Raw genomic sequence first — 56038 nt, forward strand, 5'->3', positions numbered from 1 at the left:
AGCTCATTTGCGGCGGCTTCACCGGAGGCGGCAGCCACAATGCGGCCTGGGCGATGTCATCGGGCTACTGGTCGGGCCAGGGCGCAGCACGTTACGTCAAGGGCACGCGCCGTATCCGCCGGAATGCAACGGGCGCCGGCACCGTGGGCCTGCAGGAAAGCACGCGCCCGACATTGAACGGCGCGGCGCTTGCCACAGCCGTGCAGAACGAGGTCTTCCCGTACGAGATCAACTATTTCCGCGAAGCTGGTCGCCTGACGGCATCGCTCGCGCGCCTGGACACACTCTGGCACGACGCCACCAAGGCAGGCGCCGTGTCGGGCATTGACGCGGTCCGTGCGCGCGAAAGCGCCGCGATGCTGGCAACGGCACGCTGGATGTATCGCAGCGCGCTGGCGCGCAAGGAAACCCGTGGCATGCATCGCCGAGACGACTTTCCCGAGCAGGATCCGTCGCAGCGCCACTACATCACCACCGGCGGCCTCGACGAGGTCTGGACCTCCGTTCGTCCGCACGCCGAAGCATCTCTTGCGGAGGCCGCAGAATGATCGAAGTTATCGATTCCGAAACTTGCACTTCCTGCAATATCTGCGTCCGTGTCTGCCCGACAAATGTGTTCGACAAGACCGAAGGCGTGCCCGTCATCGCCCGGCAGGACGATTGCCAGACCTGCTTCATGTGCGAACTGTATTGCCCTGAGGACTCGCTCTACGTCTCACCCTTCGCGGATGTATCAGTCAGCCTCGAAGCCGCGGAGCTCAAGCAGACCGACGCACTCGGCAGTTATCGACGCGCCATCGGCTGGACCAAGGAAACACGGGATCAGCGCGGCATCGATCGCAGCTATCGGCTATTTGGCCACTGACAATACCCGATGGTGTCGGACGCATTGCGCGTCCCGGAGCTTCGCATGAACGTCAGATCCGTGGCCGTCGACCGTGTCGTCGATCGCTTTCCCGCCGTTCGCCGCATCTGGACGGCGCGCGCGGTCGGCCATCGGCTGCTGCCACTCGCGATTCCACTGATCGTCCTCATCGCATGGCAATGCGCGGCATCGCTGCGGCTTCTGCCGGTGCAGATCCTGCCGCCGCCGCTACTGGTGGCGACCACGGCCATCGACCTGATCCGCGGCGGCGAGATCGTCGACGGGCTTCGCGTCAGCCTGTGGCGGATCGGAATCGGTTTCGCCATCGGCGCCGGCAGCGGCCTCGTCCTCGGCGCGCTGCTCGGCCTATCGCGCACCGTCGAGGCCTATTGCGGACTGACCTTCAGACTGCTCGCGCAGATTCCGTCGCTCGGCTGGCTGCCGATCCTGCTGCTGATCTTTGGTCTCGATGAGACGCTCAAATTCGTTCTCATCGCCAAGGCCAGTTTCGTCCCGACCGTCATTGCCACGTCCGAAAGCGTCAAGCAGATCCCTGCCCCGTTTCGCGAGGTTGCGCGCGTGTTGCAGCTGCCAGCACGATCCTATCTGCGCCGCCTCGTCCTGCCCGCAACCATTCCCGGCATTTTCAGCGGCCTGCGCACCGCATTGAGCCATGCATGGATCGCGCTCATCGTCGTCGAGATGCTCGCCGCCACCGAGGGCGTCGGATACACGATGGTGTGGGGACGCACCCTGTTCCAGATCGACATCGTCATCGTCGGTATGGTGGTGATCGGCCTGATCGGCCTCGCCATGGATACCGGCCTTGCGCGGATCGAGCAGCGACTGCAGCACTGGGAGGCGCGCCCATGAGCGGCGCGACACTTTCCGAAGCTCTGCGAGCGGCGCGCGGCGGCGCAGTGCCGTGGTCACGCGGTCTGGTCTTGCCGTTCGCCCTCGCGCTCGTCTGGGTCTGGTCGATACATGTCGGCTGGCTGTCAAGTCCGCTCGCCATTCAGCCCGAGCGGATTCTGCTCGCTCCGTTCGACGATGCGGCCGGCCGCGAGATCTGGCGAGCCATCGCTGCCAGCGTGTTGCGTTACGCTGTCGGGACCGGCATCGGCATCCTGCTCGGCCTCGCGCTTGGCGCTGCGATGGGCCTCTCCTCCACTGTCGAGCGCGCCAGTGGCGGCTCTTTCCATGCGCTGCGCCAGATCACGCTGTTCGCCTGGATCCCGCTGCTCACCGCCTGGTTCGGCAACGGCGAGGCCAGCAAGATCGTCTATATCGCGCTGTCCGCCTTCTTCCCGGTCGCGCTGAACACCGCCACCGGCCTACGCAACGTGCCGACATCCTATCGCGAAGTGTCGCGCGTGCTCAGCCTGTCGCGTCGGCAGGAGATCCGCCGTGTGCTGCTTCCCGCGGCGCTTCCGGCCATCACCATCGGCATCGAGATCGCGCTGATTAGTGCGTGGATCGGCACCGTCGGCGCGGAATACGCGATCGGCAACGGGCGCGGCATCGGCACCTTCGTTTCCGAAGGGCGTGAACAGTTTCGCATGGACATTGTCATCATCGGCGTCATCGCGCTCGCGGCCACCGGCTATCTAGCGACACGTGTGTGTCGTCGGCTGTCGTCGCTGGCCTTGATGCGCGCTTCAGGCCTGACGTGATGGAAACCGCATGACAGAATTCACCGAACTTGCGATCCGGCATGTCACCAAGAGCTATGTGGTCGACGAGACTCCCCTGCCCGTGTTGCAGGATGTGTCGCTGTCCGTGCTGCCCGGCGAATTCGTCAGCATCGTCGGCGCCTCCGGCTGCGGCAAGTCCACACTGCTGCGCCTCATCGTCGGGCTCGACGACGTCTATCGCGGCGAGATCCTGCTCGGCGGCACGCAGGTGAGCGGCCCCGGCGCCGATCGCGGAATCGTGTTTCAGGATCATCGGCTGTTTCCGTGGCTGACGCTGACAGAGAATATCACGCTTGCGCTCGATGCCTTTCCGCTGCCGGCGGAAGAGAAGGCACAACGCGTCCGCGACGCCATTGCACTGGTCGGCCTGTCCGGCTTCGAGCGGGCACGCCCTGCGCAGTTATCTGGCGGAATGGCACAGCGCGCGGCGATTGCGCGTGCGCTGGTTCGGCGGCCTGCAATCTTGTTGCTGGACGAACCGCTCGGCGCTCTCGACTCGCTGAACCGCACGCGGCTTCAGGACGCGCTGCTGGACATCTGGGAGGCGCAGCGGACCACCGTGATCATGGTGACCCACGACGTCGAGGAAGCCGTCTATCTCTCCACCCGTATCGTGGTGATGGAGCCGCGCCCCGGCCGCATCCGCAGCGTCATCCCGGTCGAACTGGCGGCGCGCGATCGCGCCGCGCCCGATTTCGTCGCGCTCAAACAGCGCGTTCTCGCCGATCTCCGACACTGAAACCAAGAGCAACCATCATGGATAAGATCACGCGACGCAGTTTCACCGCCGGCGCAGCCGCGCTGCTGGCAGCCGGCACAGTGGCCCCCGCCGCCACCGATACTCCGGACACCATCCGCTTCGGCGCCTTCGGTGCCGGCTTCGGACAGCCTTACGGTGTGGCGACCTTCGGCGTCGCCCAGGCCAAAGACTTCATCGCCAACGAATTCAAGGACACACCGGTCAAGCTGGAATGGACCTATCTCGCGGGCACCGGCCCCGCCGTCAATGAAGGCATCGCCAACGGACGGATCGATTTCGCTCAGTACGGCGCATTGCCGAACGTGATCGGCCGCGCCAACGGTCTGCCCACCCGCGTGCTCTTGAATTACGGTCCCACCACGATTTTCGGCGCCGCGCGCAAGGGACTGCCGATCCATTCGATCAAGGATCTCAAGGGGCGCAAGGTCACCTTCCAGAAGGGCACCATCCTGCATTGGGCGTTCCTGCGCGCGCTGCAGGCAAACGGTCTATCGGCCAAGGACCTGACCGTCGTCGATCTCAAGACTGCCGATCAACTCGCTGCGCTGGCCGCCGGCAGCGTCGATGCCAGCATCGGTTCGAGCTCGGTGCTGTCGCTGCGCGAGAAGGGCATCGTCGATATCTTCTATACGTCGAAGGACATCGGCTTGAAGGCCACCGGCTTCGGCGGCATTCTCGTCACAGATCAGTTCCGCGAGAAATATCCCGACGCCACACGCCGCGTCGTCACCGGCCTTCTCAAGGCGGTCGCGTGGATCGGCGACGAAGCCAATCGCGACGAGGCGTTGCGTATCTGGTCGAAATCCGGCACGCCCTACGAGGCCCTGCAGGAGGAATTCCACGGCCAGTCGCTCAAGGAGGCGTTCAATCCGCTCGTTGACGAATTCCTGCTGGCCCAATTCCAGGATGTCGTCGATTTCTCCAAGTCCGAAAAGCTGATCCGCAGCGATATCGACGTGAAAGAATGGGTGCTTGCGGCGCCAATCCACGAGGCACTTGCCAGTCTCAAGCTCGAGAAATTCTGGACGCCGCGACATGCCGATGGATCGCCGAAAGCATAAGGCAACGATTCCGGTTGTTCGGATCGTACTGGGTGGGAGATTGTGATGATCGATTTTCCGCTCAAGCGACGCTATGAGCGCGATCCCGTCGATCTCGACGAAGCGGACACACGGGCGGCATTCGCCGCCTGCGACGCCATTCCATTGGCGATGCGGGCGCGCACGCAGGTCTCGCGCTCGCTGGACCGCTGTGTCCGGCTGCGGCGAACGCTGCGGACACAGCGCCCCGATCGTCCGCAACTGCGCTCCGCCCTCAAGGCCGAGCAACGCGTGCTGGCCCTGATCCGTCAATGGGCGGACGGCCAACGCGTGCGGTGAAGTGAAAGGCCTCCGGCGCGCTACCCTAAGAGTAGGTCCGTTGTTCTCCCGACACGCTTTCGGACAGAAACTTCATCCAAGAAATGCTGCATATCCGAAATTGCCGCAGGCCGTCTGCGCAACGTATCTTCTGCGCGCTCGCACAGTCCGCTCACCATTGCGGCGAACGATGCGACCGCGGCTCGTGCAGCACAGGAGGCCGAACCGGCTCGCGGTGTACCGGCGGATGCGGCGCGCCGAAGCACGGATATTTGCGACCGACGACATCGACATTTTGCCAACCAACCCAGGATCCGATACGTGACAACTTCCCGCCGAGGCGTTCACCTTCCTTCGCTCAGCCGCCGCAATCTTCTGATCGGCGCAGGCGCTACGGCCGCCACCGGTCTTCTCGGCGCTCCGGCCATCGCGCAGACGCATAGCAAGGCCGTGCTCGCTTATGGCAGCACCGGCTACACTTGGGCCCTCCCCTATGTCGCCGAAGCAGCCGGCCTGTGGGAAAAAGCCGATGTCGACCTCACGACGTCATCCTTCGAGACCGGGCGCGATGCCATGCAGGCACTGCTGTCCGGCTCAGCCGATTTCTCCGCCTCCACCGACACGCCGCTGATGTTCGCCGCCCTGACCGGACTGCGTCCCGTCGCCGTGATCAACTACAGCCGCTACTCGCGCGACATGAAGCTTGCAGTGCGCAAAGGTGGCGCTATCGATCCGAAGAATCCCGCAAGCCTGAAGGGTCGCAAGATTGCCACCCGCATCGGCACGTCGGGCCAATTCTTTCTCGCCAAATATCTCGAACTCGCCGGCCTTAAGCTGCAGGACGTCACCGTCGTCGATCTCGCGCCGAATAACATGACGACGGCGCTGGCGCGCGGCGATATCGATGGCTTTGCCTGGACCAGCCAGACCGTCGGCGTGGCACAGAAGCAGTCGAACGGCCAGGTCGATGAAATGACGCTCGACGGGATAGAGAAACACTTCCAGAGCCACCAACTCCTTCTTACCACCGAGCGCGTGCTCAAGGAGAAGCCGGATTTGGTCAACACTGCGGTAAAGGTATTCCTGCAAGCCGAAGCTCGCATTGCCAGCGATAAAAACTGGCCGCAGATCATCGCCGACCGGATCAAGACGCCAGCCGGCGACATCACCGAGGCAACCTCGACTTTCACTTTCAAGCTCACCTTCGACGATCGCTTCGTCGACGATCTCGTTAGCCAGGCCCAATGGGCGATCGATGCCGGACTTGCAAAGCCCCCGAAGGGCGAATTGCGTCCGCTGCTGCGCAGCCTTGTCGTCGACGCGCCGGTCAAGGCTGCGCAGCCAGACCGCGTGACCCTGACGTGAGCCGAGGCACTGCATCGCTGATCGACGTCTCAGGCGTCTCGCAAATCTATGCTGGACGCGACGGCGCTCCCACCTGGGCGCTCCGCGACGTTTCGCTGCAGATCGGCGATGGCGAGTTCGTCTGTCTGATCGGGCCGTCGGGCTGCGGCAAGACCACGCTGCTGCACCTGATCGCCGGCTTCCTGCAGCCAAGCCGCGGCAGCGTCGCATTCCAGCAGCAGCCAATTCTGGGTCCGGGCCCCGACCGCGGCGTCGTATTCCAGGAATATGCGTTGTTCGCCTGGATGACCGCGCGGCAGAATGTCGAATTCGGCCTGCGTGCCAAGCCGCTGTCGCGCGGCGCGCGCAGGCAACTGGCGCTTGATGCGCTCGGCCGCGTCGGTCTGCTCGCCGCCGCCGACAAATATCCGCATGAACTATCCGGCGGCATGCGCCAGCGCGTCGCCGTCGCGCGTGCGCTCGTGGTCGAACCGAAAGTCCTGCTGATGGACGAGCCGTTCGCTGCCGTCGATGCGATGACGCGGCAGACGCTGCAGGACGATCTGCTGCGGCTGTGGAAGGAAACCGGCGTCTCGGTCGTCTTCGTCACCCACAATATCGACGAGGCGATCTTCCTCGCCCAGCGCGTCGTCGTGATGGCGCCGCATCCCGGCGCCATCGTCTCGGAGCGCATCATCGACGCCGACTATCCCCGCGACCGCGGCTCGGCAGCGTTCGGTGAACTCTACGGCTCGATCTCCGGCGAGCTGACCAATGGCACGCGAAGGGCCGCATGACGACGATTTCAGATATCGATCTGTCCGACAATACGCATCCGGCGTCGCCCTCCTTCGAGGCCCAATTCCGTGCCGCCAACGAACACGCACGGCGGAAGGCCCAGCTCACGCGGCTGACCCTGAACATCCTCGGCCTCATGCTGTTCATCGCGATCTGGGAAGTGATCCCGCGCTATTCGGACTGGGTCAACGAAGTCCTGTTCCCGCCGCCAAGCACCGTGTTGCAGGCCTTCATCCCGATGCTGACCTCGGGCGAGATCGGCCGCAACATCGCCATCAGCCTGCAGCGCGCCGGGCTCGGCTTCGCCATCGCGCTCGCTTCGGGCATCATGCTCGGCCTCGTCACCGCGCGTGTCCGCTGGCTGCAATATCTCACCGAGCCGCTGCTGCACGGCTTTCGCGCCATTCCGACTATCGCGCTGGTGCCGCTCTGCGTGCTGTGGTTCGGCATCGGTGAACCGTCGAAGGTGGTGCTGGTTGCATGGGGCGCGTTCTTTCCGATCTGGATCACCACCTTCATCGGCGTGCGTGACATCAATCTGATCTATCTGCGCTCCGCCGCCTGTCTCGGCGCCAGCCGCCGGGACACGCTGCTGCTGGTGGTGTTGCCGGCCGCGCTTCCCTTCATCCTGTCGGGCATCCGCCAGTCCATCGCCGTGTCGTTGATCGTGCTGGTCGCCGCCGAACTGTCCGGCGCATCGGCCGGCGTCGCCTATATGATGTCGCAAGGGCATCAGTTGTTCCGCGTCGACATCATGTTTATCGGCCTCGCGCTGCTCGGCACCTTCGGCTTTCTCGCCGACCGCGTTTTCGTCGCGCTGGCGCGCTGGCTGTTCCCCTGGTACGCGGCGTCATGACAACGCCTGCACTGCGACAGCGGATCTTCGAGAATGCGAAGATCTGGACGTTCGACCGCGAACGGCCCACCGCGCAGGCTATCGCGATCGACGGCAACGTGATCGTGGCCGTGGGCGACCGCGACGCCGTGCGCGCCGCCGCGCCGGATGCCAAACGGATCGACCTGCAGGGCACCTGTGTCATCCCGGGCTTCAACGACACTCATGCGCATATGGAGCGTGAGGGGCTGAAGACGCTGCGCCCCTCACTCGCTGGCGCCAAGTCTGTCGGAGACATCCTCGCCCGCATCCGCGAGGCTGCTGCGATCACACCACCGGGCGAATGGATCGTCACCATGCCGGCAGGCACGCCGCCCTTCTTTTTCGATGGCGTCTCCTCGCTCGCGGAACGACGCCTGCCGAACCGCCACGAACTCGACGCCGCAGCACCCGATCATCCCGTCTATATCCAGGGCGTGTTCGGCAACTGGGGCAAGCCGCCGGGCCACTCGGCCCTCAATTCGCGCGGGCTCGAACTCAACAATATCGGACCGGACACACGCCCGCGCATCGGCGGCGTGGAGATCGAAGTCGATGCGCAGGGCGCACCGACCGGCATCATCGTGGAGCACAACAACCGCCCCACGGTGGAATTCGACATCCTGCCCGCGGTGCCGCGCTTCGACTTCGCCGATCGCCTCGAAGGCGTTCGGCGATCGCAGCGCCTCTACAATGCCAAAGGCACCACCAGCATCTATGAAGGCCACGGCTCCGCCGCCGAGACCATCTCGGTCTATCGCCGGCTGTGGGAACTGAACGAACTTACTATCCGCGCGGGCCTCGTGCTGAGTCCGAGCTGGAACGACCTGACCGAGACGCGCCGCATCATGCGCGACTGGCTCGCCACGGCACGCGGCAGCGGGCTCGGCGACCGCTGGCTGCGCGTCTCCGGCATCCACATCGCCTATGGTGGTGATCCCATCGTCGCCTGCTGCGCTCGCGCACATCTGCCCGACACCGGCTGGTCCGGCTTCGTCGAACAGGCGGTGTCGCCGTCCGACTTCCGCGAGGCGTGCTTCCTCGCCGCCGAATTCGACCTGCGCCTGCACACCATCGTCGGCGACCAGCTGCACGAGATCGTCCCGGTGCTGCGGGCGGTGAACGAGCGACATCCGATCGCTGAACGCCGCTGGGTCATCGAACATATCGGCCGTGCACGGCCTGAGGACATCCACGCGCTCAAGGAGCTCGGCATCTATGTGACGACGATCTCGACTTATTATCTCTGGAAGGGCGGCAGCAAATATCTGAACGAGGCCGATGGCGGCAATGGCGTCGTGCCGCATCGCGCCATCCTCGATGCCGGTATTCCCCTGGCCATCGCCACCGACAATATTCCCTACGATCCGTTCTTCACGCTGTGGACCACCTGCGCCCGCGAGGAGCGCTCCACCGGCCGCGTGATCGGGCCTGATCAGCGCCTCGATGCCCATACGGCGCTCGAACTCTTCACCGCCGCCGGCGCTGCGCTCACTTTTGACGAAGGCTGGAAGGGCCGTCTGAAACCCGGCTTCGCTGCGGATCTCGCGGTGCTGTCCGATGACCCCACGACACTGCCACCGGCGGAGCTGAAGGATCTCTCCTGTCTGCTCACAATTGTCGACGGGCGCATCGTCCATGACGTACGTTGAATCCGCAAAGCGCGTATAGTCCGCCACCATGACCGATGCACCCCGCCCCATCATCCGCCTATCGCATAATGAGAGCCCGTTCGGCCCTTCGCCGCGCGCACTCCGTGCCATCGAGGAGAACGTTGCCCATCTCGACCGCTATGTCGGCGCCGAGCTGGACCAGCTGACTGCCGCCATCGCCGCGCATGAACGTATCGCGCCGGAGCAGATAGTGCTCGGCGAAATCCTCGACGTGCTCGGGCTGTATCTCTCCGCGCAATGCGGCCCCGGCGGCGAGTTCATTTATTCTGAGCCCGGCTATACGGCGCTGGTCGACGCCGTCGCGCCGGCCGGCGCCAAGATCATCGCCGTGCCGCTGAATGATCGGCTCGAAAACGACCTTCCGGCCATCGCCGGCGCAGTAAATGCGCGAACCCGTGCCGTCTATCTCGTCAACCCGCACAATCCGAGCGGCACTGTGAGTCCGGCCGAGGAATTCATCGCATTCGTCCGCGATCTATCGAACCGCGTGCTGGTGATCGTCGACGAAGCCTATCTCGACTACACGCTCGATCAGGAACGGCGCACCGTGGCTGGCCTCGTGCGTGATGGCCATCAGATCGTCGTGTTCAGGACCTTCGCCAAGATCCACGGCCTCGCCGGTCTCGCCATCGGCTATGTGCTGGCGCCTGCCGAGCTTGCCCGATCGCTCAGGCAGATCGGCATTGGCGCGTTTCATGGCCTCAACCGCCTCGGCCTCGTCGCTGCTCAGGCAAGTCTGGCCGATCGCGAACATATCACCGCAGTGCGCACCGCGGTTGCCGCCGAGCGTGAGAGTTGGCATGCCTTCTTTCGCGCGAACGGCGTTTCCTTCTCCGCAGCGCAGGGCAACTTCGTATTCTTCGATGCCGGCCGGCGACACAGTGATGTGACTGCAGCCCTTGCGGCACGGGACATCGCGATCAAGCAATCTTATCCCGCGCTGCCGACCTGGCTGCGGATATCGATCGGCCTGCCCGATGACAATGTACTGGCGCGCCATGTCGTCGCCGACAGCCTACGCTGATCACCCACGATGGCACCGAACGCCGGTAGGAGTGATTTCAGACGAAAGTACGGCCACCAGCGCGCGCATCAAAGCGTGCGGAGGAAGGCGGCGACCGCCACGCTGCATCCGAATAAACGGATGCACCGCTTCCACGGCATTCCGCGCCCACACCTCACCGCCGCCAATCTGGCGAGCAGGCGTCGATCTGCTCTCTGAGAGAATGCTTTCGCAATATCTTTGTTCTCGAAAACTGCGCATGACAGTCGCCGCAGTTCGAATATCGCCTCGCAGCTCAATTCGGCAATTAATTGCTGCAAGGCGGATGTCGCGACGCCTACCCATTGTCTTGTCAAGCACACAAGGGGATGAGGCATGGCAATCCAGAGCACTGCTGGTCAGGCGAATGTATCGGGTGCAACGAGCGGCGCAGACGTCGCATTTCTTTCCGCTGTCGAACTTGTTGAGCTCTACCGTCAGCGACAACTGTCACCTGTCGAAGTCACGCGCGCAATTCTCGATCGCATTCAACGGCTGGAGCCGAAAATCAATGCATTTGCCTTGCTTGATGCAGACTCTGCACTCGCATCCGCTGAAAAATCTGAACAACGTTGGCACCGCGGTGAACCGGCAGGTCTGATCGACGGTGTTCCGGTTGCGCTCAAGGACCTGATCCTGGCGAAGGGTTGGCCAACGCTGCGCGGCAGCCGCGCGGTCGATCCGAACCAGGAATGGAACGAAGATTCGCCGGCGACCGCGCGCCTGCGCGAGCACGGCGCCGTCGTGCTCGGCAAGACCACCACTTCCGAATTCGGCTGGAAGGGGCTCGGCGACAGCCCGCTTACCGGCATTACCCGCAATCCCTGGAATACAGCGCACACACCGGGCGGCAGCAGCGGCGGCTCGGGCGCCGCGGCGGCGATCGGCTTCGGCCCGCTGCATGTAGCAACCGATGGCGGCGGCTCGACGCGGCTTCCCGCTGCACATAGCGGCGCCTTCGGCTTCAAGCAGACATTCGGCCGCGTGCCGGTCTATCCGCCGTCGCAGAACGGCACGTTGTTTCACGTCACCCCACTCACCCGCTCGGTGCGCGATGCCGCGCTGCTGCTCGACGTCATCGCGCGGTCCGACCTGCGCGACTGGAATGCATTGCCGCCGCAGGACGTGGCGTGGCAGAGCGGGCTTGAGGACGGCGTCAAGGGTTTGCGCATCGCATATAGCCCGGCCCTCGGCTACGCAACGGTCGATCCCGAAGTCGCAACCATCGCCGAGAAAGCAGTCAAGGTTTTCGTCGATCTCGGCGCCATCGTCGAGCGCGTCGATCCCGGCATCGAGGATCCGCTGCCCATCTTCCTGACTTTCTGGCAGGCCGGCGCCGCGAAACTGGTGGACAGCTTCGCCCCAGAACGGCGTAATCTCAGCGAGGCCGGCCTACTGGCCGCAGCCGAACAGGGCCGCGCGATCGACGTCGTGTCCTACGTGAAGGCCATCGATCAGCGAGAGGCGCTGGGTCGGCACTTCAGTCGCTTCCATCAGTCCTGGGATCTGCTGATCACGCCCTCTACGGCATTTCCTGCTTCAGCCATCGATGCATCGCAGGCCGATCTTGCCACGCGGCCCATTCGCTCGCCCTTCACCTATCCGTTCAATCTGACGCAGCAGCCAGCGGCATCGATTCCGGCCGGACTGACCGCGGCGGGTCTGCCGGTCGGCCTGCAACTGATCGGTGCGAAATTTGATGATGCGAAGGTCCTGCGCGCAGCGCGGGCCTTCGAGATCGCGCGGCCCTTCGCAACACCGAAGGATCCCACGTGAGCTACCCTGCATCTGAAATCGAACTCGATCTGCCGAAGCTTTCGGCCGCCTATGCGGATGGATCGCTGACACCTTCGCGAGTGGTGGAGTCGATCCTCGACACGATCACAGCGCGCGGAGATGATGGCGTCTGGATCGGGCATGTCGGACGCGACGCGATCTTCGCCCGTGCGCGTGAACTCGAAGGACAGTCGACCTCCGATCGCGCGGCCGCGTCGCTCTGGGGCGTGCCTTTCAGCGTGAAGGACTGCATCGACGTCGCCGGGCTTCCTACGACATCGGCCTGCCCCGGCTATTCCTATGTCCCTACCCGGCATAGTCCTGCGGTCGCGCGGCTGCTGGCGGCAGGGGCGATCTTGATCGGCAAGACCAATATGGATCAGTTCGCCACCGGGCTCGTGGGCGTCCGCTCGCCCTATGGCGTGGCACGCAACCCGTTCGATGCCGACTACATTCCGGGCGGATCGAGTTCGGGTGCCGCCGTCTCGGTCGCGGTCGGTCTCGTCAGCCTGGCGCTCGGCACCGACACCGGCGGTTCGGGCCGCGTGCCCGCCGCGCTCACCAACGTGGTCGGTCTCAAGCCGACGCGCGGCCTCATCAGCGGTGTCGGCACGGTGCCGGCTTGTCGCTCCATCGAAACGATCTCGGTGTTCGCGCTCACCGTCGCCGACGCGCAGGCTGGCTTCGACGTCATCCGCGCGCATGATCCGGAAGACCCGTTCGCGCGGCCGCTGACGCTACGCGAAGCGGACGCATGGCCGTCGTTCCGCTTCGGCGTGCCCGCGGCGCCCTGGCTAGAGTTCTTCGGCGACACGGCGGCGGCCGCACTATTCGATGCCGCCGTCGCGCGCCTCACGGCGATCGGCGGCGTGCGCGTCGAGATCGACTTCGCGCCGTTTCGCGAAATCAACGACATGCTGTTCCTCGGTCCATGGCTCGCTGATCGCTACGGCGCGCTGAAACCGTTCCTTGACCGCAACATCGACGCCGTGCTGCCAGTCACTCGCGACATTCTGCTGGGCGGTACGCAAATCACGGGCGCGCAGGTCTTTGCAGGTCAGCAGCGTCTCGCCGAACTGAAGCAGAAGATCGACGTCGGGTGGCGCGACATCGACGTTCTCTTCGTGCCGACGACGCCCTCCACCTACAGGATCGGCGAGATTGCAGCCGATCCCATCGCCCTCAATGCCCGTATCGGCACCTACACCACATTCGTCAATCTGGCCGATCTCGCCGCGGTCGCCGTGCCCTCGGGCTTCCTGCCGAACGGCCTACCGCAAGGCGTGACGCTGATCGGCCCAGCTCTGTCCGACCGCAGCCTCGCACGGCTGGCCGGCCGGTTTCACCAGCATTCCGGACTGCCGCTCGGTACGCGCGGTCTTGGCATCGCGCCCCCCATACTCAACAAGGAGCTTGTGACGTGACGAATTCAGAACGGTTTTTCGGCCATGCCAGGCGATTGGCCCGCACCGCGTTGGTGCTGGGCGCGGCATTCATCGCCTCGGCTGCGACGGCGCGCGCGGAGGATGTGACGATCGGCGCCGGCCTCTCCATGGGTTGGGGCCAGTTCTTCGTCGCCGATCAGGCCAAGACCTGGGACAAGCAGGGCCTCACGCCCAAGACCACGATCTTCGCCAGCGGCCGCCTCGCACTCGACGCTCTGGTCGGCGGCGGCGTGGTGGTGGCGACCGCAGCCGAAACGCCGGTACTGTTCGCGAATCTCAACGGCCTGCCGGTGCGCATCATCGCCACGCTGAATCGCCAGGAATCCTTCGACCTTGTCGCCGTCAAGGACATCAAGACGATCAAGGACATCAAGGGCCGCAAGATCGGCTATTCGCAAGGCACCAACGCACACTACTACCTGTCGAAGCTGCTGAAGGAAGCGAACCTGACTTTTGCGGACATCACCGCCGTTAGTCTCAATCCCGGCGATTTCGTCACCAGCCTGTCGAACGGGGCGGTCGACGGCTTCATCTGGACCGAGCCACATATCTCGCTCGCGCTCAGGCAGGGCGGCGACAAGTTCCATGCGATCCGCTCGCCCGGACTCTATGTCGGATTTTCCACCGTGATCGCGCTGCAATCGACCATCGACAAGAATCCCGACCTGCTCGTGAAGGTACTGAAGTCGCTGATCGATGCCAACGACCTCATCAAGAAGGATCCGAATGCCGCAGCAGCGCTGATCGCCGAGCGCATCAAGGTCGATCCGGAGATCGTCCGCAACTTCCTGCCGCGCACCCGCTTCAATATCGATCTCGAACGCGCGGATCTCGTCGCCGAACTGCAGACGCAGGCGAAATGGGCGATCGACAACAAGCTGGTGCGGCCGGACGTCAAGGTGCCGGACTTTAACACCGTCGTAGTCGGCTCGTTGCTCGACAAGGCGCGTGAAAAATAGAAACGGCGTCACCGGAGTCGTCGCATGAATGTGAGAGTGGACGTTTCCACGGCATCCGCGGTCCAGCGGCCGCTGATCGCCTGTCACGATCTCGGACATGTCTATGACTCCGGTCGCGGCCGCACGGTCGCGCTTGACCGGGTGTCGCTGACCATCCAGCCCGGCGAATTCGTCTGCGTCCTCGGCCCGAGCGGTTGCGGCAAGACCACGCTGCTCAATATCCTCGCCGGGTTCGTGCAACCGTCGCATGGCGAGGTGCTGATCAACGACTATGCGATCGCCGGGCCGAGTCCCGAGCGCGGCGTCGTGTTCCAGGACTACTCGCTGTTTCCGTGGCTGACCGCGAAGGCCAATGTGGGTTTCGGCCTGCGCATGGCCGGGCGCCCGGCCGCGGAGCGCGATGCCGTCGCCAGCGATCTGCTCCGCCAGGTCGGACTGCCGGAGGCCGGCGACAAATATCCGTTCGAACTGTCCGGCGGCATGAAGCAGCGGATAGCGATCGCTCGCGCGCTGGCAACGCGGCCGGCACTGCTGCTGATGGACGAGCCCTTTGCCGCGCTGGATGCCATGACCAGGGCTTCACTGCAGACAAGGCTGATCGACCTGCAGCAGCGGAGCGCGCAGACGATCCTGTTCGTCACGCACAATATCGCCGAAGCGCTGGTGCTCGGCACCCGGCTGATCGTGATGTCACCGAATCCCGGCCGCGTGGTCGAGGATATCGCCGTCGATCTCGAACGGCCGCGGCGGCGCACCTCGCCGGCCTTCAACGAACTCTACGACCATGTGGCCCGCGCCATCGGTCTCGACACGGCAGAATAGGCGATGGCATTCAAGCTGAAGCAAAACACCGTCGCAGGCGCGTTGGGCACCGTCGGCTTCTTTGCGGTCTGGGAGGCGATCAGCCGCAGCGGCCTCGTCAACAACATCATGCTGCCCGCGCCAACTACCATCGTGCTGTCGGGCTGGGAGCTGCTGGCATCCGGCGAATTGCTACGCCATCTCGGCGCCAGCCTGTGGCGCTCGCTGCTCGGTTTCGTTGTCGGCTCGGTCCTCGCTATTGCAGTCGGCGTCGCGATGGCGCAACTGCCGCTGCTGAACGCAACCATCAATCCTCTCGTGCAGATGTTTCGCGCGATCCCTGCACTGGCCTTCGTGCCGCTCGCGATCTTCTGGTTTGGCATCGGCGAACTGTCCAAGGTGTTCCTGATCGCCTGGGGTGTGTTCTTCCCTGTCTGGGTCAATACCTATCTCGGGGTGCGCGACACCAATCCGTTGCTCGGCCGCGCCGCGGCGAGCCTCGGAGCGCGGGGCTGGCGCAAATTCGCCTTTGTCGTCATTCCCGGCGCCCTACCATTCATCATTGCCGGCCTGCGCGTCAGCCTGTCGGTCGCGCTGGTGCTGCTGGTCGCCTCCGAACTCGCGGGCGCTGCATTCGGCGTCGGCTATCTCATCCAGATGTCGCAGCAGGTGTTTCGCGTCGACTACATGTTCGTTGGCCTGATTGTGCTCGGCATCATGGGCGTGGTCGCCGATTTTCTGTTCGAAGGCGCCGTACGCCGCCTGCTGCCCTGGTATGGGGTTGAGAAGTCGCTGCGCGGAGCGGCCGGGAACAAGAAAGAGCGCAAACTGGCGGAACCAGCTGCCTGATCTGCCCGACGCCGCGCAGAAAGCAATTTATTGCGAGCCGTGTCCGCGACCGACGGTTACAGATCGATGCGAAGCTGGAGATTGCACATGCAACCGACCGAAGTCGCATTGATCGAAGATGACACCATTCTCGCCGTCACCTGGGACGACGGCGAAACCAGTCGCCTGGATGCAGTGACCCTGCGCCAGGCCAGCCGGGCGGCGAGCGAGATCCGGCGCCATGCCGAGGGCGTGGAGCTGATACTGCCGCCGGCGTTTCGCATGCAGAGTGTCGAGCCGATCGGCAACTATGCGCTGCGGCTATTCTTCTCCGACGGGCACGATCGCGGCATCTATCCGTGGGTGTATCTGCGCGAACTCGCCGGCCAGGCAGCGTAAGGAACAGGCGATGGACGAGATCAAGCAGGGCCTGTCGGAAATCGAATGCGACGTGCTGGTGATCGGCGGCGGCACCGCCGGCCCGATGGCTGCCTACAAGGCCAAACGCCGCAATCCCAAGGCGCGCGTGGTGCTGCTCGAAAAGGCCAATGTGAAGCGGTCGGGCGCCATTGCGATGGGAATGGACGGGCTCAACAATGCCGTCGTGCCGGGCTTTGCGACGCCGGAGCAGTACACCAAGGAAATTACCATCGCCAATGACGGCATCTGCGATCAGGCGCCCGTCTACAAATATGCTTCGCGTTGCTTCGACGTCATCCAGGAATTGGACAGTTTCGGCATCAAGTTTCAGAAGACCGAGAATGGCGATTTCGACGTCAAGAAGGTTCACCATCTCGGCTCCTATGTGCTGCCGATGCCGAACGGCGAGACGGTCAAGAAGGCGCTGTATCGCCAACTGCGCCGCGAGAAGGTGCTGATCTCCAACCGCTACATGGCGACGCGGCTGTTGACGGCGAAGGACGGCCGCATCGCCGGCGTCATCGCCGTCAATACGCGCAGCGCGGAATTCCTGGTGCTGCGCGCCAAGACCGTAATCTTGTGCACCGGCGCCGCCGGCCGTCTCGGCCTGCCGCAGTCCGGCTATCTCTGGGGCACCTACGAGAATGCGACCAATTCGGGCGACGGCTATGCGATGGCCTATCATGCCGGCGCAGGGCTCGCGAATATCGAATGCTACCAGATCAATCCGCTGATCAAGGACTATAACGGCCCGGCCTGCGCCTATGTGGCCGGTCCGTTCGGCGCCTATACGGCGAACAGCGAGGGCAACCGCTTCATCGAATGCGACTACTGGTCAGGCCAGATGATGCAGGAGTTCTACAACGAACTGCAGTCGGGCAAGGGCCCCGTGTTCCTCAAGCTCAATCATCTGCACAGCGACACCGTCGGCCAGATCGAGGCGGTGTTGCACAAGGTCGAGCGGCCGTCACGCGGCCGGTTCCATGAGAACCGCGGCACCAACTATCGCGAGAAGATGATCGAGATGCATATCTCGGAAATCGGCCTGTGTTCGGGCCATAGCGCCTCGGGCGTGTTCGTCGACGAATTTGCGCGTACCACCGTCACGGGTCTTTATTCGGCGGGCGACATGGCGAGCGTGCCGCACAACTACATGCTCGGCGCCTTCACCAATGGCGCGGTGGCCGGCGAACATGCGGTGGATTTCGCCGCCGAAGTCGACGTCCCCGATTATGACCGCGACGATGTCGTGCGCGAGCAGGAACGCGTGCTGGCGCCGACGCAGCGTGACGACGGCATTCCGCCGAACCAGCTCGAATACAAGGCGCGGCGCCTCGTGAACGATTACCTGCAGCCGCCGAAAGTCACCGCCAAGATGCAGATCGGCCAGGCGCGTCTCGCCGAAGTGCGCGACGATCTCGACAATGCGATGGTGGTGCGCGACTCGCACGAGCTGATGCGCGCGCTGGAAGTGTCGTCGATCCTCGACTGCGCCGACATGGCAGCTTACGCCTCCTTGTTCCGCACCGAAAGTCGCTGGGGCCTCTATCACAACCGCGTCGATTATCCCGAGAAGAACGAAGAAGACTGGTTCTGCCACAGCATCCTCAGCAAGCGCGACGGGCGCATGACTGCCGAGAAGCGTGCCGTCGAGCCCTATCTCGTCCCGATCGATGAGAGCGAACGCGACGCCTATGATCGCCAGCGCATACGCCAGCACGCCTGAGACGGAGCATCTATGCCCATTGCCTATGCACCCACCACCGTGCCCGTCGTCGTGGACGATGTCAAATGCATCGCCGATAAGGGCTGCACGGTCTGCGTCGATGTCTGTCCGCTGGACGTGCTGCGGATCAGCGACCTCACCGGCAAGGCCTATATGAAGTATGACGAGTGCTGGTACTGCATGCCATGCGAGACCGATTGCCCGACCGGCGCGGTGACCGTCAACATTCCCTATCTGTTGCGCTGACATGTCTGCATTCGAATCCTTCAGTGACGTCGCCGAGATCGCAGAAAATCTGCAGAGTCCTGATGCCTCGGTACGCCGCCTCACGGTGATCGAGATCGCCGAGACGGCGAGTGACGAGGCCGTGCCTCATCTGGTAGCGGCCATCAGCGACACGGCACCCGAGGTTAGGCTGCAGGCGGCGCGTGCGCTCGGCGAGTTTGATGGGCTTTCGGTCGCGCAGGCGCTGGTGCGCGGCGTGACGGATGCCGACCGTGACGTCGCATCGGCCGCCGCAGAGAGCCTCGCCGAACTGCGCGATACCGCGGCCGATGCAGCCCTGCTGCCGCTGGTGTCGCACCAGTCGGCCTTTGTTCGCGAAGCCATATTTAGAGCACTGAAGGAGCTGCGGAGTGCTATCGCCCTTGGCCCAGCTATCTCGGCGTTGCAGGACGCCGATGCTGCCGTGCGCGTGCAGGCAGTCGGCGTGATCGGCTATCTCAAGAGCAACGAGACCCTGCCATCGCTGATCAGTGCGGCGCGCGATGCCGATGCGCAGGTGCGGCTCGCTGCGGTCAACGCGCTGTCCTTTGCCCGCAATGCGGTTGCTGCGCAGGCGGCTTCGGGCGCGCTCGCCGACGACGCCTGGCAGGTGCGCGCCGCTGCGGCCGAAACGCTCGGCCGGATCGGCGAGACTTCGGCTGCCGCGGCCGTGAAAGGCGCGCTCGGTGACACGTTCTGGCAGGTACGCCAGAAGGCGCTGCAATGCCTCGGCAAGCTAAAGGCGCGGGATGCCGTCCCGGCCATTCTCGGCATTCTGGACGATCCCCTCCCCTCTCTGCGCAAGGAAGCTGCCGCAGCCCTGGGCGACATCGGCGATATCAGCGCGCAGGCGCCGCTCGCTGCGCATGCCGCCGATCCCGATCCAGACGTGCGCAAAACGGTGGCCTGGGCACTCAGTCGCCTTCCGACAGTCTGATCGCTAATCCTTCAGCAAGATCTGTTCGAGCTGGTCGAGGCGGTGGATGCGGATAACGCCGCCATCGATGGAGACGATGCGCTTGGCGTGGAACCGCTTCAGCATCATCGTGACCCACTGCCGAGTCGAGCCCACCATCGCCGCGATCTGGTCGTGCGTCACCTTGCGGTTGATGACGACCGCGTCGCCATCAGCCACGCCATAGAGCTCCGAGAGGTTGAGGATGTATTGCGCGAGGCGCTCGATCACCGAGCGCGTGCCCAGCATCTGCGCCATGGACGAATAGCATTTTCCCTTGGCGACCAGCCCGTCGATCAGCGCCAACGCGAAAGTGGGCATGCGCAGCAGCAGCGCCTGCAGTGTCGCGCTGGAGAGATGCGTGATATCGCAATCCTCAATGGCGACGCCGGACCACATATGGGTACCGCCGCCGGAAATCGCTGGACCACCGATGAAGTGGCCGGGCGTCCAATAAGCCAGGGTGATCTCGCGTCCGGTCGGCGCGGTGTAGAACACACGCACCTGGCCGCGTTCGATGATAAAAATTCCCTGATGATGCGCGCCCTGGCTGAAGATCGCCTCGCCTTGCCGCACCGTGAACTGGCGTCCGCTCTCGCGGATCTGCGCGCGCTCCTCCACCGTGAGGCGGTCGAGAAAATGGGCGCCATCGTTCAGGTCGTCGATCGTCTCGCTCATGAACAGCGCCGACAGATCGCTCTGCCGCACAGCTGGCGCGGTTGTGATCGAGCGACCGGATGCAATGCCCGCGGAAGACGGTGATGTCCGGCATGCGTGCCTGCCACGCAAGGTCACGGCGGTTGCGGGAAGATACGCCTCACGAGAGTCCGAAAGCGCTTTCAGGCTGGTCATCGCATTTTCACTTGTGCTGAAGGTCTTGAAGCAAGGCTAATGGTGCGGCGCAGAGGAAGTCCACTCTTTTGAGCATCTCCAGATCGACTTGAAACGCCTGATGCGCGGATCGACGAAGCACGAGAGGATTCGTCTGTAATGCATCGAACTCCTGCAAGATATTTTCGACGGCCCTCGCGGGCGCAACGCCGCGTCATGTTCGCTCGCCTGTGACGCCAGCACGCTCGCAACTAATTGCTTCAGTGGCATCGTGCACCGGTTCAACATCCGGCCGGAGCGTATCCGACCACTCGGATAACAAGGGGACATGCCATGAAACGATTTGGATTGGGGATTATCGCGGCCTTTGCGATGGCGTGGGCTGGAACGGCGAGCGCCGAGACCATTCGCGTCGCACTCGGCACGCAGGATACGACAATCAATTGTGCCACCGGTGGGCTGATCGTGCGCGAGCTCAAGCTGCTCGAGAAGTATCTACCCCGCGACGGCAAGTACAAGGACGTCAGCTACGACATCCAGTGGAAGAACTTCACCAGCGGGGCGCCGCTCACCAACGAGATGGTGGCCGGCAAGCTCGATTTCGGCGCGATGGCGGATTTCCCGGGTTCGCTCAATGGCGTCGCATTCCAGAAGGCCGGCCGCCGCAGCCTCTTCATCACCACACTGTCCGGCAGCACCAAAGGGAGCGGCAATGGCATCGTCGTTCCGACGAGTTCGCCCGCGCAATCGATCGCCGACCTGAAGGGCAAGACCATCTCGGTGCCGTTTGCGTCGACGTCGCACGGCATGTTGCTACGGGCGATCAAGGCGCAGGGCTGGAATCCCGAGACCGACGTCAACATCATCACCCAGGCGCCGGAAGTCGCAGGCCCCGCGCTGCAAACCAACAAGATCGAGGCCCATGCCGATTTCGTGCCGTTCGCCGAGCTGTTCCCGTGGCGCGGCTTCGCCCGCAAGATCTTCGACGGCTCGCAGGTGGATGCGCCGACCTTCCATGGCGCGCTGGTCGATGCCGAATATGCGGAGAAGTATCCGGAGATCGTGCAGGCCTATCTGAGCGCGAGCATCGAGGCGGATCGCCTGTTCGCCGCCGAGCCGGAGAAATACAGCGAACTGATCGCCAAGGTGACGGGCATCGAGGCCGAGGTGAACTATCTGTTCCACGGCCCGCTCGGGCTGCAGACGCGCGGCCTGACCTGGAAGCCTGAATATCGCCAGGCGGTGCAAACCTCCATCGATACGCTGAAGCTGCTCAAGCGCGCCGATGGCGATCTCGATATCGACAAGTTCGTCACGGACAAATATATCCGCGCGGCCTTCGTTAAGGCCGGGCGTGACTACGACACGGAGCTGAAAGATTACGCCCAGCTCGCGCTGAAGGCAAAGGACGCCCTGACCGGTGCCGAGATCACCGATGTCAGCCGGGTCGCGCAGATCTGGGTCAAGGACGAACCGTTGGTGCGGCACTATGCATCGCCCGAGAACGCCCTGAAGGCGCTGGCGGCACTGGAAAAGGACGGCAAGAGCGCGCGGGTCCTCTACGCGCAGGACCGCGAAAGTGGCATCAAGCTGTTCGCGCAGCAGGCCTGGTTCGTGCGCGCGGCCAATGGCGAACTCGGCGCCTTCCTGTCGCGCGGCGCCGCCGAAAAATGGGCCGCGGCCAAGGGCAGCCGGGTGGTCGATTTCGCCGGCGCGCGTGAAGCCGTGGTGGTGAGCCGCTGATGGCAACGGCGACGGGATCAGGCGGCATGCATGTGGGCCGCCTGCTGGTGCAGGTGGGATCGATCCTGGCCTGCATTGCGTTCTGGCAGGTGGCGTCCACTCTGCGCCTCAATCTCGGGATCGTCACCTTTCGTAACGTACCGCCCCCGACCGAGGTCCTGCAGTCGCTGATCGTGCTGCTACAGTCACCCAAGCTGCTGGCGCATCTCGGCAGCAGCCTCGGACGCGTCTTTGCCGGCTACGGGGTCGCGGCACTCTTGGGGATTCTGCTTGGCTTTGCCATCGGCCGGTCGCGTGCAGCGAGCGACGTACTGCTGCCGCCACTGGAACTGCTGCGCCCGATTCCCGCGGTCGCCTGGATCCCGCTGTCGATCCTGATGTTTCCGTCCTCGGAACTGTCGATGATCTTTATTACCTTCATCGGCGCGCTGTTTCCCATCGTGCTCAATACCATTCACGGCGTTGCCAATGTGGATCGCCGCCTGGTCGCTTCGGCGCGCAGCCTCGGTGGCAGCCGCGCCGCTATTCTGTGGGAGATCGTACTCCCGGGCGCGGCGCCCAGCATCGTCACGGGCCTTGCGATCGGCATGGGAACATCGTGGTTCTGCCTGGTGACGGCGGAGATGATCTCCGGCCAGTTCGGCATCGGCTATTACACGTGGGAATCTTACACCTTGCAGAATTACGCTGACATCATCGTCGGCATGCTGGTGATCGGCTTGTTCGGCATGGGCAGCAGCTGGCTGCTGACGACGCTCGGACATGTCCTGATGCCCTGGCGAAGCCCGATGGTGGCGCGATGAAGGCACCGCGGGTTAACGGCCACGGCGTCGGCCTCGGACGAATTGCGATCGAGGACGCATCGATATCGCTTGGTCATGGCGACGATGCCTCCGAGGCGGTCGCCGGTCTCGACATCTCTGTCGCGCCCGGCGAGTTCGTCTGCATCCTGGGGCCGTCGGGCTGCGGCAAGTCCACCCTGCTCGGCGCGCTGGCGGGGCACGTAGCAAACAGCGGCGGCAGCCTTACCGTGGACGGACAGGCGATTACCGGCCCGAGCCCGGATCGCGGCATCGTGTTCCAGCAGCACACCCTGTTCCCTTGGAAAAAGGTGCGTGAGAATGTCTGCTTCGGGCCGAAGATGCGCGGCATCGGCAAGGTTGTGCGGCGGCAGCTCGCGGACGAATTGCTCGCGCTGGTCGGGCTATCCGGCTTCGAGGAGTTTTATCCGTCACAATTGTCAGGTGGCATGCAGCAGCGTGTCGAAATTGCGCGCGTACTCATCAACCAGCCGCGCGTACTTTTGATGGATGAGCCGTTTAGCGCGCTCGATGCCCAAACCCGATCGATGATGCACGAGTTGCTACTCGACATCTGGACCGAACGCCCCACCACGCTGATCTTCGTCACGCATGATATCGAGGAGGCGCTGTTTCTCGCCGACCGCGTGATCGTGATGAGCCGGCGCCCTGGGCGGATCGTCGAGGATCTACGAGTGCCATTCTCGCGGCCGCGGCCGGCTGATATCGTCACCGAGATTGAATTCGCGCGTCTGAAGCGGCGCCTGCTTCTGCTTCTCCGTCCGGATCAACAGTCTACCACGCTCCATGAATATCAGAGCGAACACGCATTGGCACCGAATTAGTTGGCGAGCGGCTCTCGTCGCGCAAGGCCGCCCCCGCAGAATTCGACTATACCCTGCGGAGCGCGAGTTGGCCGCCGTACCGAGCCGCGCGGTCTCTGTGCCGAGACGTCGCCTCTAAGACTGCGCAAGGAAGGCGAATAAAACTGTCCGGAACCGGCAGCGCGGAGAATTCTGAACCGCTGACTGCACCACAGACAGAGCGCGTATCGCTATTTTCTCCGCCCGCTTGAACGCGGGAGCAACCTGCCTTGAAATAGACGGATGATCGATTGGAGAAAGACCGTGCGAGATCTATCAGCCGAAGCCCGCTTGCATCTTCGTGCCCGTTCGTCGTCGAACCGCGTCGCGGTAAGGTTTCACAACGTCGCCGTCTACAGCTCTCTCGCGTTGATCGCCGCCATCGTATTCGGCGCGGTTCCGGTACGCCCGTTCTAGTTCCGACGTCGCGTAACCCGGGATCTTACGTGCTTGGCTGCCAGGCAACATTCGGGGTCCGACGCTACTGCAGGTGATCCAGAGGAGCAATTGGGATGAGCGACCACCCGCCGATTTTGCGGCAGTCATTCTCGGGCTGGACGGCTTTGTTGCCGGGCCTCATCCCTGCATTCCTGTTCGTGGCAGTTTACGGCATGCGGCGCGCATATGATCTCGTGGGCGCAATAGCGGCCTCATTTTGACGCGCAGCATCGTTGTCATCCGTCTTTGGCAGGATGAACACCAGGTCGGTGATAGTACCGTGGCAGCGCTGGCCCTTACCTTGCTGGCCACATAGGCGGCCCACAGCGTCTCCTCTGAGCTGCGCGCACCATCAACATTTCGAACGCTCATGACGTGTCAGCGTTGAGCCGGCTCGGGTGCGATGGGCAGCGAAGTCGACGACTTCAATGTCTTGACCACATAATGCGGCCGCGTCGACTTGATCCGCACCAGTGCGTTAAGCTGACGATGGAATTCCTCGAATTCGGATGCATCGCTGACGACGATGCGAAGGCAGTAGTCCACGTCTCCCGCCATGCGATAGCAAGCGACCACTTCCGGCATATCCTTGACGACCGACGAGAATTTCCTGAGCCAAGCCTCCGAATGATCGTCGCTCTGGACATCGAGAAATATTGTCATATCCAGACCGACCGAGGATGGATCGACCAGGGCAACCTTGCCGACGATGACTCCATCGCCCTCCAGCCGCTTGATCCGCTTCCAGCAGGGCGTCGCAGAGAGCCCCACGATATCTCCGATATCGGCAACCGACAGTGACGAGTTCTCCTGGATCAAGGTGAGAATCCTGCGATCGATGGCGTCGAGACGGCGACCGATCGGCGGCGTTGTTACATCAACATCAGTCATGCGCGCCTCCCGCATGGCCGCAAGGATCGGAGCTAAGGGCCGGTGCGTCGGTATGAAAGAAGGACAATCCATCTGGGTGACTGTCGTACAAGGGCGTTTCGACGACCCGCAAAATGGCTTTCGGATTCTGCGACATTTATAAACTCCTCGATGGCTGCCCGGTTGCTTCCAAAAATGGGGGATCGAACCGTTCGACCCTTCGATCTCGTGTGATGCCGTCATGCCGGTACGCGCATGCGGCCGGGCGCGGCGAGCCGGATCAGCGCGCGCGCTGCCGCGTCGAGAAGAAAGCCAAGCAATCCGATCATGAGCACCATGGCCATCAACTCGGAGTAAGCGAGCCGATCGCGCGTATCGAGGATGAAATAACCCACTCCCGCCGACACCCCGAGCATTTCGCAGGGCACGAGCACGATCCACACGACGCCGATGGCGAGCCGCAATCCGGCCAGGATATGCCCCAGGACGCCCGGAATGATGACATGACGCAGCGTCTCCCAACGGGTCGCCGACAGGCTGCTGGCAAGGTGTAGCCAATTCGGTTCAAGCCGTCGCACGCCTTCCGCGGTGTTCAGCAGAATCGGCCAGACGGCTGCAAACGCGAGCAGGAAGTAGATGGGACGATCGCCGATCCCGAACACCATGACCGCAATCGGCATCCAGGACAGTGGCGAGATCATCCGCAGAAACTGAAACGCCGGCGACGTCGCTGCATCGAGACGTTGCGAACGGCCCACCGCAAGGCCAATCGGCACACCGATCAATAGCGCGAGCCCGAGGCCGACCAGGACACGGCGCAAACTCACGAGCAGATGGATCGACAGGTCAGATTGCGTCAGCAGCATCAGCAGACTGGCGAACGCTGTGCCCGGCGCGAAATGACGCACGAAACTCCCTTTCGGAGTCAGCAGATCCGTCCCGATCCACCACAGGACAATCAGGACAATCAACCCGCTAGTGCCCAGCAAGACTGTTGATAGCCGCACAGTCCAACGCGAACGCGCAGCGCGGATGGACCAGCGTCGCCTGCTCCCGTCACCGCTTTGCGCATCGTGTCGGACCGGCGCGATGCCGGCCTCCAGGCTGCTCGTCACGCGACGACCACTTCCGTTCGCGTGAACGATTCCGGTAGCCCGAACGCGGCCATGCCGCCTGCTGCGGTCACCGCAGCCTTGACGAAGCGGTCATCCACAAGCTCCCGTGCCGCGGTTGCGGGATCGAGCCTGTCGAGGAACGCGCGGTCGCCTTCGATCAGCGTATCCTTCAACCGGCGCACCAGCTCCTCGGTATAGCTCGGAAACGGATAGGGCTGGAAATCGATACGTCGCTCGCGCCACGCCGCGTTCCGGATCGCGCCGGATTTGAGATAGGCGGCATTATCCGCTTCGGGCGGCGAGAGAACCTTCTCCAGCACTGCCGTCGTATGCGGCGTGTACTTTTGGGCACCCTCCTTGGACAGCAGCGCCGCGGTCTCAGCGCGGTTCTCGCGGGTCCAGAGTTGCGCCTTGACCATCGCGTTGACGACCTTCTGCGACCATTCGGGCCGCTGCTGCAGATCGCGCTCATGCATGAAGACCACACAGCAGGCGTGATCCTTCCAGACGTCGCCGGTAAAACGCAGGATCTTGCCAACGCCGAGCGTCTCGGCCGTAGCATTGAAAGGCTCGGCAACGATAAAGCCGGCGATCTGATTGGACGCGAGCGCGGGCACCATATCCGCCGGCGCCATGACGACGAGATTGACCTCGTTGGCCTGCGGTTGACCCGTGCGCTTACTCACCGGGGTCAGACCGTTTTCCCGCAGCAGCGCCTGCAGAACCACATTATGGATCGAGTACCAGAACGGAATGGCGACAGTCTTGCCGCCGAGTTCCTTGACGCTGTTGATCTGTGGCCCGACGCTAAGGCCGGAGCCGCCGGTATGATTCCAGGCCACGACCTTGGCCGGCGCCTGGCTGCCGAAACGTGCCCACACCGTCATCGGCGACAGCAGGTGAACAACGTTCACCTGGCCGGAGATGAACGCTTCCAGCACCTGGGCCCAGCTGCGCAGCATCACCGGCTTCTCGGCCTTAAGGCCTTCGGCTTCGAAATAACCTTTACCGTGGGCAACCAGCAGCGGCGTGGCATCGGTGATCGGGAGATAGCCGATGCGTACCGGCGCATCAGCCTCCTGCGCCCTCACCTCATAGGCACGCAGCAACGGAAGCGCCCCCGCCGCGGTGAACAGCGCCGACAGTTTGATGAGTTCGCGGCGCGAGAACTGATCCATGGACATGCGGTTACCTCATTTCAGTTGCGGCGCGATGCACCTTTCAAGGCCTTAAGAATGTCGATCCGGATGGCGCCGAGTTCTGCGACATACTCGTCGCGCGGCTTCGGTAGCTCGATCACCCAGTCGCCGACCTGACGCGCGGGCGCGCCGCCGAGCAGGATGATCCGGTCGGACAGCAGCAGCGCTTCGTCGATGTCGTGTGTGATGAGGACGGCCGCCGTCTGGTGATCGCGCACGACTTTAAGCAGCAGATGCTGCATCTCCTCCCGCGTGACCTCGTCGAGCGCGCCGAATGGTTCGTCGAGCAGCAGGATTTCCGGCGTGCGCGCAAGGCAGCGGGCGAGCGCTGTACGTTACGCCATGCCGCCGGACAGTTGATCCGGGTAAAGGCGGCGGGCATGGCCGAGACCAACCTCGTCGATGGCGGCATCCACACGCGCACGACGCTCGGACGCCGATATCTGAGGCTGATGTTTGAAGTCGAGACCGAAAGCGACGTTGCGCTCCAGCGAAAGCCACGGCAGCAGGCTCGGATCCTGAAACGCCATCGCGACGCGTGGATGCGCGCCGTTCAACGGCTTCCCGTGCACCTGTACCGTCCCGCCGGCCGGCTGCATCAGACCTGCGAGCACACGCAGCAGGCTGGATTTCCCCACCCCACTCGGCCCCAGAATGCTGACGGTCTCACCGGCGTGAAGCGACAGGCTGAAGTCATGCAGCACGTGTTCGCCCGCCAGCGAATAGCGGAGCGCGATATCCGCGGCTTGCAGCAAGGCCTGCGTCATGCGGTTTCGACGATCGCTTGACGCCGCTCGTGTTCGCGCAGCACCGTCTTGAGCTGCACCAGGCTCGGCGTGATGATCGGCACAAAGGCCGCCTCGCGCAGACGACGCTGGAACGACCGGCCGGGCTCCGACAGATAGGCCTGGCCGCCGGACGCGGCGAGCTCAAGCTGCACGGCCCCTGAGACAATGGCAGCGAGTTGCAGCCGAATCCGGAAAAGCGGGGCTGGCGCCGCGATGAAGCGTGCATCGAGCAATCCTGCCGCCAGTTGCCCTTCCGCGATATCGAGGTCGCGCGACAGCGCGTCGACGTCAGCTGCAAGTACGTCGCGATTCTTGTTGAGCCTAAGCTCAGTCTCCGCCAGCGAACGCTTCGCAAGACCGATGGACATGGCGCATTGCAGACCGAGAAATGCCGGACGGACCTGCGGCAGCCACACGCCGGCATCGGGATGGATAATGTCATCTTCGCTCACGCGAACGCCGTTGAGGTCGACAGCGGCCGTGCTGCTGGCGCGCATTCCCATCAATGCCAGATCGGGCGAGCGCCTCACCCCCGCGCTGTCCGACGACAGGCTGGCGACGAACGGCGTCGATCCGCCTTCGCCCTGCACTGCTGCCGCGACGTCGAAGCCCGCCGCACGCAGATTGGTCACCCAAGGCAGCTTTCCGGTGACGGTGCGCACGCCGTCCTGCACTGCTGCCTTGATCTGGAGCGCCTCCACGCCCGACAGGAACTTCATCGCGTTCGAGAGCCCGGTTGCGCCCGCGCGGCGCCCCGACAGCAGGTCCGGCAGCAGTCTGTCCCGCAGCCTTTCGTTGGGACTCTGCAGCAGATATTCGATGAATGTCCGATGCCCCCAGAACACGAAACCCGCTGCCAGAGAATGGCTGGATACAGCGGCGATCGCTCCGACGGCATCGTTGATGTGTCCGCCCAGGCCGCCTTGCGCGCGCGGCACGCCGATGCGCAGCACATCCGCGTCCGCAAGCCGCGGCAGAATGCTCGCCGCGCCGTCCGCTCGCTCATCGAGATCATCGGCGTTGGACGCGATCCAGCTTTTCAGTTCGGTTGGAAGTTGCACCATCGATACAGGCCCGGCGGACTATTCGGCCGCAGCTGCCGACGCGTTCGTCCAGGCGTAGGGACGCAACTCGTCGTTAAGCGGTGGTTGTCCGAGATTATTGGCGAAATTACACAGTGTCGCGAGGCTGACGCCAAGCACGACCTCCAGAGCATTGGCATCGGTGAAGCCGGCGGCGCGAAAAGCCTTTACCTCGGCGTCGGAAACCGCACCGCGGCTCCGAATGACGGCGCGGGTGAAATCGGCGACGGCATTCAGCCGATCATCCAGAACCTTTCGGCCGTCGCGCAGCGCTTCGGCGACCGCTTCCGAAAGCCCCGCCTTTTTGTAGGCGATAGCCGTATGCCCGGCGACGCAGAATCCGCATCCATGCGTTACCGCCGCCGTGATCTGCACGACCTCGCGTTCGGCGAGGTTCAAACCGCTCCTCGCATTGATGGCAGACACGGTTTGATAGGTTTCCAGCGCGGCCGGCGCATTGGCGAGCAACCGCACAAGGTTGGGAAGAAAGCCGTTATTGATCTGAGCGGTCTGCAAGCCAGCCTTCGCAGCATCCGGGGCGTTCTCGATGGTAAGCAACGGAAGTCGGGACATAGATGCAGCTCCGCTCGCATGATGCCGGGCAATGATGCCTCATCCATCATCATCAACTGGCGCCAGTTGTAGCGACTTCGCCTGCGATGCAAAGGCGCTGGCGAAAAAGAGGAAGTCTTGATCGCGTCAGCCAAATTTCTAAAAGAGACATGCCGTAATCCGGCGATTGACGCAGCATTCCGACTGCTCATCGAAGCGCATCGCATCGCGCTTGGTCGCGCGGGTACAGGCATCAATCCTGCACGCACAGACGCCGCCGCGTCGTCCCGATTTGCAGATCGAATCAACGGGGCGATCCAGTCGTCTTATCGCGCTGAAGGACCCGACTACAGTATACCGACGTCTGCTATAGCAATCGAATATCCAATATCACGGACACATTCGCCATTGGGATAGCCGTCCGGCCGTCTTCTTGGATAAAAGCGCGACGGCAGGACATTCTCCAATTGAACCTAATGTCAGCACGTTTAGTCTCCCAACAGCAGGCAGGACAGATCGTTTCTGCCGAATGAATTGGAGACTGACAATGAACGCAGCAATGCAAATGATGCCGATGCCTATGATGATGGGCGGCATGATGAATCCGATGATGTCGGGTAGTATGATGAACCCGATGATGGCCGGTGGCATGATGAACCCGATGATGATGGGTGGCATGCCGATGATGGGCTGCCAGATGAAGTGCACCATGACTGCCAACGGCATGACCTGCGAAATGATGCCGATGGATCCCGCCATGAAGGACATGTTCATGAAGTGCTGTGAGAACATGATGAGCATGATGCAGATGGGTATGCCGATGATGATGAACTGCGGCGGCATGATGATGATGTGCATGCCGATGAAGACCGCGGCCTGATCGCGACTTTTCACTGACAGAGATGGCGGGCTGGCTTTGTCAGCTCGCCATCTTCGTTTCTGCGGTCAGGTTGCTACGACGCAATGTCCGCATAGGTCATGACGAGATAGAGCACGGCCTCGCTCGCAACGAGGTTTCGGTAGACATGCGGTACGTCCGCCTCGAACAGGACGGCGTCGCCTTCGGCCAAGGTCTGCGGCTTCTCCGCTCCTACGGTAAGTTCAACCACGCCCTTAACGACCACCAGATTCTCACGAGTTCCAGGCGCATGCGCCTCTGCCGACTCGCGATGCAGAGCTGCGATCTTGAGCTCGTAAAATTCGACCTCGTGATTTCCCTCGAAGGGAAACAAAGCACGCGAACTGAACTGCCCCTGGCTCGATGTGAGCAGCTTCGCCTCCGAACGCCGCAACACCACCGATCCACGCGGCGCCTCGGAATGCAGCAGATTTGCGAACGGGACATTCAACGCATTCGCGACTTTCCACAACAGCCCGATCGTCGGCACGCTCTTGCCGGTCTCGATCTGGCCGAGCATCGCGCGGCTTACGCCTGACTGCTTCGCAAGCCGCTCCAGCGAATCTCCACGACGGGTTCGCAGGCGCCGCACATTGCGACCGACAATCGCCGGAAGATCCGTTGGCATGTCGGGCACAGCTAGATGGTGAAGCTGGTCGTCAGCAACAGGGCTCAATCTGCCGTCGCTCACAAAGCGTCCCGATTTGTCAAAGCGGCTGCGTCCATCGGGACTGGCATCCAGACCATCATCGGCCAGAACCAATAGACCGCTCCCTGATAGAAATTGACTTGCCCCGACGGAGCGCTCGACTCGCGAATTGCAGTCTTGCGCGCCCGATAGGCGCTGAAATCGATCACGTTTGCTGAACTATCTGCCACGCAATTTTCCATATCTTCAACAGCTTGAGCGATATGGTATTGATGTCGGGGCTCGAAACAAGCCGCCGGAGAATAAAACAACAGACGTGTCGGAGGACGCAGCTGCACAGCAAGGTATGCTAGGCGCGACGCGGCGTGGAGCATGCCTCGCTCGAGACGGCCGCATAGCCCGGTAACCTACAAAGCGCAGGCGATCGGTGTCTATGAGGTCAACAGCACGCCGCTGCCTGTGAAGGACTTCTTCTAGCAGCAACCAAAAGCTGCGGCGCATCAACCGCGCGGCAACAGGCCAAGCAGGCGACCGCTCCAGAGCGTGACCGTCGTGCCGGCGAACAGCGACGCACCAAACACCCAACCCGACAACGCACCGGCGGTGATGCCGGAGAACAGCGTGCCGACGGTGCAGCCGAGGCCGGTCATCGCGCCCCATCCCAGCAAAATGCCACCCGTAAGACCACGCAGGACGTGGTCGATCCGCGGACGTTGCGGCTTGAACTGCCCGGCCACCAGTGCCGCGGCCAGCGATGCGGCGACCAGCCCCAGCACGAACGCGCCATTCGACGACAGCAGCGGGTCGCGGATGACGGCGATGCAGCCGCGCAGACCATCGAGGCCTTGCAGCCGTGTCGGTGCAAGTTCCAATGCGCCTGCAAGCTGTCGCGCGCGGCTGCCGATCTCGGCCGTGACACCGAGTGGCGCGACGCGCAGATACGACATGGTCGCGAGCACGCCGATGATGGCGCCGCCAATCCATGCGGGCCAGCGATCAACGAAGATCGCGGTCGCCTGGTCGCGTGTGCGCGCATGCTCAGCCGGCTTCCGCGGAGCCGATCGCGTCACAGCATAGGCGATCAGGCCGAGCACCAAGCCAGCGACCAGCAGATGCCCGGCATAGCCGAGCGTCCGCGGCAGCCACACCACCGGCGCATCTGCAACGGCGGCAAGATAGATGGTGTTCCAGCTGACAAAGCCCAGCACGAAGCCGATAATTACGCCGATGAGTGCGAATGGCGCTGTGGCCGATCCCTCGCCAAGCCGATAGAGATGCGCGCTGACGCAGGAGCCGGAGATGGCCATGCCGGCGCCGAACGCCATGCCTGCAGCCACCAGCGCGAAGCTGACAGGCCCGATGAACGCATCCGGCGGCAGCCGCCCGGTGCCGGCATCCGGCAGCCATGCACCGAACACCAGCGTCGTCCCGATCAGGCCGATGCTCAGTGCCACGATGAGACCCAGCACGCCCTGCGGTGCGCGGTCATCGAACCATTCGCGAAACATGCAGAAGAAGCAGAACCTCGCGCGTTGCAGCACGATACCGAACGCCGCGCCAAACAGCAGCGAGATGGCGAGCGCCGGACTGCCCTGCCCGTGCAGCACATAGGCGGACACGCCGATTGCCAGCACGATAGCAAGAGCGACTGTGACAGAGACCTTGCGGTCAGCAAACGCAGCAAGCGCCGGGTCGATGCCCGGCGCCTGTTCGTCGCGATGTGAAGACCCTGTCAGGGCCTCCACGGATGTGCCGTCGGTCACTTCCCGCTCCAGACCGTACCCGCAACGTTGACGACGGGGACGCCAACCGAGTTGCCATATTCGGTCCACGAGCCGTCGTAGTTCTTGACGTCGTAGCCAAGGATCTTCGAGAGCAGAAACCAGGTGTGGCTCGAGCGCTCGCCGATCCGGCAATAGACGATGATCGGCTTGGATCCGTCGATACCGGCGGCGGCGTACAGCTTCTTCAGCTCTTCAGCCGCTTTAAAGGTGCCATCCTCGCTAACCGCACGGCCCCATGGCACGTTGAGCGCGCCGGGGACGTGGCCGGCCCGCACCGTCAGTTCCTGCGAACCGGGCGGCGCAAAGATCTTGCCGGAATACTCATCGGCAGAGCGGATATCGACAATTGTCGCATTCTTGCTGTCGGATGCCGCGCGAATGTCGGCGAGGCGTGCACGCAGCTTCTGGTTCGGCTCGGAGACCGTCAGCTTGCCCGGCTGTACCGATGCATTGCGCGTATCCAGCGGACGCTTGTCGGCCTCCCACTTCTTGCGGCCGCCATCGAGTAGCTTGACGTTCTTGACGCCATAGACATCAAACACCCAGGCACCCCAGGCTGCGAACCAGTTGTTGTTGTCACCGTAGAGAACGACGGTGGTGTCCTGATCGACACCAAGCTTGCGCGTCAGTTCCTGAAACTTCTCCTTCGAGGCGATGTCACGCTTCACCGTATCGACGAGGTCCGTGTGCCACACCACATTCTGGGCGCCAGGGATATGGCCGCGCTCATAGATGCCCGGCTCGACGCTGACTTCGACGACGCGAACCTTCGGATCGTTCAGATTCTTCTCGAGCCATTCACCGTTGACCAGCGGGCTGCTACCCTGCGCGAATGACGCTGTCGCCAGTGCGACGGCGCCAAGGCCTATAGCCAGCGTCGTTGCGATAATCGATTTCAGTTTCACAATCATTCTCCATTAATGGGCAGAGCACAGGGCTGAATATCAGTTGCCGAACGTCGCCCCCGGCCGACAAATTTCCCGAGTGCATCTCCTCACTGCACCAACAGCGCGTCAATTGACCGTCTGACGCAGCCAAAAATGGCCTTCTCGCAAATGTCGGAATCGCCGAATGGATCGAATGTGCGAGCTCGCTCACCCGGAATGTCCTTTCGGTCGTGGCAACCTGTCGCAGGTGATATGCGCTCGTTACGAGCATTCGCAGCGACAAGCCCACCGTCTGAGGAGCACTGCAGGATAGCGCCACCAGTGAGGTGGGAGCAGACCGCGACCCTCATTCCGATTGTATTTGACGGCTAGTCTTGCGATAGCGCCCCTCAAGCTCTACATCCGCGCGTCGCTTGCCTCCCAACCAGGACTCCCATGACCACCCGCCGACAGCTTCGCTTCAATGCCTTCAACATGACCGCGCCTAGCCATAACTGGGCCGGGCTCTGGTCTCATCCGCGCGATGCATCCATCGATTACAACAATCTGGATTACTGGATCGACTACGCGCGGATAGCCGAACGCGGGTTGTTCGACGGTATCTTTCTGGCTGACGTGTTCGGTGTCTATGACGTGTTCGGTGATAGCCCGGACACAGCCGTGTCGCACGGCGTGCAATTGCCGAATGCGGACCCCACGCTTCTGGTCTCGGCCATGGCGCTGGTCACCAAGCACCTCGGCTTCGGCATCACGTCCAATATGTCGCTGGAGCATCCCTACCAATTCGCGCGGCGATTTTCGACGCTAGACCACCTGACCCGCGGACGGATCGGCTGGAATATCGTCACCGGCTATCTCGACAGTGGCGCGCGCGGCATGGGCTTTGCGGCCGGCCGTGCCCATGACGACCGTTATGATGTCGCCGAGGACTTTCTGACAGCGGCCTACAAATTATGGGAGGGCAGCTGGGAGCACGACGCCGTGCGTCGCGATCGTGCCACCGGCAGGTTTACCGATCCAACGAAGGTTCACACCATCCGCCACGACGGTCCGCATTACCGCGTCGATGGCATTCACCTCTCCGAGCCCTCCCCGCAACGCACGCCATTGCTGTATCAGGCTGGCGCCTCGAAGCGCGGGCGCGCCTTCGCCGCCAGACATGCCGAGGCGATCTTTCTCAACGGCCAGACCAAGCCGATCGTCGCCAAGGCCGTGCGCGACATCCGGACGGCCACAAAAGACTTTGGCCGCGATCCCTACGACATCCGGTTGTTCGCCGGCCTGACCGTGATCGTTGCGCCGACACGTGCCGAGGCGAACGATCTTCATGCGGAATACAGCCGCTATGTCGACCAGCAAGGGCAGCTCGCGCTGCTCTCCGGCTGGACCGGCATCGATTTCTCGACCTACAGTCCGGATCAGGCGCTGCAGTATGTCGAGAGCAACGCGATCCAGTCGATGGTCGAGAACCTCACGCTGCGCAGCGAAACGCCGCTGCGCGTCGGCGATCTCGCCAGCCTGAGCGCAATCGGTGCGCGGGCCCCCTTCGCCATCGGCTCGCCGCAGGACGTCGCGGACGAGCTCGCCGATTGGGCCGAACAGACCGATATCGATGGCTTCAATCTCGTCCGTCTGGTCGCGCCGGAATCGCTCGAGGCATTCGTCGATCTCGTGGTGCCGGAACTGCAGTCGCGCGGACTGTACAAGACCGAATACGGCGCGGGGACGTTGCGCGAGAAGCTGTTTCCGGGCCGAGGCGCGCTGCTTCATGGCACGCACCCCGGCGCGCAGTTTCGCCGCTGAGGGCCAGCTGGCCTATCGCGCCTGAGCAAATTGTCGCGAAGCCGCCACCACGACGTGGCGGCTCCGGACCTGCATTACCACGACGGCAGATAAGCGCCCTTGAATCGCGTCAGGATGAACTGCTTCACCGGCTCTGAGTGATAGGCATCGACCAGCTTCGCCACCCACGGCTTGCCTTTGTCCTCTTCCCGCACGGCGATGATATTGACCCACGGGCTTTCCAGCGGCTCCTTCATCAGGCTATCGCGCACGGGATCGAGGCCGGCCTGGACGGCATAGTTGTTGTTGATCGCCGCCACATCGACATCTGCCAGCGACCGCGACAGCTGCGCGGCATCGAGCTCGACAAATTTGAGTTTTTTGGGATTCTCCGCGATATCGACGATCCCCGCGGTGACACTCGTGGGGTCACGCAGCTTGATCACGCCATTGGCTGCCAGAATCTGTAGCGAACGCGCGCCATTGGTCGGGTCGTTGGGAATCGCAACCGTCGCACCATTTGGGACATCGGCAACGCTCTTGTACTTCTTCGCGTAGAAGCCCATCGGAGAAACCGTGGTGTAGGCAACCTTCACGAGCTTCCAGCCGGTCTTGGAGATCTGGTTCTTCAGATAAGGCTCGTGCTGAAACGAATTGGCCTCAAGATCCTTGTTGGCCAGGGCCTGGTTCGGGAACACATAGTCCGTGAATTCGACGACCTTGATGTCAAGCCCGCGCTCCGCGGCCACTTTCTTGACTGCGTCGAGCACTTCCGCATGTGGGCCGGCCGTGACACCCACGCGAATGGTCGTTGGCTCTTGTGCATTTGCGACCGGTAGACCTGCTGCAATAGCGGCGAACAGGAATGCGGCCACCCCGCCGGTGCGAGCGAGCGTGGCCAGCCGCAACACGTGAGCCGATTTCATTGACGAGTCCCTTATGTGAGTGTGCGAGATGACGATGACGGCGGCCGGCAACTTTCGCTGCGCCGCCACGCCAATGATTATGAATTTCTCCCGAGCTGACGGAATTCTTTTGTTAGCCCGGTTTGGAAGAGACTTTGCTGCGATCAAGGGGAAACGCAGCACAAACACAGTGGCAGCGCCAGGATCGCATCGACGATCGCGACGGAGTTATCGATGCACGCACAGATTTCGTTCGCACCAACAGCACCGACGGTGGCGCGCCCGCGCATTCAAGCGAAATGGCACGCCGCTACGTGGCTGTCTGCCACGGTGCGAAGGATTGGGCTTTCCACAGCACAGAACTCTTCTGCGCGCGGACACCTGGTATGGAAGTGGCATCCTTCAGGCGGATTATAGGCACTCGGCAGATCGCCCTGCACCATATGCCGCCGCCGACCGAGATCGCCGGTATCAATGCGCGGGATCGAGTCAAACAGCGCTCGCGTGTAGGGATGCGCGGGGCTTGACCACAATTTCTCCCGGGTCGATGTCTCCACGATACGTCCGAGATACATGACCGCGACGCGATCGCTGACATATTCGACCACGGACAGGTCGTGGCTAATGAAGAGATACGCCACGCCGAGTTTGGACTGCAGATCGACCAGCAGGTTCAGGATCTGGGCCTGCACGGACACGTCGAGCGCAGAGACCGGTTCATCCAGGATGATTAGTCGTGGATCAAGCGCCAGCGCGCGGGCAATGCCGATCCGTTGCCGCTGTCCACCCGAGAACTGATGCGGGTAACGGTCGGCGGAATCCGCGGAAAGTCCCACTTTTGAAAGCAGATCGGCGATCCGGTCACGGCGCTGTCGCCGATCGCCGATGCCATGAATCCTCAGCGGTTCACCGATCAGCATTCCGACGGTACAGCGCGGATCGAGCGAGGCCAGCGGATCCTGGAATACGACCTGGATATCGCGTCTATAGGGCCGCATGCCGCTCCTTGTCAGGCGCGTCAGATCGACACCGCCCAGACGAACGCTGCCGCTTTGCGGCTCGACCAGCCGCGCAATCGCCCGGCCGAGCGTGGATTTCCCACAGCCGGATTCCCCAACGAGACCAAGCGTTTCACCGGGCTTGATCGACAACGAGACGCCGTCAACCGCGTGCACTGTTCCGCGCGAAGAATCAAAGCGCACGACGAGATCGTTCACCGTGAGCAGTGGCTCAATATGCGTCGCAACGAGCGGCTGCGTGTTCTGATGCACGGGCTTCCTCAATTCTCAGACAGGCTACGGCGCCATCTGCGCCAACGGGTATCAGCGGCGGCCGCGCGATCCGGCAGGCGTCGACCACAAACGAGCATCGCGCGGCAAAGCCGCATCCATGCGGCATCTCGGCCAGCGAAGGCACCATGCCCGGGATTTCGCTCAGTCGGGTACGAAGGCCGTTGACGTGATGGCGCCCCGGCCGCGCTGCGATCAATCCGCGCGTATAGGGATGCAGCGGCGACTTCAGAAGATCACGGGTGGTGCGCTCCTCGACCTTGCGGCCCGCATACATCACCAGCACGCGATCGGAATATTCCGAGACTACACCGAGATCGTGCGTGATCAACAGAATGGCGGTTCCGGACTCGCGCTTGATCTGATCCAGCAACTCCAGGATCTGCGATTGAATGGTGACGTCGAGCGCCGTGGTCGGCTCGTCGGCAACCAGCAGCGCCGGATTGCAGGCGAGAGCGATGGCGATCATGACCCGCTGTCGCATGCCGCCGGAGAGATGGTGCGGATAGTCGTTCACGCGGCGACGTGGATCGGCAATCCGCACCCGATCAAGCAATGAGACTGCGCGATCGCGGGCCTTCTGGTGTGAAATGTCCTCATGTGCCGTGATGGCCTCGATGATCTGCTCGCCGATGGTCAGCACCGGATTGAGCGCCGTCATCGGTTCCTGGAAGATCATCGCGATCCGGTTGCCACGCAGCCGGCGCAGCGCCTCGCCTTCAAGGCCAAGAATGTCGCGCCCCTGTAGCTTCACAGAGCGACCCTCGATGCGGCCGGGCGCCGCCACGAGGCCGAGCAAGGCAAGAGCGGTGAGCGACTTTCCGCAGCCGGATTCGCCTACGATGGCCAGCGTCTCTCCCGCAGAGATATCGAAGCTGAGACCGTCCACGGCGGTCAGCGCGCCGCCCTTGCGGTCGAACCTGACACTCAGCCCATCGACCGACAGCACTGGCTCGCCCATCACCGGCGCTCCTGTTTCGGGTCGACGGCGTCATTGAGGCCATCCCCCAGCAGATTGAGCGCGAGCACCGCAACGACGATCGCCACGCCCGGCAGCGTTGCGATGTACCAGTCCGAACGCAAGACTTCGCGGCCGGCGCCGACCATGCCACCCCAGCTCACAACGTTCGGATCGCCGAGACCGAGAAACGCCAGACTAGATTCGGTCAGGATGGCCGTCGCGACCATGACTGATGCCGAGACGATGATAGGCGCCAGCGTGTTGGGCAGCAGATGGCGGAAGATAATGCGCATATCGGACGCACCGAGCGCGATCTCCGCCTGCACCATGTCGCCGTGGCGCAGTTTGAGAAATTCGGCGCGCACCAGCCGTGCCAGGCTCGGCCACGCTGTGACGCCGATCGCTCCGACGATGGTCGCGATGGAGGGCTGCAGGATGGCGACGATGGTCAGGGCGAACAGAAACGGCGGAATCGTCTGGAAGAACTCCGTCAGCCGCATCAGCGACGCATCGATCTTGCCGCCGTAATATCCTGCGAAGGCGCCGACACCGACCCCAATCACCAGCGACATGGCGGTCGCCACCGCGCCGATCAGAAGCGAGATGCGCGCACCGTGAAATATCCCCGACGCCAGATCGCGCCCCAGCATATCGGTGCCGAGCGGGAAGCTGGGATCCTCGCCGGGACGCTGGAATGGCTGACCGACAAAATCCAGGGGATCGCCAGGGAAAATCTGATTGGCGAGCAGTGCCATGGCCACGACGAACCCGAGCAGCAATACGCCTACAACCGCCGACGGCTGTCTTGCGGTCCGGAAGAACGCGTTATCCTGCGCGATGCGCGCCGGCGGGATATGCGCAACGATATCGACGAGGGCCATGGTCAGCTGAGCTCGATGCGCGGGTCGAGCACGGTATACAGGAAGTCGATCGCCGCATTCGCCAATACCACCACGACCGAACTGCACAGCAGTATGCCGAGAAGCAGATTGAGGTCGCGCTGAAACAGCGCTTCAAAAGCGAGCCGCCCCAGCCCGGGCCACGAAAACACGGTTTCAACCAGCACAGCGCCGCCAAGCACGGCGCCGACCTGCACGCCGAGCATGGTGAGAACAGGCAGCAACGCATTTCGCACAACATGACGATAGGCGATCCGTCCCGGACGAAGGCCCTTGGCGACGGCAGTCCTGACAAAATCTTGCTGCTGCACATCGATCATGGCCGCGCGCATCAACCGCGTATAGACGGCCAGAAAGAACAGCCCCAGCGTGGTTGCAGGAATTACCAGATGTGCCGCGACATCTTTCAGATAGGCCAGGCCGGTATAGCCACGCTCGATGCTGGTCATGCCGCCGACCGGTAGCCAGTCGAGCCACACCGAGAAGACCACGATCAGCATGATCCCGGTCCAGAACACGGGCGTTGCATAGAACAACAGCGCGATGCTGGAGATCACGGTATCGGTCGCCCTGCCTGCACGGCGCGCGGCGGCTACCCCCATCGCCGAGCCGACCAGCAATGCGAACGTGATCGACGTTCCCATCAGCAACAGCGTTGCCGGGAGCCGCTGGGCGATCAGTTCCAGCACGGGCAAACCCTGACGGAACGAGAAGCCGAGGTTGAGTGACAGCAGGTTGCGCAGATAGAGCGCGAACTGCACCGGCAGCGGTTGATCGAGCCCGAACTGCTTGCGCAGTGCGGCCAGATATTCCGGCGTCGCCGAGCCCGCCTCGCCTGCGAGCACCTGCGCCGCATCGCCCGGCGCTAGTCGCAGCAGGAAGAAATTGGTGATGGCAATGCCCAGCACCACGATCACGAGTTGCAGGGCTCGCCGCCCGAAAAATCTGACCGATACAGGGATCATGCGCGGGCGCTCAATTCTGCGCCGGCGCCTGATCGAACCAGGCATTCTTCAGCGAGCCATAGGACTGGTCCGCCTGCAACACGACGTCCTTCAGAGCCGAAGAGTGCAGCGTGAAGAAGCGTAGTTCGAGCAGTGGCAAAGTCGGCAGATCGCGTTGAACGATCTGCTGGAAGCGATTGAAATCTTCAGTACGCTTTTTCGGATTGCCTTCGACCGCAGCGGCCTGGATCAGACCATCGACCTCGGCATTGCGGTAGCCCGACCCGTTCGTCCACGGCGTCTTGCTGCCGAGCCAGCCCGACCAGTATTCGCGAACCACACCAATCTGCGGATCAGGGAAAGCGCCGTTGTAGGAGCTCGAAATGTCGAAGTCGCGGTCGGCATAGACGCGTTTGATGAAAGCTGCGGTGTCCTGGGCGCGGATGTTGATCTCGATACCCACACGTTTCAGCGCCTGTTTCAGATATTCGCCGGTTCGCTTGTAGTCGTCACCGTAAGGCAGGAAATCATGATGGAGCGTGAACCGCACCCCATCAGGCCCGCGCCTGAAGCCGGCTTCGTCGAGCAAGGCTTCGGCCTTTTTCAGGTCGAACGGATATTTGGGCACGCTGGCATCGTGAAACGCCGTCAGCGCCGTCGGAACCGGGCTGACAGCAGGCTTGCCGTAGCCATACCAGACGACCTTGCCCAGCGCTTCCTTGTCTAGAGCAAACGCGATGGCCTGACGGACGCGGACGTCCTTGAGATACTGGTTCTCGACGTTGAAATCGAGATACAGCACGGGCGACAGCCAGTCATAGCCGCGTGTATCGACCTTTAGCGACGGCAGCTTGGCAAGGCGCTCGACCTCACGGAACGACACCGGATTGAATGTCGCATATTGCACCTCACCCTTCTCGATCGCCGCCGCGCGTGCCGCCGCGTCGGGAATGATCCTGAAGATGACTTTGTCGAGATAGGGTTTCGCGGGCTCCCAGTAATCCGGATTGCGTTCCAGCAGAATGTATTCGCCCTTCTTCCACTCCTTGAAGACGAATGCCCCCGTGCCGACCGGCTTGTTGTTGTACGCATTGTTCAGGATGTCGGTACCTTCATAAAGATGCTTCGGCAGAATCGGCGCACCGACGGCGTTGAGCACGCTCAGAATTGGCAGCGACGGCTTCGACAAATGAAGGATGATCGTATTATCGTCAGGCGTATCGACCGTAGCGACGTTCTCGAATATCGCCTTGTTGCGCGGATGGATGGTCTTCCAGACATTCTCCAGGCTCCATTTCACGTCCGCGGACGAGAACGGTTTGCCATCATGCCACTTGACGCCCTTGCGCAGGTTGAAACTGATGGTGAGGCCATCCTCCGCAACTTTCCACTCCGTCGCGAGCGATGGCTGCGGCTTCAGCGCCGGGTCGTAATAGACCAGACCATCGAAGATATTTCCCGCAACGATCTGCGTCGGCGTTGCCGTATTGAATGCGGGCGTCAGGGTGACCGGCTCAGGCTGCACGATGGCTGTCAACGTTCCACCGCGCTTCGGACCGTCGGCTGCGCATGCCGGCGTCGCCGGCAGGACCGCCACAGCCGCCAGCAGGACCGACAGTCGTGCGACCAATGATGTTTGGAAAGAGATTGCCCGAAAGAGTTTCATGATGATTGCCCAGCTCAATTCTGCTTCGGAACGTCAAACCAGAAATCGCGGAAGCTGCCATAAACCTGATCGCCGCGAATGGCCGAGGTCTTCAGATTCGCCGCCTGGACAGTGAAGAACTTCAATTCCACGAGCGGCAGCGTCGGCAAGTCGGTCAGAACGATCTTCTGAAAGTCTTTGAACAGGGCGATGCGTTTCTCTGCACTGGCTTCGCCCTGCACCTTCGAGATGATGTCGTCGACTTCGGCATTTTTGTAGCCGGAGCCGTTGGTCCACGGGATGTTCTTCCCCACAGATGCCGACCAGTAAGCGCGGGTCACGCCGATCTGCGGATCGGAAAACGCTGCAAACCATGCGATCGAAAGATCGAAGTCACGGTCGCCATAGACCCGCTTGGTAAATGCCGCGGTATCCTGCGTCCTGATCGTGACGTCGACGCCGACACGCTTCAACGCCTGCTTGATGTATTCCGCGGTCCGCTTGAAGTCGTCACCATAAGGGATGTAGTCGATGAAAAGCGAGAAGCGCGTGCCGTCCGCGTTGCGCTTGAAACCGGCCTCATCCAACAGCGCATCCGCCGATTTGACGTCGAACGCATCCTTGTCGGCGCTCGCATCGTGGAACGCCGCCAGCGTTGAGGGAACGGGGCTGGTCGCGGGCTTGGCAAAGCCGTACCAGACCACGTTGGAAATCGCCTTGCGATCGGTCGCGCGTGCCAGCGCGTGTCGAACGCGTGCATCCTTCAGCGGTCCACGTTCGACATTGAAATCGAGAAACAGGAACGGCGACAACCATTCATACCCGCTGGTTTCAATCTTGAGGCCGGGCAGCTTGCCGAGCCGTTCGGCGTCCTTGAGCGGCACCGGACTGAGCGAACCATACTGGATTTCGCCCTTCTCGAAGCCGGCCGACCGGGCCGCTGCATCCGGAACGACCTTGTAGATCACCTTGTCGAGATACGGCTTTCCCTTGGCCCAGTAATTCGGATTTCGTTCCAGCACGATGTACTCACCGCGCTTCCATTCCTTGAACACGAACGGCCCCGTACCGACCGGCTTGTTGTTGTTCGGATTGTTGAGGATATCGGTGCCGTCATACAGGTGCTTGGGCAACACCTGCGCGCCGTTGCTGTTCAGCGAACTGAGGATCGCGGGGGAAGGTTCGCTCAGCCTCAGGACGACGGTGTTGTCGTCGGGGGTATCGACCTGCTTCACCTTGGCGAAGGTCGCCTGATTGCGCGGATGGATCGTCTTCCAGACATTTTCCAAGGTCCACTTCACATCCGCCGATGTGAACGGCTTGCCATCATGCCAGAGCACGCCCTTGCGCAGGCGAAGGGTGAGCGACAATCCATCCGCCGCAGTCTCCCAGCTCTCCGCCAGCGCCGGCTGAGGGTTTAGGCTGGCGTCGTAGTCCACAAGTCCATCAAAAATATTGCCGCTGACCGTTCCGGTCGGCGCGGCGGTGTTGATGGCGGCCGTGAGGATGACCGGCTCGGGTTGAATGATCGCCGTTAGCGTTCCGCCGGGCTGCGGCGTTTGAGCAAAGCTCACTGCTGGCATCGCCGCACCAACTGCGAAAAACAGACCGACTACTGCGCGACATGATCTATCGGCGATCAAGCGAGGGAGAGCCATCCAACGATCATTCTGTGGCGTAGCGGCAACCATTCTTCCCCCTGCTTGATATCGATCGATCTGTATTGCCTGACGAACGGCGTTTTCTTTGGCATCGCGATATATCGACGCCACCGCGATCAATCGTCAATTTCGAATTGCACACGATACCAAGGACAATCGCGCCGCCAACACGGCCGATTGCAGAAGCTTTCTACTTCGCAAGCAGGCCCGCCTTTTGGCAGGTCAACAGGCGCCGCATCCACGGCCGCCGACGATGTACCAGCCGTCGCCGAAATCTTCGGCTTCGCACCTTGGGAATACCATAGCCCCGCGTTTGAGATTGCTCAGCGCAGGCTTTCCTTCATCGAACTTGTATCGAGGAGAATGATTGAACTCTCGATCGTCGATCTTTGGACTTCAAAAATCTTATTCTCTGACCGAGAGTCGATGCTGGTCGTTACGCAAATGAGCGACTGAAGGCGCGGAGAAAAACGACGGCCTGAAAGTATTGGGAGCAGCTGCTTGAGCATCGACGATGACAACATTCTAACCCAGCGGCGGCGCGGCCCGACTTCGGCCATCACGTTCAGTATGCGACAGATAGGCTATCGCGAATGGACGGCTGTGGAGAAACACAAGCTAAAGGGATTGGCCGAGCGAGGCTTGTCCGCTCAGAAGATCGCCAGATCGCTCAAACGATCCGTTTGCATTACCCAAGCAATGGCATCGAAATTGGGTATTCGCTTCGCGGATGAATTGTAACTGCGATCAAGTTAGGCATATGCGTTCCAGGATTCATCCATATGATTACCATTTCTCCGACAGCCTCAAGGAGACCATGTGCACCAATGTTGGCCACGATGAAATTGCGCCCGCGATGTGATTGGACGTCAGTCCGGCAACGCAGGTTGCGCAAACAACCATCCCGGGCGTGCAATTCGCGGAAGGCGCGCAGGGCGATCTCGCACCGTGTTGCCAAAGACCCAGTTACATGAATCGGCATTGCCACTGAAGCGCAGCGCTTTTACTTACTTTCCGAAGCGAAACGACAGAGAACAGAACAATGGCTGTCTATCTGGATCATACCGGCCGCCCCCTTCAGCAGAAGCTGACGAAATCAGACGGTATTCGTTTTCATTATATCCGCGGTGGCAAGGGACCTGCCGTCGTTTTGATCGCCGGCTTTCCGCAAAGCGTCTACGCATGGCGGCGCGTCATTCCTCTGCTCACCGATGCCTATGACGTGATCGCGCTCGACCTTCCGGGCCAGGGCGATAGCGACAAGCCGCTGGATGGCTACGACACAGCGACAGCGGCGAAACGAATCAACAGCTTCCTCAAGACCATAGGTGTTGGACGCCATTATTTCGTCGGGCACGATATCGGATCCTGGATCGGATATCCTTATGCGCACGAATTTGCGAGCGAACTGGACGGCGTCGTGTATCTCGACGCCAACATTCCCGGCGTCACGTTGAAGCCTTCCATCGATGTCGCTGATCCGGACTACTGGAAGAGCTGGCACTTCCTCTTCAACATGGTCGACGACCTGCCCGAGGCGCTCTTGCGGGACCGCGAGCGTATTCTCATCGAATGGTTCTTCAACAAGAAAACCGCGAACGCGATCGCGACCTTCTCGAAGGATGACATCGACGAATATGTTCGCGTCTATAGCTCGTTGGGTGGCCTGCGCGGAATGCTGGGCTATTATCGCGCCGTCATCCGCGACATGGATTACAATCGCGGCTTGTTTCAAAAGAAAATAGCTGTGCCTGTGCTGGCGCTGGGAGGCGATGCCGGTAGTGCGCCAGGAATTTTCGAAGCTATGCGACCCTTGGCTGAAAATATTCGAGGCGGCGTCATCCGGGATAGTGGTCACTATATCCCCGAGGAACAGCCCGCAGCTCTTGTCGCCGAGCTGAGGGCATTTTTCGAAATTACATCCGCTTCGTGAAGGCGAAGCTCCAGCCAAGCTGCGCGTCAGTCGAGCAGGTCCGGCTCCGCCGCGGCGATCCAATCCCACAGTGGCTGGAAACTGAAATATCCGCCCTTATAGGTGCCGACCTGTGTTGATGTCAGCTTGGCGACGTCATGCGGAATCGGCTTCGTGGTCCCAGCCGCTTCTGCCAGTAGCTGGGTTCGCGCGGCATTGTGCATCGCGATATACCACCACGCTACTGCGGATGGTCGATCTGTGATTGAGCGAACAGATCGCGGCTGGGTGTCGGTCCGATGTCTTGCGTGACTGGTGGCAACTGCCCGGTGGTCGGGAAGGTTCTCGCGGTTTCGAAGAGGGCGACACGCCTGGCAATCTCAAGCCAACGCGATGCTTGGCCTCGCGCTCCAGCGACGTTCGCAACGACGGCCAAATCGCTGTCTTCAAGATCTCAACACGTCGAGCGCTTTCAAGTTGGCTCGGCGCTGACGGGCACCGGCCTTATCGATTCCGCAACTCGGCCTGGTATGTCAGGCGCTTGTATCGTTGCTCGGCACTCTGGATACCTTAGCTTCGCTGGCCCGGCATCACCGGACGCGATCATTGGAACTGTCGAGAAATTTAGCGGCATCTATGCCGGACGCGCCGGCGACGACGCGCTTGGCTTCCAGCTGGGTAGATTTTGGGAAAAGTGAGGTCCTGGATGACATCCTGTCGGAAGCGACCAAAGGTCAACTTCCCACCCCGGGCTGAGTGTCGGAAAAACTGCGGAAAACACCGCAAAACCAATATAACGCTTTGATTTTGCTCAGGTAGATGTCGCCTTCACACGGGAGAGGTCCAAGGTTCGATCCCTTGTGCACCAACCATTATTCCAGCATATTCAAGTATTTAGCGGCCTTACTCCCTCGAAGTGTGCCCCGGAAAAGCTGGGGCACAGCAGGGGCACACTCGTTTCGGCGCGTGATCATCGTCATGGATTGGCCGGCGCAGCTCTAGCCGCCAAGTTAGACTTTCGTGAAATCGGGCTTTCGCTTCTCTGTAAAGGCAGAGAAGGCCTCGCGAGCTTCCGCGCTCTGAAGCCGCTCTTTGAAAAGAGCGCTTTCTTCAGCGATCCTTTCGACCATTTCCTGCTGCTCTCGCATCAAAAGCTTTGTATGGCGAAGTGCGCCCGTCGGACGCTGCGTCAAAGTCAGGGCGGCGGTCGCCGCCCTCGCACGAACGTCGCCGATAGGGACAACGGCATTGGCAAGTCCGCATTGAAGTGCGGTTGCTGCATCCATCGGCTCTCCCAACGCGAACATGGCATACGCCCTCACGTGCCCGATCCGCGAAGGGAGTAACCAACTCGAGGCGGCTTCGGGCACAAGCGCCAGATTGACGAAAGGCGTGATCAGGCGCGCATTCTCCGCCAAGTAGACCAGATCGCAATGCAGGAGCATCGTGGTTCCGACACCAACGGCGTTTCCCTGGACGGCCGCGACGAGCGGCTTGGTCGCCTTTGCTAAATTGCCGATAAAGCGAAACGCGGGACTGTCAGTGGTTTCGTTTGCCGTGGACTGGGCGGCAAAGTCCGCCAAGTCGTTGCCGGAGGTGAAGCTGTCGCCGTCGCCCTGAAACAGAACGACCTTGACGGCGGGATCCCTTTCGGATCGTTCGAGGCCTTCCGACATCACGTCGTACATCGCGCCAGTCAGCGCGTTCTTCTTTTCGGGACGCGAGATCGTGAGCGTCATCACGCCATCGACGACATCCGTCTTCAAATGATCCGTCATGCCATCGTCCTCAGCTTGCGGCGCGCAGGGGTTCGCGGGCAGAGGCGTCGAGAAAACCGGTCAAGCGCTGGCGGATGATGCTTTCGGCGTCCGCCATGATGCGATCGATCAGTTCCTTGACGGTCGGGATGTCGTTGATGAGGCCCGCAACCATGCCGCAGCTCCAGGCACCGGCGTCCATGTCACCGTCGACCATGACTTTCGGATATACGCCTGCCACTTCGTTAATGATGTCGCCGATGACCAATGAGTCGCCCTTAGCGCGTTCGGTTGCGATCAACCGCTCGACGCCGGCGTTGTTGAGAACGCGCTCGGTGTTCCTCAACGAGCGCATCACTAGACGCGTATCGAGTTCCGACGCCTTCACAATCGCGTCCTTGACGTTCTGATGGACGGGCGCCTCTTTGGTTGCCACGAACCGGGTGCCCATGTTCATGCCCGCAGCGCCCATCGCGAGCGCCGCAACCAGGCTACGCGCGTCGGCCATCCCTCCCGATGCAACGAACGGGATCTTCAGCTCTTCGGCAGCGCGCGGCAGCAGAATCATGTTTGGCATGTCGTCTTCGCCGGGATGGCCGCCGCATTCGAAGCCGTCGACGCTGACGGCATCGCAACCGATCTTCTCCGCCTTCAACGAATGGCGAACGGAAGTGCACTTGTGGATGACCTTGATCCCCGCCTCTTTCAGGGCTGGCATATATTGCTCAGGGCTTCGACCTGCGGTCTCCACCGCCTTGATGCCGCCTTCCTTAATGGCGGCGATGTATTCTGGATAGGGCGGCGCGTCGAACGTCGGCAGAAACGTGAGGTTCACGCCGAACGGTTTGTCGGTCATGTCGTGACAGCGCGCGATTTCCTTCGCGAGGTTCTCGGGCGTTCTCTGCGTCAATCCGGTGATGATGCCCAGGCCACCGGCATTCGAGACGGCCGCGGCGAGTTCGGCAAAGCCTACATAGTGCATGCCGCCCTGAATGATGGGATGTTCGATCCCGAACAGGTCTGTGATCGCGGTTCTCATGATCGTCTCCGAATCTCGCTGTTTAGGTTTCTTATTATCAGTGAACGATTTCGAGCAAACCCGCTGCGCCCATCCCGCCACCGACGCACATCGTGACCACCGCGTACTTCGCCTTGCGACGACGCCCCTCGATCAATGCATGACCCGTCAGTCGCGCGCCGGTCATGCCATAGGGGTGACCGACCGCGATGGAGCCGCCGTTGACGTTGAGCTTCTCGGGATCAATGCCGAGCTTGTCGCGGCAGTAGATGACCTGGACCGCGAATGCCTCGTTCAATTCCCAAAGGTCGATGTCGTCGATCGTGAGACCATGACGTTTGAGGAGACGCGGAACGGCGAAGATCGGCCCTATGCCCATCTCGTCGGGCTCGCAACCCGCCGAGACGAATCCACGGAAGATTCCGAGCGGCTTTAGGCCCTTTTTGGCGGCGAGCTTGTCGCTCATGACCACGGTGGCGCTGGCACCGTCCGATAGCTGGCTCGCGTTGCCGCCGGTGATCGTGTAACCGGGGCCCTTCGCGGGCTTGACCTTGGCCAACCCCTCGGCGGTGGTGTCGGGACGCGGGCCCTCGTCCGCCAAGAGCGTGATCTCGTTGTAGGAGATGGCGCCGGTCTCCTTGTTAGTCACGGCCATCGTCGTCTTGATCGGCGCCAGTTCGTCATTGAAGCGGCCGGCCTGCTGCGCGGCCGCGGTGCGGCGCTGACTTTCGAGACTGTATTCGTCCTGCGCGTCCCGAGAGATGTCGTAGCGTTTTGCGACGTTTTCGGCCGTATCCAGCATGGCGATGTAAGCGTCGCCTTTGATCGCCAGAAGCTCCGGATCGACCGCGTGCCACTGGTTCATGTGCTCGTTCTGGACCAAGCTGATGGATTCACCGCCTCCGCCGACCGCGACCTCCACGCCATCGAAGATCACCGACCGAGCGGCAAGCGCGATCGCCTGAAGCCCCGACGCGCACTGTCTGTCGATGGTGGTGCCGGCGACCGTGACGGGAAGACCGGCGCGAAGCAGAGCCTTACGCGCGATGTTCGACCCCGTCGTACCCTGCTGCATGGCGCATCCCATCACGACGTCCTCGACTTCTCCGCCAACGATGTTCGCACGTGCGAGCGCAGCCGAAATGGCGTGTCCCATCATGGTCGCACCTTCGGTATTGTTGAGCGCGCCCTTATAGGCCTTTCCGATCGGGGTGCGGGCGGTCGATACGATTACGGCTTCGGTCATTTATTATTTCCTTGGCTGGATGGGACGGGCGTGACCGCGCGTCATGCGGCGCGGGCGAATCGCATCAGATGGAAAGCGGGGTCGCCGAACTGGATGTCGATGGCGCCGATACGCTTGAAATAGTGACCGACCTTGAGCTCGTCGCTCATGCCCATGCCACCGTGCAGTTGGATCGCCTGTTCGCCGATGAAGCGCGCAGCATATCCGACCTTTGTCTTCGCGCCGGAGGCTAGCTTCGTGACATGGGCGTCGTTGGACGCCAGCGTCAGGGTTAGATGCTGCATCAACGAGACGGCTTCCTGCAGCGCGATAAACATGTCGACCATTCTGTGCTGCAGCACCTGAAACGATCCGAGGGTCACGCCGAATTGCTTGCGGGTCTTGCTGTAGTCTAGCGTCGCCGCATTCAGCTCGGTCATTGCGCCTATAGCCTCGGCACACAGTCCGCCGATGCCGCGGTCGCGACAGCTCTCGAGCGCGACGACTCCCTGGCCTTCGCGTCCGAGCAGGTTGACCGCCGGGATGCGAACATCCTTCAGCGTGACCTCGGCGGCGCGCCTGCCGTCGACCGTCCGGTAGCTTTGCATGTGTAGACCGGCCGCCCGGCTGTCGACGATGAACAGGGACACGCCGTCACGATCGCCATCTCGGCCGGACGTTCTCGCGGAGACGATCAGCCGGTCGGCCCACGGAGCACCGATCACGGCGGCTTTCGTTCCCGACAGGACGTAGTCATCACCACTTCGGTCCGCAGACACCGATACCTTGTTGAGGTTGTACCGAGATCCCGGTTCGGCCCAGGCCAACGCCCACGTCGCCTCGCCCGCTGCGATCTCGGCGAGCAATTCCCCGCGTTGGTCGTCGGTCCCCAATGCCTCGATTAGCCCTCCCGCCAGCACGACCGTCTCGAAATATGGCTCGACGACGAGGCTGCGGCCGAACTCCTGCATGACGATCATGGTCGTCAGCGGGCCGTTCCCGAGGCCGCCATATTCCTCCGCGAACGGTGCCGCCAGAAGACCGAGGTCGGCGAACTTTGCCCACACTGCGCGACTCCAACCATCTTCGCCCGCGACGATCTTCGCTCGGTCATCGAAGCCGTATTCATCCTTCAGGAACCGTTGCACGCTGTTGCGGAGCAATTCCTGGTCTTCGGTCAGTTCGATGTCCATGGACGCCTCTCCTGGTGCGGGTCAAAGACCGAGCACGGCTTTCGCGATGATGTTGCGTTGAATCTCGTTGGATCCGCCGTAGATGCTGAGCTTGCGCGAGTTGAGGTATTTTTCCGCCGACGTATGCCCATAGTCAGGCCCGGGCATGAAACGGTTCCCGCTGACGGGATGCTCTCGAAGAGCAACGCCGTAATTGCCCATCGCGCGGTGCGTGAGGTCGGTAATGCGCTGGAAGATCTCGGTGCCTCTGATCTTGAAGAGCGATGCGGCCGGGCCGGGATCGATACCGCGCGACATCTGCGCGACAACCCTCAATTCCGTCGCTTCGAGGGCCAGCACATCCAATTCGACACGGGCGATCTCACGGATGAACTCCGCGAAACTCGGATCGTCCTCGGGAATTTCCGCCCTGACGATGTCCTTGAGCCGCCGCAGGTACCGCGTCGAACGACCGATACCCGCCATGCTGGTGCGTTCGTTGCCGAGGAGGAATTTTGCGTAGGTCCAGCCCTTGTTCTCCTCGCCGATCAGATTCTCGATCGGCACCCGCACGTCCTCAAGGAAGACATCGTTGACCTCATGTGAGCCGTCGATCGTGATGATCGGCCGAACCGTCACACCCGGCGTTTTCATGTCGATCAGCAGGAACGAGATTCCTGCCTGGGGCTTCCCGGACGGATCGGTGCGGACGAGGCAGAAGATCCAGTCCGCGTGCTGCGCGAGAGTGGTCCATGTCTTGTGCCCGTTGACGACATAATGATCGCCATCACGAACCGCCTTGGTCCTGACCGAGGCTAGATCCGACCCCGAACCCGGCTCCGAGTAGCCTTGGCACCACCAGTCCTCGCCCGACAATATGCGTGGCAGGAACCTCGCCTTCTGCGCCTCCTTCCCGAACGTGTAGATGACCGGGCCGACCATCGTCACGCTGAAGGCGAGCGGAGGAAGCGTCCCCGCACGCGAGGTCTCCTGGTCCCAGATGAAGCGCTGGGTGAGAGACCAACCGGGTCCGCCATACTCCTTCGGCCAGAGCGGCGCGATCCAACCCTTCTTATGTAGGATCTTGTGCCAGAGAAGCGATTGCTCCTTGGTCAGGTCGGTCTCCGGGTTGGCGACGCGCATTTCCTTGGGGTAATGCTCCGCGATAAAGGAGCGAACCTCATCGCGGAAGGCTGCATCTTCGGCAGAGAGATTCAGCTCCATGGCAAGCTACCACTTCTCGCCAAATGGCCGGATCTCGTGCTCGAACGTCCATGCGTCACGCGGCTGCTGGTAAAGTGCCCAGTAAGCCTCGGCGACAGCCGCCGGCCGCATCAAACGGTTCGGATCGAGGTTTTCCATCGCCTTCGGCCCTTCGCGGCTGGTGATCAGCTGCCGCACCCATTCCGTATCCACGCTGGAGTCGATGATCAGGTGCGCGACATGAATGTTCTTTGGCCCGAGTTCCCGGGCCATTGATTGCGCGACGGCTCGGAGACCGAACTTAGCGCTCGCGAAGGCTGCGAAACCGTTGCCGCCGCGCAGGCTTGCCGTCGCTCCGGTGAAGAAGATGTTCCCCTTGCCGCGTGCCAGCATTGCCCGCGCTGCCTCGCGTCCAGCGAGGAATCCCGAATAGCACGCCATCTCCCAGACTTTGCGAAACACGCGCTCCGTGGTCTCGACGATCGGAAAATTGACGTTGGCGCCGATATTGAAAACGCACACCTCCAAAGGGGCATGAGCGTCGGCATCGGAGATGAATTTCACCATCTCGTCTTCCTTGCGCGCATCGAGAGCGCGTCCGAACACGGTCCCACCGGCAGCCTCAATCTCCTTGATCAGCGGCTCCAGCTTCTCACCCTGGCGCCGGCCTACGAACATCGTGAAGCCTTCGGCTGCGAATTTTTTGGCGATTTCACCGCCGATGAAATCGCCGGCGCCGATGACGGCGACCGTTGCATTGCGTTTTTCCAACTGAGTTCTCCCGGAAGCGAGTTTGGCGCGACGACAGCCGCCGCGATCTGATTAGCTGCGCAGCGACTCCGCCAGCTTGTGTTTGAGGATCTTGCCAGTGGACGTGGCCGGCAGCGCCGGCAGCACGATGATCTCGGACGGGCGCTTGTAGGATGTCAGTTGAGGGCTGACATGCGCGATCAGGTCGTCGGCGGTCGTCTCGGTACCCTGAAGAAGCTGCACGAAGGCCACGACCTCCTCGTTGCCCTCGACGGGTCGGCCGACGACCGCGCATTGCACCACGGAGGGATGCGTGCTTAGCACCGCTTCGATTTCCGCCGGGTAGACATTGAAGCCGGACCGGATGATCATTTCTTTCGTGCGGCCTACGATATAGAGGCAGTCGCCTTCGAAGCGCGCCAAGTCGCCCGTGTTGAACCATCCGTCCGGATCGATCGCCTTTGCCGTGAGATCAGGCGCGCGGTAGTAGCCGCGCATCACGTTGCGACCACGGACATGAAGCTCACCGACCTCACCCGCGGGCTTCGCCGCGCCATCCATTCCCAAGATCTTCGCTTCGATGCCAGGCAACAGTGGCCCCACAGCCTGGTCGTCGCGCGGGGCATCGATGCGCACCCCCGACAGTCCGGGCGAGCACTCGGTGATCCCGTAACCGTTAAGCAACGGAAGCCCAAGCTCCTGCTGCACTCGGGACTTGAGATCGAGATCAAGCGGCGCCCCAGCCACAGCAATGAGGCGCAGCGAACCTGGATCGAGCCTCTCCAGACTGTTGACAGCTTTGTGCTCCAATAGCCGCTGATAGGTGGCAGGAACGCCGTTGAGGATGGTAATGCCCTCTTCCGCGATCGCCTTCGCCAGTGCGGCCGGATCATACTTGGCGACCAGCCTGACAGTGGCGCCGGTCATCAACGTCATGACCAGCAACGATATCCCCACGATGTGCGAGATCGGCAGCACGATGTACTGCTTGTCCGCGGGTGTCATGCGACGAATTTCGGCCGTCGTCATCGCGCTGACGAGGAGATTCTCATGCGTCAGCATCACGCCCTTCGGCGTGCCGGTCGTACCGGACGTGTAGATCAGGACGGCGACTTGGTCCTTCGCGCGTTCCTCGACCGGTTCGGGAGACGTCTCCCTATTAAGTGCCGTGATCGCGATTTCGGAAAGAGGGCCAATTGTCTGGACCTGAGCCTCGTACCGCGTGGCATGGGTGACCGCTTCCTTCGAAACGCCGACGGTAAGCAGCACGCGCCTGGCGCCGCTGTGATCCCTGATCTGATCCAATTCGCGTGCGGACAGCCGCGGATTCACGACGATGGCCCAGACGTCGAGACGGCTTGCCGCCAGAAGAAGGCCAGCGAGAGCAATGCTGTTTTCGCTGACGATCATTAGTCGATCGCCCGGCCTCATGCCGATTTCCGTCAGATCCCGCGCGATGTCGGCGACCGCGTCGCGCAGGTGGCCGTAGGTCCAGGATCCCCCATCTTCGACTAGCGCGACCCGGGTCGGCGTTTCCGCCGCATGTCGATCGATGACGCTATGGATGCGGCGAGGTAGCGAGGCAAGTATGCGGGTCGCGTCGTCCAGCTCTACCATCTTCAACATTTTTGTCCTCCCTGGCAACAGCCGCTTTGGCGCGGCTTCTATCGATTATTGAATTACCTAGGCTATTCTCGACCTGAGCGCGGACCTCTGCTCGACGATCGCTTCTTCGACGTCCCTGAGACTGTCCTTACCGAAGAAGATCTCGCTTCCGACAAAGAAGGTTGGCGACCCGAACGACCCGCGAGCAACCGCGTCATTCGTGTCCTTGATGAGTTTCTGCTTGACGTCGTCCTGCTGCGCCCGCGCGATCAACCTGTCGATGTCGATGCCGGAGGACCTGAAGGCCGCGGCGAAGACTTCGGGGTCGTCCATCTTCTTCGGCTCTTCCCACATGTGATGGTAGGCCGCGGTGAAATACGGCTCGAACACGCCTTCGAACCGGGCCGCGACCGCGCCGCGCATCAACATCAACGTGTTGACCGGGAAAAAAGGGTTGCTCTTGAATTTCACAATGCCGTGCCGCCGGATGAACCGCTCCGCCTCAAGCTTCTGGTATTCAGGCTTGTTCTTGATACCGCGCAAGGATTCCGCGGGCGACATGTTGCCGGTGGCCTTGTAAATGCCGCCTAACAGGACGGGAACGTACTCGAATTTAATGCCGGTACGACGCTCGATGTCAGGCAGGGCCGCTTCGGCAAGATACGCGTTCGGACTACCGAAATCGAAATGGAATTCTGGCTTCAGCCGGTCGGTCACACGCGCCTCCTCTACGATCTTCGTGGGCGAGATCGAGCGTCCGCCCTTACATCAACGATAGAGTTCTGTTTTAGAACTGTCAATCGACAAAATCATGCAGGACCCGCAAAAGCGATATCTCTATTGTTTTGAGGTACGTACCAAAATAGAATGCAGCGAACACGCCGTCCGGAGAGACTGAATGAAATGGGATGCACTTGAGGAGGAGCCGTGCTCGCTGGCACGTACTGTCGCAGTCATCGGCGACCGCTGGAGTCTGATGATTTTGCGCGAGTGCTTCCTGCGCAAGCGTAGGTTCGACGCCTTCCAGGCGTCGCTCGGAATCACGCGACATCTGCTGGCCGACCGACTCAAGAAGCTCGTTCGCTTCGGCGTTCTACGGCGCATTCCTTATATGGAAGCGCCTAAGCGGTACGAATACATTCTGACGCAGAAGGGTCTCGACCTCTACCCGATCATCATGTCGATCGTCCATTGGGGCAACATCCATATGGTCGACTCGCGTGGCAGGC

58 protein-coding genes and 1 pseudogene (1 of these 59 cut by a window edge) are annotated in these 56038 nt (G+C 62.0%); 31 read left to right on the forward strand and 28 right to left on the reverse strand.

Annotation, left to right across the window (positions count from 1 at the left end):
- The 21 genes and pseudogenes from HP556_RS01680 to HP556_RS01780 form a co-directional block, all read left to right on the forward strand.
- Positions 1 to 548, forward strand: a pseudogene (locus HP556_RS01680) (FAD-binding protein); the annotation flags it as partial.
- Positions 545 to 865 (forward strand): 4Fe-4S dicluster domain-containing protein, encoded by a 321-nt coding sequence (locus HP556_RS01685; protein ID WP_175365675.1) that lies wholly within the window; start codon positions 545 to 547, stop codon positions 863 to 865. The pseudogene HP556_RS01680 and the gene HP556_RS01685, both read left to right, overlap by 4 nt.
- Positions 866 to 910: 45 nt before the next feature.
- Positions 911 to 1738: an ABC transporter permease gene (locus HP556_RS01690; protein WP_175365676.1), complete on the forward strand. Its 828-nt coding sequence runs from the start codon at positions 911 to 913 to the stop codon at positions 1736 to 1738.
- Positions 1735 to 2538: an ABC transporter permease gene (locus HP556_RS01695; protein WP_175365677.1), complete on the forward strand. Its 804-nt coding sequence runs from the start codon at positions 1735 to 1737 to the stop codon at positions 2536 to 2538. Before HP556_RS01690 ends, HP556_RS01695 begins: the two co-directional genes overlap by 4 nt.
- A gap of 10 nt (positions 2539 to 2548) precedes the next feature.
- Complete coding sequence (locus HP556_RS01700; RefSeq protein WP_175365678.1) at positions 2549 to 3298, forward strand: ABC transporter ATP-binding protein; 750 nt, start codon at positions 2549 to 2551, stop codon at positions 3296 to 3298.
- 17 nt (positions 3299 to 3315) lie between these two features.
- Positions 3316 to 4380: an ABC transporter substrate-binding protein gene (locus HP556_RS01705; protein ID WP_175365679.1), complete on the forward strand. Its 1065-nt coding sequence runs from the start codon at positions 3316 to 3318 to the stop codon at positions 4378 to 4380.
- A 45-nt stretch (positions 4381 to 4425) separates the two neighbouring features.
- The gene (locus tag HP556_RS01710) at positions 4426 to 4698 is read left to right on the forward strand and encodes a hypothetical protein (RefSeq protein ID WP_175365680.1); all 273 of its coding nucleotides are present in this window, start codon (positions 4426 to 4428) and stop codon (positions 4696 to 4698) included.
- Between the two features lie 300 nt (positions 4699 to 4998).
- Entirely contained in the window at positions 4999 to 6042 is a 1044-nt protein-coding gene (locus HP556_RS01715; protein WP_338117516.1) for an ABC transporter substrate-binding protein, read from the forward strand.
- A complete protein-coding gene (locus HP556_RS01720) occupies positions 6039 to 6818 on the forward strand; it encodes an ATP-binding cassette domain-containing protein (RefSeq protein ID WP_175365673.1) in 780 nt (259 codons plus the stop codon). The genes HP556_RS01715 and HP556_RS01720 overlap by 4 nt, the downstream gene beginning before the upstream one ends.
- A complete protein-coding gene (locus HP556_RS01725) occupies positions 6815 to 7675 on the forward strand; it encodes an ABC transporter permease (RefSeq protein ID WP_175365681.1) in 861 nt (286 codons plus the stop codon). Before HP556_RS01720 ends, HP556_RS01725 begins: the two co-directional genes overlap by 4 nt.
- A complete protein-coding gene (locus HP556_RS01730; RefSeq protein ID WP_210269026.1) occupies positions 7672 to 9345 on the forward strand; it encodes an amidohydrolase in 1674 nt (557 codons plus the stop codon). The genes HP556_RS01725 and HP556_RS01730 overlap by 4 nt, the downstream gene beginning before the upstream one ends.
- Positions 9346 to 9373: 28 nt before the next feature.
- Positions 9374 to 10390, forward strand: a complete 1017-nt coding sequence (locus tag HP556_RS01735) for a pyridoxal phosphate-dependent aminotransferase (protein ID WP_175365682.1) — start codon at positions 9374 to 9376, stop codon at positions 10388 to 10390.
- A 354-nt stretch (positions 10391 to 10744) separates the two neighbouring features.
- Entirely contained in the window at positions 10745 to 12184 is a 1440-nt protein-coding gene (locus HP556_RS01740) for an amidase (protein WP_175365683.1), read from the forward strand.
- A complete protein-coding gene (gene atzF, locus HP556_RS01745) occupies positions 12181 to 13608 on the forward strand; it encodes an allophanate hydrolase (protein WP_175365684.1) in 1428 nt (475 codons plus the stop codon). The genes HP556_RS01740 and atzF overlap by 4 nt, the downstream gene beginning before the upstream one ends.
- Positions 13605 to 14588, forward strand: a complete 984-nt coding sequence (locus HP556_RS01750) for an ABC transporter substrate-binding protein (protein ID WP_338117517.1) — start codon at positions 13605 to 13607, stop codon at positions 14586 to 14588. Before atzF ends, HP556_RS01750 begins: the two co-directional genes overlap by 4 nt.
- 24 nt (positions 14589 to 14612) lie before the next feature.
- The gene (locus HP556_RS01755) at positions 14613 to 15410 is read left to right on the forward strand and encodes an ABC transporter ATP-binding protein (protein ID WP_175365685.1); all 798 of its coding nucleotides are present in this window, start codon (positions 14613 to 14615) and stop codon (positions 15408 to 15410) included.
- A 3-nt stretch (positions 15411 to 15413) separates the two neighbouring features.
- On the forward strand, positions 15414 to 16238 hold the full coding sequence (locus HP556_RS01760) for an ABC transporter permease (protein ID WP_175365686.1): 825 nt from the start codon (positions 15414 to 15416) through the stop codon (positions 16236 to 16238).
- 87 nt (positions 16239 to 16325) lie between these two features.
- Positions 16326 to 16616 (forward strand): gamma-butyrobetaine hydroxylase-like domain-containing protein, encoded by a 291-nt coding sequence (locus HP556_RS01765; RefSeq protein ID WP_175365687.1) that lies wholly within the window; start codon positions 16326 to 16328, stop codon positions 16614 to 16616.
- Between the two features lie 10 nt (positions 16617 to 16626).
- Positions 16627 to 18363, forward strand: a complete 1737-nt coding sequence (locus tag HP556_RS01770; RefSeq protein ID WP_175365688.1) for a fumarate reductase/succinate dehydrogenase flavoprotein subunit — start codon at positions 16627 to 16629, stop codon at positions 18361 to 18363.
- A gap of 12 nt (positions 18364 to 18375) precedes the next feature.
- On the forward strand, positions 18376 to 18609 hold the full coding sequence (locus HP556_RS01775) for a 4Fe-4S dicluster domain-containing protein (protein ID WP_175365689.1): 234 nt from the start codon (positions 18376 to 18378) through the stop codon (positions 18607 to 18609).
- A 1-nt stretch (position 18610) separates the two neighbouring features.
- On the forward strand, positions 18611 to 19564 hold the full coding sequence (locus tag HP556_RS01780; protein WP_175365690.1) for a HEAT repeat domain-containing protein: 954 nt from the start codon (positions 18611 to 18613) through the stop codon (positions 19562 to 19564).
- A gap of 3 nt (positions 19565 to 19567) precedes the next feature.
- Here HP556_RS01780 and HP556_RS01785 read toward each other — a convergent pair whose 3' ends face one another.
- Positions 19568 to 20260 (reverse strand): Crp/Fnr family transcriptional regulator, encoded by a 693-nt coding sequence (locus HP556_RS01785; protein ID WP_246297317.1) that lies wholly within the window; start codon positions 20258 to 20260, stop codon positions 19568 to 19570.
- A gap of 486 nt (positions 20261 to 20746) precedes the next feature.
- Between HP556_RS01785 and HP556_RS01790 the strand changes: the two genes are divergently transcribed.
- The 4 genes from HP556_RS01790 (at position 20747) to HP556_RS30070 (ending at position 24478) form a co-directional block, all read left to right on the forward strand.
- Positions 20747 to 22156: an ABC transporter substrate-binding protein gene (locus tag HP556_RS01790; RefSeq protein WP_175365692.1), complete on the forward strand. Its 1410-nt coding sequence runs from the start codon at positions 20747 to 20749 to the stop codon at positions 22154 to 22156.
- On the forward strand, positions 22156 to 22959 hold the full coding sequence (locus tag HP556_RS01795) for an ABC transporter permease (protein WP_175365693.1): 804 nt from the start codon (positions 22156 to 22158) through the stop codon (positions 22957 to 22959). Before HP556_RS01790 ends, HP556_RS01795 begins: the two co-directional genes overlap by 1 nt.
- Positions 22956 to 23801, forward strand: coding sequence for an ABC transporter ATP-binding protein (locus tag HP556_RS01800; protein ID WP_175365694.1), 846 nt, complete (start codon positions 22956 to 22958; stop codon positions 23799 to 23801). Before HP556_RS01795 ends, HP556_RS01800 begins: the two co-directional genes overlap by 4 nt.
- 530 nt (positions 23802 to 24331) lie before the next feature.
- On the forward strand, positions 24332 to 24478 hold the full coding sequence (locus HP556_RS30070; RefSeq protein WP_210269027.1) for a hypothetical protein: 147 nt from the start codon (positions 24332 to 24334) through the stop codon (positions 24476 to 24478).
- Positions 24479 to 24635: 157 nt separating this feature from the next.
- On the opposite strand, the gene HP556_RS01805 is transcribed toward HP556_RS30070, so the two are convergent.
- From HP556_RS01805 to HP556_RS01830, 7 genes are all read right to left on the reverse strand, one after another.
- Complete coding sequence (locus tag HP556_RS01805; protein ID WP_175365695.1) at positions 24636 to 25148, reverse strand: Lrp/AsnC family transcriptional regulator; 513 nt, start codon at positions 25146 to 25148, stop codon at positions 24636 to 24638.
- Positions 25149 to 25366: 218 nt separating this feature from the next.
- Positions 25367 to 26098 (reverse strand): ABC transporter permease, encoded by a 732-nt coding sequence (locus HP556_RS01810; protein WP_246297319.1) that lies wholly within the window; start codon positions 26096 to 26098, stop codon positions 25367 to 25369.
- Between the two features lie 140 nt (positions 26099 to 26238).
- On the reverse strand, positions 26239 to 27426 hold the full coding sequence (locus tag HP556_RS01815) for an ABC transporter substrate-binding protein (RefSeq protein ID WP_175365697.1): 1188 nt from the start codon (positions 27424 to 27426) through the stop codon (positions 26239 to 26241).
- A 14-nt stretch (positions 27427 to 27440) separates the two neighbouring features.
- Entirely contained in the window at positions 27441 to 27683 is a 243-nt protein-coding gene (locus HP556_RS30155) for a hypothetical protein (protein WP_246297321.1), read from the reverse strand.
- A gap of 93 nt (positions 27684 to 27776) precedes the next feature.
- Positions 27777 to 28208, reverse strand: a complete 432-nt coding sequence (locus HP556_RS30160; RefSeq protein WP_246297323.1) for an ATP-binding cassette domain-containing protein — start codon at positions 28206 to 28208, stop codon at positions 27777 to 27779.
- A complete protein-coding gene (locus tag HP556_RS01825) occupies positions 28205 to 29293 on the reverse strand; it encodes an acyl-CoA dehydrogenase family protein (RefSeq protein WP_175365698.1) in 1089 nt (362 codons plus the stop codon). The genes HP556_RS30160 and HP556_RS01825 overlap by 4 nt, the downstream gene beginning before the upstream one ends.
- Positions 29294 to 29311: 18 nt before the next feature.
- The gene (locus HP556_RS01830; protein WP_175365699.1) at positions 29312 to 29884 is read right to left on the reverse strand and encodes a carboxymuconolactone decarboxylase family protein; all 573 of its coding nucleotides are present in this window, start codon (positions 29882 to 29884) and stop codon (positions 29312 to 29314) included.
- A gap of 526 nt (positions 29885 to 30410) precedes the next feature.
- Between HP556_RS01830 and HP556_RS01835 the strand changes: the two genes are divergently transcribed.
- A complete protein-coding gene (locus tag HP556_RS01835; protein WP_210269028.1) occupies positions 30411 to 30743 on the forward strand; it encodes a hypothetical protein in 333 nt (110 codons plus the stop codon).
- A gap of 73 nt (positions 30744 to 30816) precedes the next feature.
- Here HP556_RS01835 and HP556_RS01840 read toward each other — a convergent pair whose 3' ends face one another.
- The 4 genes from HP556_RS01840 to HP556_RS01855 all read right to left on the reverse strand — a co-directional run bounded on the left by HP556_RS01840 (position 30817) and on the right by HP556_RS01855 (position 34093).
- A complete protein-coding gene (locus tag HP556_RS01840) occupies positions 30817 to 31389 on the reverse strand; it encodes a helix-turn-helix domain-containing protein (RefSeq protein WP_175365700.1) in 573 nt (190 codons plus the stop codon).
- A 59-nt stretch (positions 31390 to 31448) separates the two neighbouring features.
- Positions 31449 to 31784 carry a hypothetical protein gene (locus HP556_RS01845; RefSeq protein ID WP_175365701.1) on the reverse strand — a complete coding sequence of 112 codons (336 nt, stop codon included), beginning with the start codon at positions 31782 to 31784 and terminating at the stop codon, positions 31449 to 31451.
- A 126-nt stretch (positions 31785 to 31910) separates the two neighbouring features.
- Positions 31911 to 33173 (reverse strand): YeeE/YedE family protein, encoded by a 1263-nt coding sequence (locus HP556_RS01850; RefSeq protein WP_338117518.1) that lies wholly within the window; start codon positions 33171 to 33173, stop codon positions 31911 to 31913.
- Positions 33170 to 34093, reverse strand: a complete 924-nt coding sequence (locus tag HP556_RS01855; protein ID WP_420878636.1) for a sulfurtransferase — start codon at positions 34091 to 34093, stop codon at positions 33170 to 33172. Before HP556_RS01855 ends, HP556_RS01850 begins: the two co-directional genes overlap by 4 nt.
- Before the next feature lie 423 nt (positions 34094 to 34516).
- Between HP556_RS01855 and HP556_RS01860 the strand changes: the two genes are divergently transcribed.
- On the forward strand, positions 34517 to 35884 hold the full coding sequence (locus HP556_RS01860) for an LLM class flavin-dependent oxidoreductase (protein ID WP_175365703.1): 1368 nt from the start codon (positions 34517 to 34519) through the stop codon (positions 35882 to 35884).
- A gap of 74 nt (positions 35885 to 35958) precedes the next feature.
- Here the strand turns inward: HP556_RS01860 and HP556_RS01865 are convergent, their stop codons facing one another.
- From HP556_RS01865 to HP556_RS01895, 7 genes are all read right to left on the reverse strand, one after another.
- Positions 35959 to 36789, reverse strand: coding sequence for a MetQ/NlpA family ABC transporter substrate-binding protein (locus HP556_RS01865; RefSeq protein WP_175365704.1), 831 nt, complete (start codon positions 36787 to 36789; stop codon positions 35959 to 35961).
- A gap of 269 nt (positions 36790 to 37058) precedes the next feature.
- Positions 37059 to 38039 carry an oligopeptide/dipeptide ABC transporter ATP-binding protein gene (locus HP556_RS01870; protein WP_175365705.1) on the reverse strand — a complete coding sequence of 327 codons (981 nt, stop codon included), beginning with the start codon at positions 38037 to 38039 and terminating at the stop codon, positions 37059 to 37061.
- On the reverse strand, positions 37999 to 39018 hold the full coding sequence (locus tag HP556_RS01875) for an ABC transporter ATP-binding protein (protein ID WP_175365706.1): 1020 nt from the start codon (positions 39016 to 39018) through the stop codon (positions 37999 to 38001). The genes HP556_RS01870 and HP556_RS01875 overlap by 41 nt, the downstream gene beginning before the upstream one ends.
- Complete coding sequence (locus tag HP556_RS01880; protein ID WP_175365707.1) at positions 39018 to 39899, reverse strand: ABC transporter permease; 882 nt, start codon at positions 39897 to 39899, stop codon at positions 39018 to 39020. The genes HP556_RS01875 and HP556_RS01880 overlap by 1 nt, the downstream gene beginning before the upstream one ends.
- Positions 39900 to 39901: 2 nt before the next feature.
- Positions 39902 to 40882: an ABC transporter permease gene (locus HP556_RS01885; RefSeq protein ID WP_246297328.1), complete on the reverse strand. Its 981-nt coding sequence runs from the start codon at positions 40880 to 40882 to the stop codon at positions 39902 to 39904.
- A 10-nt stretch (positions 40883 to 40892) separates the two neighbouring features.
- Positions 40893 to 42527, reverse strand: coding sequence for an ABC transporter substrate-binding protein (locus HP556_RS01890; protein ID WP_175365709.1), 1635 nt, complete (start codon positions 42525 to 42527; stop codon positions 40893 to 40895).
- Between the two features lie 14 nt (positions 42528 to 42541).
- A complete protein-coding gene (locus HP556_RS01895) occupies positions 42542 to 44089 on the reverse strand; it encodes an ABC transporter substrate-binding protein (protein WP_210269029.1) in 1548 nt (515 codons plus the stop codon).
- A gap of 255 nt (positions 44090 to 44344) precedes the next feature.
- On the opposite strand from HP556_RS01895, the gene HP556_RS01900 reads away from it, so the two are divergent.
- The 3 genes from HP556_RS01900 (at position 44345) to HP556_RS01910 (ending at position 46100) form a co-directional block, all read left to right on the forward strand.
- Entirely contained in the window at positions 44345 to 44623 is a 279-nt protein-coding gene (locus HP556_RS01900; RefSeq protein WP_175365711.1) for a hypothetical protein, read from the forward strand.
- A 45-nt stretch (positions 44624 to 44668) separates the two neighbouring features.
- Positions 44669 to 44908, forward strand: a complete 240-nt coding sequence (locus HP556_RS01905) for a hypothetical protein (protein WP_175365712.1) — start codon at positions 44669 to 44671, stop codon at positions 44906 to 44908.
- A gap of 301 nt (positions 44909 to 45209) precedes the next feature.
- Positions 45210 to 46100: an alpha/beta fold hydrolase gene (locus HP556_RS01910; RefSeq protein ID WP_175365713.1), complete on the forward strand. Its 891-nt coding sequence runs from the start codon at positions 45210 to 45212 to the stop codon at positions 46098 to 46100.
- A gap of 26 nt (positions 46101 to 46126) precedes the next feature.
- Here the strand turns inward: HP556_RS01910 and HP556_RS01915 are convergent, their stop codons facing one another.
- The 9 genes from HP556_RS01915 to HP556_RS01955 all read right to left on the reverse strand — a co-directional run bounded on the left by HP556_RS01915 (position 46127) and on the right by HP556_RS01955 (position 55526).
- Complete coding sequence (locus HP556_RS01915) at positions 46127 to 46303, reverse strand: class II aldolase/adducin head domain-containing protein (protein ID WP_246297330.1); 177 nt, start codon at positions 46301 to 46303, stop codon at positions 46127 to 46129.
- A 786-nt stretch (positions 46304 to 47089) separates the two neighbouring features.
- Complete coding sequence (locus HP556_RS01920; protein WP_175365714.1) at positions 47090 to 47857, reverse strand: enoyl-CoA hydratase; 768 nt, start codon at positions 47855 to 47857, stop codon at positions 47090 to 47092.
- A gap of 10 nt (positions 47858 to 47867) precedes the next feature.
- Positions 47868 to 48875, reverse strand: coding sequence for an NAD(P)H-dependent flavin oxidoreductase (locus HP556_RS01925; protein WP_175365765.1), 1008 nt, complete (start codon positions 48873 to 48875; stop codon positions 47868 to 47870).
- 37 nt (positions 48876 to 48912) lie between these two features.
- Entirely contained in the window at positions 48913 to 50100 is a 1188-nt protein-coding gene (locus tag HP556_RS01930) for an acetyl-CoA C-acyltransferase (RefSeq protein ID WP_175365715.1), read from the reverse strand.
- A gap of 41 nt (positions 50101 to 50141) precedes the next feature.
- Positions 50142 to 51272, reverse strand: a complete 1131-nt coding sequence (locus tag HP556_RS01935; RefSeq protein WP_116660943.1) for an acyl-CoA dehydrogenase family protein — start codon at positions 51270 to 51272, stop codon at positions 50142 to 50144.
- Between the two features lie 21 nt (positions 51273 to 51293).
- Positions 51294 to 52475, reverse strand: coding sequence for an acyl-CoA dehydrogenase family protein (locus HP556_RS01940; protein ID WP_120288904.1), 1182 nt, complete (start codon positions 52473 to 52475; stop codon positions 51294 to 51296).
- A 6-nt stretch (positions 52476 to 52481) separates the two neighbouring features.
- Positions 52482 to 53225 carry an SDR family NAD(P)-dependent oxidoreductase gene (locus HP556_RS01945; RefSeq protein WP_175365716.1) on the reverse strand — a complete coding sequence of 248 codons (744 nt, stop codon included), beginning with the start codon at positions 53223 to 53225 and terminating at the stop codon, positions 52482 to 52484.
- Positions 53226 to 53276: 51 nt separating this feature from the next.
- On the reverse strand, positions 53277 to 54830 hold the full coding sequence (locus HP556_RS01950) for a class I adenylate-forming enzyme family protein (RefSeq protein ID WP_246297331.1): 1554 nt from the start codon (positions 54828 to 54830) through the stop codon (positions 53277 to 53279).
- Positions 54831 to 54887: 57 nt separating this feature from the next.
- On the reverse strand, positions 54888 to 55526 hold the full coding sequence (locus tag HP556_RS01955) for a DsbA family protein (RefSeq protein WP_175365717.1): 639 nt from the start codon (positions 55524 to 55526) through the stop codon (positions 54888 to 54890).
- Between the two features lie 181 nt (positions 55527 to 55707).
- On the opposite strand from HP556_RS01955, the gene HP556_RS01960 reads away from it, so the two are divergent.
- Positions 55708 to 56038: the 5' portion of a winged helix-turn-helix transcriptional regulator gene (locus tag HP556_RS01960; protein WP_175365718.1), read on the forward strand. 167 nt of this gene lie beyond the right edge of the window; the window shows 331 of its 498 coding nt (coding positions 1-331); its start codon is at positions 55708 to 55710; the stop codon falls past the right edge of the window.

It is taken from the genome of Tardiphaga robiniae (assembly GCF_013359755.1).
GTDB classification, from domain to species: domain Bacteria; phylum Pseudomonadota; class Alphaproteobacteria; order Rhizobiales; family Xanthobacteraceae; genus Tardiphaga; species Tardiphaga robiniae.

What these genes read in the sequence shown, in the direction of transcription:
- HP556_RS01685 (WP_175365675.1), top strand. Translation starts at nt 545, where the DNA reads ATGATCGAAGTTATCGATTCCGAAACTTGCACTTCCTGCAATATCTGC.
- HP556_RS01690 (WP_175365676.1), top strand. Translation starts at nt 911, where the DNA reads ATGAACGTCAGATCCGTGGCCGTCGACCGTGTCGTCGATCGCTTTCCC.
- HP556_RS01695 (WP_175365677.1), top strand. Translation starts at nt 1,735, where the DNA reads ATGAGCGGCGCGACACTTTCCGAAGCTCTGCGAGCGGCGCGCGGCGGC.
- HP556_RS01700 (WP_175365678.1), top strand. Translation starts at nt 2,549, where the DNA reads ATGACAGAATTCACCGAACTTGCGATCCGGCATGTCACCAAGAGCTAT.
- HP556_RS01705 (WP_175365679.1), top strand. Translation starts at nt 3,316, where the DNA reads ATGGATAAGATCACGCGACGCAGTTTCACCGCCGGCGCAGCCGCGCTG.
- HP556_RS01710 (WP_175365680.1), top strand. Translation starts at nt 4,426, where the DNA reads ATGATCGATTTTCCGCTCAAGCGACGCTATGAGCGCGATCCCGTCGAT.
- HP556_RS01725 (WP_175365681.1), top strand. Translation starts at nt 6,815, where the DNA reads ATGACGACGATTTCAGATATCGATCTGTCCGACAATACGCATCCGGCG.
- HP556_RS01730 (WP_210269026.1), top strand. Translation starts at nt 7,672, where the DNA reads ATGACAACGCCTGCACTGCGACAGCGGATCTTCGAGAATGCGAAGATC.
- HP556_RS01735 (WP_175365682.1), top strand. Translation starts at nt 9,374, where the DNA reads ATGACCGATGCACCCCGCCCCATCATCCGCCTATCGCATAATGAGAGC.
- HP556_RS01740 (WP_175365683.1), top strand. Translation starts at nt 10,745, where the DNA reads ATGGCAATCCAGAGCACTGCTGGTCAGGCGAATGTATCGGGTGCAACG.
- HP556_RS01755 (WP_175365685.1), top strand. Translation starts at nt 14,613, where the DNA reads ATGAATGTGAGAGTGGACGTTTCCACGGCATCCGCGGTCCAGCGGCCG.
- HP556_RS01760 (WP_175365686.1), top strand. Translation starts at nt 15,414, where the DNA reads ATGGCATTCAAGCTGAAGCAAAACACCGTCGCAGGCGCGTTGGGCACC.
- HP556_RS01765 (WP_175365687.1), top strand. Translation starts at nt 16,326, where the DNA reads ATGCAACCGACCGAAGTCGCATTGATCGAAGATGACACCATTCTCGCC.
- HP556_RS01770 (WP_175365688.1), top strand. Translation starts at nt 16,627, where the DNA reads ATGGACGAGATCAAGCAGGGCCTGTCGGAAATCGAATGCGACGTGCTG.
- HP556_RS01775 (WP_175365689.1), top strand. Translation starts at nt 18,376, where the DNA reads ATGCCCATTGCCTATGCACCCACCACCGTGCCCGTCGTCGTGGACGAT.
- HP556_RS01780 (WP_175365690.1), top strand. Translation starts at nt 18,611, where the DNA reads ATGTCTGCATTCGAATCCTTCAGTGACGTCGCCGAGATCGCAGAAAAT.
- HP556_RS01785 (WP_246297317.1), bottom strand. Translation starts at nt 20,260, where the DNA reads ATGAGCGAGACGATCGACGACCTGAACGATGGCGCCCATTTTCTCGAC.
- HP556_RS01790 (WP_175365692.1), top strand. Translation starts at nt 20,747, where the DNA reads ATGAAACGATTTGGATTGGGGATTATCGCGGCCTTTGCGATGGCGTGG.
- HP556_RS01795 (WP_175365693.1), top strand. Translation starts at nt 22,156, where the DNA reads ATGGCAACGGCGACGGGATCAGGCGGCATGCATGTGGGCCGCCTGCTG.
- HP556_RS01800 (WP_175365694.1), top strand. Translation starts at nt 22,956, where the DNA reads ATGAAGGCACCGCGGGTTAACGGCCACGGCGTCGGCCTCGGACGAATT.
- HP556_RS30070 (WP_210269027.1), top strand. Translation starts at nt 24,332, where the DNA reads ATGAGCGACCACCCGCCGATTTTGCGGCAGTCATTCTCGGGCTGGACG.
- HP556_RS01805 (WP_175365695.1), bottom strand. Translation starts at nt 25,148, where the DNA reads ATGACTGATGTTGATGTAACAACGCCGCCGATCGGTCGCCGTCTCGAC.
- HP556_RS01815 (WP_175365697.1), bottom strand. Translation starts at nt 27,426, where the DNA reads ATGTCCATGGATCAGTTCTCGCGCCGCGAACTCATCAAACTGTCGGCG.
- HP556_RS30155 (WP_246297321.1), bottom strand. Translation starts at nt 27,683, where the DNA reads ATGCAGCATCTGCTGCTTAAAGTCGTGCGCGATCACCAGACGGCGGCC.
- HP556_RS30160 (WP_246297323.1), bottom strand. Translation starts at nt 28,208, where the DNA reads ATGACGCAGGCCTTGCTGCAAGCCGCGGATATCGCGCTCCGCTATTCG.
- HP556_RS01825 (WP_175365698.1), bottom strand. Translation starts at nt 29,293, where the DNA reads ATGGTGCAACTTCCAACCGAACTGAAAAGCTGGATCGCGTCCAACGCC.
- HP556_RS01830 (WP_175365699.1), bottom strand. Translation starts at nt 29,884, where the DNA reads ATGTCCCGACTTCCGTTGCTTACCATCGAGAACGCCCCGGATGCTGCG.
- HP556_RS01835 (WP_210269028.1), top strand. Translation starts at nt 30,411, where the DNA reads ATGAACGCAGCAATGCAAATGATGCCGATGCCTATGATGATGGGCGGC.
- HP556_RS01840 (WP_175365700.1), bottom strand. Translation starts at nt 31,389, where the DNA reads ATGCCAACGGATCTTCCGGCGATTGTCGGTCGCAATGTGCGGCGCCTG.
- HP556_RS01845 (WP_175365701.1), bottom strand. Translation starts at nt 31,784, where the DNA reads ATGCTCCACGCCGCGTCGCGCCTAGCATACCTTGCTGTGCAGCTGCGT.
- HP556_RS01860 (WP_175365703.1), top strand. Translation starts at nt 34,517, where the DNA reads ATGACCACCCGCCGACAGCTTCGCTTCAATGCCTTCAACATGACCGCG.
- HP556_RS01865 (WP_175365704.1), bottom strand. Translation starts at nt 36,789, where the DNA reads ATGAAATCGGCTCACGTGTTGCGGCTGGCCACGCTCGCTCGCACCGGC.
- HP556_RS01875 (WP_175365706.1), bottom strand. Translation starts at nt 39,018, where the DNA reads ATGGGCGAGCCAGTGCTGTCGGTCGATGGGCTGAGTGTCAGGTTCGAC.
- HP556_RS01880 (WP_175365707.1), bottom strand. Translation starts at nt 39,899, where the DNA reads ATGGCCCTCGTCGATATCGTTGCGCATATCCCGCCGGCGCGCATCGCG.
- HP556_RS01885 (WP_246297328.1), bottom strand. Translation starts at nt 40,882, where the DNA reads ATGATCCCTGTATCGGTCAGATTTTTCGGGCGGCGAGCCCTGCAACTC.
- HP556_RS01890 (WP_175365709.1), bottom strand. Translation starts at nt 42,527, where the DNA reads ATGAAACTCTTTCGGGCAATCTCTTTCCAAACATCATTGGTCGCACGA.
- HP556_RS01895 (WP_210269029.1), bottom strand. Translation starts at nt 44,089, where the DNA reads ATGCCAGCAGTGAGCTTTGCTCAAACGCCGCAGCCCGGCGGAACGCTA.
- HP556_RS01910 (WP_175365713.1), top strand. Translation starts at nt 45,210, where the DNA reads ATGGCTGTCTATCTGGATCATACCGGCCGCCCCCTTCAGCAGAAGCTG.
- HP556_RS01915 (WP_246297330.1), bottom strand. Translation starts at nt 46,303, where the DNA reads ATGCACAATGCCGCGCGAACCCAGCTACTGGCAGAAGCGGCTGGGACC.
- HP556_RS01920 (WP_175365714.1), bottom strand. Translation starts at nt 47,857, where the DNA reads ATGACGGATCATTTGAAGACGGATGTCGTCGATGGCGTGATGACGCTC.
- HP556_RS01925 (WP_175365765.1), bottom strand. Translation starts at nt 48,875, where the DNA reads ATGAGAACCGCGATCACAGACCTGTTCGGGATCGAACATCCCATCATT.
- HP556_RS01930 (WP_175365715.1), bottom strand. Translation starts at nt 50,100, where the DNA reads ATGACCGAAGCCGTAATCGTATCGACCGCCCGCACCCCGATCGGAAAG.
- HP556_RS01935 (WP_116660943.1), bottom strand. Translation starts at nt 51,272, where the DNA reads ATGGACATCGAACTGACCGAAGACCAGGAATTGCTCCGCAACAGCGTG.
- HP556_RS01940 (WP_120288904.1), bottom strand. Translation starts at nt 52,475, where the DNA reads ATGGAGCTGAATCTCTCTGCCGAAGATGCAGCCTTCCGCGATGAGGTT.
- HP556_RS01950 (WP_246297331.1), bottom strand. Translation starts at nt 54,830, where the DNA reads ATGTTGAAGATGGTAGAGCTGGACGACGCGACCCGCATACTTGCCTCG.